We start from the raw sequence: 57671 nt of genomic DNA on the forward strand, positions 1-57671 counted from the left end.
TCGCCTCGCGCTCACCGATGAACATTCGGTCCCCCTGCCCGACAAAGTCATGGTTGACCAGCAGTTTTGGGTCAAGGAGCGTAATGAGTGCGCCCTGGATGCCGACGCCAGGGCCTGTGTGATTGCTGCTTATGCCCAGCGCGCGTACCAGTTGCGCCAGGGCTCGGCCATCGTCAGGACCAAGGACCCGGACCGGCTCACCGAAGGCCCCCTGGCCTTGCGTTGTGCCGGGTTGAATGCACCGCTGGCCGCGACCTTCTTCACCACCCGGCCCGGCGTTGTTTACCTGACGTGGGCGAAGAGTTCGATCACGCTCAATCAGGTGCCCGGTGATATCGGCAGGCGCTATACCGGCAAGGACGGCCTGGGGCCCTACAGCTTCTGGCAAGACGGCGACGTCATTGTTTTCCAGAAGCCGGGCGCGAAAGAAATGAGTTGTACCGCCGAACCGAACGCCTGAAGTTCGGAGCGCACGGCGCCGGCCGTGACGCTCCTTGAGCCATTCGGTCAGACCCCGGCTTACTCTGTTGGCCGGTCCTGCACCCACTGCCAGAACAGTTGATAGCCGAGGGCAAGTATCACCGGGCCGATGAACAGGCCGATGATGCCGCTGGTGACCATGCCGCCCAGCGCGCCGATGAGCACCACCGGCATCGGTACATCGACGCCGCGCCCGAGCATCAGCGGTTTGAGGACGTTGTCCACCAGCCCGGCGACGAACACGTAGACCGCGAAGACGATGGTCGCCGTGGAGGCGCCCTCGGTGCTGAACACATAGGCGATCACCGGAATCGTGATCAGCGTCACCGGCAGTTGCATGATGCCCAGCAGCAACACCGCCAGCGCCAGCAGCCCCGCGCCGGGAATGCCCTTGAACACAAACCCCAGGCCAACCAGCAGCATCTGGATGAACGCGATACCCACCACCCCCAGCGCCACCGCGCGAATGGTGGCGGTGCACAAGGCGGCGATATCCGGTCCCCTGTCCGGGCCGCTGACCCGTGAGGCAATCTGCACCGCCGCGTGGCTGCCGGCTTTACCGTAAGCCATGATGATCCCGGCGATGATCAGCGCAAAGATAAAGGTCAAAAACCCCATGCCGACGCCCGCCAGTTTGCCCAGCAGGGTCATGCTGACGCCCTTGATTTGCGGAATGTACTTGGCGGTCAGCCCAGGCAGGTCAGTGGCCGCCTGCAGCCAGATAGCCGTGATCGGCTTGCCGATCACCGGCCATTGGGCAACGGACTCAGGTGGTGCGGGAATGTGGATGCCTTCGTTGCGCACCGAGGTCATGACACCATCGACAGAATCGGCAATCGAGGTGCCCAGCAGGTAGATCGGCACCATCAGGATCACGATCGCCACCAGGATGATCAGCGTCGCGATGCGCCCTTCCTTTTGCCCCAGCGGCCCCGTGAGCCGGGTCAGCAAAGGATACAAGGTGATCGCCAGAATCACCGACCACAGCATCAGGTCCCGGAAAGGGCTGAAGATCTGAAAGCAGAACAGCACCAGTACCACGATCAGTCCGGCGCGGATCAACACATCGAGCAGCCCGCGGGACCAGGTTTTCTCTGACAGCTGAGTGGGCAACATCGGAGTCTCCTGGCAGGTCACTGCGCAGTTAGGGGGTCGGTCTGCCCAGCATAGACGGGCGGTTGACGGCTCGCGAAAAACTTGGCGGGAAATGCATCACAACCTGTAGGAGCGAGCATGCTCGCGATGGACGTCAACGATAACGCTGGCAGCCTGACGCCCCGCGGTGTTCTGTCGTTCATCGCGAGCATGCTCGCTCCTACAGGTACAGGGGATGTTCCGGAAAATGGCGGAAGGTAGCGGGAGTCGAACCTGCCCGGGAACGGATGCCGTCCCCAACCGGGTTTGAAGCCCGGCCGCGCCACCGGGCGCGATTACCTTCCTTGAAATCAGTCCGTTCGACGCGCCAGCGCGTTGTCCGTGCGAATCTGGCGGCGGTCGCCCATGCGCCGCGTCAGCCCCAGCCGATCGAAGTATTCGAGAATCTGGATGCTGCGCTTGCGCCCCACACCCAGCGCATCACGAAACGCCGCCACCTGGATCACCGGGTTGTCGTGCGCCAGTTGCAACAGCATAGCCGCCAGACGACGAATCACCGCATCGGTGTAGAACAGGTCGCGCACCACCTGATGCAGCAGCCCCAGCCGCGCCATTTTGCGCAACAACGCGCGCACCAGAGCCTCGTCGTGCCCCAAGTCGCGTACCCACGGCGGGTCGAAACCTGCCGCCTCGAATTGCGGCTGCAACTGCTGCCAGAGCGCTTCTTCCGTTTCACTCAGGCGAACTTGATGAGCGGGTAAATGCAACCAGGGGCCACTGGCAAGAACAGCGGCGTCGGCGAGCAGTTCGTCGATCAGGCTGATGAAAGTCGCGCGATCCAGGGCAGTGCCGGCGAAGCGGCGCAAGCGATCGCGATCCGGGCCCATCTGATCCGGTTCCTGCTCATGAAAACGCGCCAGATGCTGCAGCAGTTCGGCCTGCAGCGCTTGCCATCGCTCGGTGTTGAACAGCACCGGGCCTTTGCGCGTTTCGATCAGGCGCATGTCATCCGGTAATTGCCAGTGGGCGCGGGGAAGATTGAACTGCCGCTCCAGGCGTTGCGGATCGAGCCCGGTTTCGCTGTGGGCCAGCAGCGCCGGCAACATGGCTTCGAGCTGCAGCATGCTATTGAGAGCATGTAATTGCGCCAGACGTTCGGGGCTGCGCCTGTGTCGGGTCGGCGCAAACGGATCGAGCACCCGACCGCCGCCCAGGGTGCGTTGTGCGCTCTGGTCCCGCAAGATCAGCGGATCGCCCTTCACCACCTGCACCGGCGTATTGAGCAGCAACTGCGCAAACATGCGTTCCCCCGGCGCCAGGCTGGCACCTTCGAGCAGCGCCACACGGCCGGTCACGTCCTGAGTGCCGACATGCACGTGCACCGGTTGGAAATGCTCAAAGGCGCGGGACTCGCTGGCCAGCAATTTAAGGTCGATATCCAGCCGCTGGGTTGGTGCATACAACCACTCGACCGCCAGCCACTGCCCGCGATGAATCTGCTCCAGCGCCAGGCGATCAGCGCTGAGGTTCAATGCCACGCGCTGCCCGGCCATGGCGGTATCGGCGGCTTGATTCTGTGCGTGCAGGCCCCTGACCCGCACCGCCTTGCCCGATGGCCCGAGCAGCAGCGTATCGCCCACCGCCACCTGCCCCGAGAGCGCCGTGCCGGTGACCACGATCCCGGCGCCCGCCACGCTGAATGCGCGGTCGACCCACAGCCGAAAACCACCATCGAGGCTGCGTTGCTGCACTTCACTTTGAGCCGCGAGCAGGGCCTGGCGCAGGGTATCGACGCCCTCTCCGGTGACGCTCGAAAGGGCTATCAACGGCGCACCGGCATAAGGGCCAGGCGCCAACAATGCGCTGATTTGCTCACGCACCGCCAGCACTCTGGACGGTTCGACCCGATCACATTTACTGATGGCTACCAACGCCCGGGGGATACCCAGCAACTCGACAATCGCCAGGTGCTCAAGGGTCTGTGGCATCACACCGTCATCGGCGGCGACCACCAGCAACACCAGATCGATGCCTTGCGCCCCGGCGAGCATGTTGTGGGTGAAGCGCTCATGCCCGGGGACGTCGATGAAGCCGGTGAGTGGCGCGTCCGGCTCCAGTGCGGCGTAAAGGTAGCCCAGGTCGATGGTCATGCCCCGCTCACGCTCTTCGCGGCGTCGGTCCCCGGCCTGTCCGGTCAAGGCCTGGAGCAAGGCGGTCTTGCCGTGGTCGATGTGCCCTGCAGTGCCGACAATCACCCTGCCCGGCCCTCCACGTTCAAGTGATCGAGTTGCGCCAGCCACGCCGCTTCATCGTCCAGTTGCCGCAAGTCGAGCCACAGGGCGTCATCGTCGATGCGCCCGAGTACCGGAATCGGCAAGCCGCGCAGTGCCTCTTCCAGCCCGTGCAGACAACGACCGCGCAGGCGTTTCGAGGTTTGCGGACGAAGACATAACGCAGCACTGGGCAAGCGCGCTACCGGTTGGCTGCCGCTGCCGATCATGCCCAGTGCCGGCTCTGCACTGACCTTCCAGCCATCACCCAGCACCTTCGCCAGAGACGGTTGCAGCCGCTGCGCCTGAGCCAGAATCTCGGCCTGCGGCCGCGTCAGCAGACGCAGGCTCGGCAGGCGCTCGGCCAGTCGATCCGGATTGCGGTACAAGCCCAGCACCGCTTCGAGCGCGGCCAGGGTCAGTTTGTCGACCCGCAGGGCGCGCTTGAGTGGGTTTTTCTTGATCTTTGAGATCAGCTCCTTGTGCCCGACGATCAACCCGGCCTGTGGCCCGCCAAGCAATTTGTCGCCGCTGAAGGTGACGATGTCCGCGCCATCGAGCAAGGCCTGGCGCACCGTGGGCTCGGCGGGCAAGCCCCAGCGCGTGAGGTCCAGCAGGCTGCCGCTGCCCAGATCCTCGAGCAACGGCAAGTCGTGTCGATGGGCCAGTTGCGCCAGTTCTGCGGTCGGTACGCTGGCGGTGAAACCCTGAATGTTGTAGTTGCTTGCGTGCACGCGCATCACCAGACCGCTGCGCGGGCCGATGGCCGCCTCGTAATCACGGGCATGGGTGCGGTTGGTGGTGCCTACCTCATGCAGCTTCACGCCGGCCCGGGCCATGATGTCGGGAATGCGAAACGCCCCGCCGATTTCGATCAGTTCACCCCGGGAAATGATGCCTTCCTTGCGTGCGCCCAGGCTGTTGAGGGTCAGCAGGACGGCAGCGGCATTGTTGTTGACCACGGTCACTGCTTCGGCGCCAGTCAGTTCGCGGATCAGCCCTTCAATCAGATCGTCGCGGTCGCCTCGCTTGCCGCTGTGCAGATCGAACTCCAGATTGAGCGGATAGCGCGCGGCCATTTGCACGGCCTCGACGGCTTCTTCCGGCAACAGCGCGCGGCCCAGATTGGTGTGCAGCACAGTGCCGGTGAGGTTGAACACCCGGCGCACATGGCTGCGATGGAGAGTGGCAAGGCGTTCTGCTACACGACCTGCGAGCACTTCGGGGCTGGTTTCAACGGCATCGACCTGTCCCTGTTGCACGCTTTCCCGCAGGTCTTCGAGCAATTGCCGCAGGGCGGCCAGCAAGGCTTCGCGTCCATAGCGCTCGGCCAATGGCTGGCTCGCTGGATGGCGAAGCAGGCTGTCGATCGAAGGCAAACGCAGGGATTGGCTGGCAAGGCTTGCGGGCATTGGGCGCTCCAGAGTTGGCGGTGTCTGACCCGGCGTTCCCCTGTAGGAGCGAGCCTGCTCGCGATGGTCGTCAACGATAACGCGCTCTGTCTGAATGAACGCGTTGTCTGGGCCTCCATCGCGAGCAGGCTCGCTCCTACAGGGGGGCGATTGCGTCGGTGAAACCGTGGCCGTCGCGCCAGAGTGTAGACCCTGTGCTCATTCGTCTCCCGGTGCCAGTAGCAGATTCGGCGCCAGACGCTGATAACCGTCCTGGGCCAGACGCATGTCCAGCGTCAAACTGGCCAGGTCCGTCGACAGTGCCTCGGCGTGGGCGTCGTTCTCCAGATAAATCAGTTTCAGATACGAGTTGCAGGTTGGACAAACCTCGGCCCGCAGCGGCGCCTGATTGGCGGCGTGGCGATCATCTTCAAGGCTGAGATACTCCAGCCCCTTGCTCTGCTCGCAGTACACGCACTTGACCCGCACCACATGCCATTCGCAGGCACACAACGAACACACCAGATAACGCAGGCCATTGTGCTTGCCGCGATGGCGAATCACCCCGGCCATGGCCGGTGAACCGCACGCCGGGCACTGGCTCAGGCTCGCGCCCGCCGTCAGCTGCAGGTCCGGCGTACTGAGCAGCCAATGGCTCCAGGCACTTTGCAGCGCCGCACCAAGGAACGGCACCAGTGCCGCCGGCACCATCGAGTATTGCCCGCTGAGCAATGCCACCGCCCACACCCGGCGCTGTCCGGTGCTGGCCTGACGCAGAGTGTCCAGGGCTTCAATCACGGCAGGTTGATCGGGGGCGACATAGCGCTGCAACAGGGCCTCGAGAAACGCCTGCCAATCGTCTTCACGACTCAGGCTGTCGGCGGCGAACGGCGGCAGCCCGTGCTCCAGACACAGCTCGATGCGTTGCCGATCCAGTGGTTCGCTGGAGGGCGGATCATCCAGTACCTGCTGTTGCGCCCGGCACAACCCGGCCAACAGACGCAGGTAGTCGGCCAGCGGATGCCCTTCGGCCAACTGGTCGAGGCGCTCGGCGCGCAGGGTGAACAGGTTGTGCGGTGGCAGGTGCAGAAACGGCGGCGAACCGGCCGCCGCTTCGATTTGTCCAGGCTCGAGAATGGTTGGCAAGTGTCAGCCCTTTTTCGTGATCGGTCGCTCGGCCGCTTTGTCATGGGTGACTTCGCGATACCACAGCTCATGGTGTTTCCTGGCCCATGCCCGGCTGACCCAGCCGTGCAGCATGGCGCTGACCGAGCCCTTGATCCAGATGCCGGCGTAGATGTGCACGATGATGCTCAGGATCAGCACGAAACCGGCCAGCGCGTGCAGCAGCATCGCCCAACGAATCGCGGTGATGCCGAAGTACGCACTGAAATACGCACGCCAGATCACCAGGCCGCTGAACAGCAACACCAGCATGCACAGCAGTAAAGTCCAGAACAGCAGTTTCTGCCCGGGGTTGTACTTGCCGATGGGGGGCACGCCCTCCTCTTCGTTTTTCATGACCCGATCGATGCGCCGCAGCCACAGGCGATCATTGGCAATGAAGTAGTTGGCCCGCCAGAAACGAAACACCAGGCCGAGAAACAGCAGGAACATCAGCACGCCCATGAACGGGTGCAGGATGCGCGTCCACGGACCGCCGCCAAACAGATTGCTCAACCAGAACAGCGCCGGATGAAATAGCGCCAGCCCGGACAATCCGGCCATGAAAAACAGAATGGCCACCAGCCAGTGATTGGTGCGCTGGTTGGCGGTGTAGCGCAGGATCTCTTTGCGGATCATGGCCGGTTCTCCCGTTTTGGATCGTAGGTGTGCACCGAAGGATCGACTTCATGCACGGCCGGATCCGGGCCATGGGGCATTTCATCTTCCTCGACAATCTGCGGCCCCACCCGCACGTAGTGGAAGAACCCGGCCACCACGGCCGCGCCCATGGCCAGCAGCGCCAAGGGCTTGCTCACGCCTTTCCACAGGCTCACCAGCGGGCTGATGGCTGGATCGGCAGGCAACCCGGCGTAGAGCTTCGGCGTGTCGGCGTGGTGCAACACGTACATTACGTGGGTGCCGCCGACACCGGCCGGGTCATACAGCCCGGCGTTTTCGAAGCCACGGCTCTTGAGATCGACGATGCGCTCGGCGGCGTGTTCCTTCATGTCTTCCTTGGAACCGAACACGATGGCGCCGGTCGGGCAGGTTTTCACGCAGGCCGGTTCCAGCCCCACCGCCACCCGGTCCGAACACAGCGTGCACTTGTAGGCCTTGTGGTCCTTTTGCGAAATGCGCGGGATGTTGAACGGGCAACCGGTGATGCAGTAGCCGCAGCCGATGCAATGGTCCTGATTGAAATCGACGATGCCGTTGGCGTGCTTGATGATCGCCCCGGGGCTGGGACACGCGGCCAGGCAACCGGGCTCGGCGCAGTGCATGCAGCCGTCCTTGCGGATCAGCCATTCCAGGTTGCCGGCGTCGGTTTCGTGCTCGGTAAAGCGCATCAGGGTCCAGGTGTCGGCCGTCAGGTCCTGCGGGTTGTCGTAGGTGCCGTGGTTATGCCCCACTTCATCACGCAATTCGTTCCATTCCGAACAGGCCACCTGGCAGGCCTTGCAGCCGATGCATTTGGTGGTGTCGATCAGCTTCGCCACTTCCTCCAGATGGCGTACCGAGGACGGCACGGTGGTGGTGGCCGAGCGGGCAATGATGTCTTGGCTGGCCATCAGATTTTCTCCACGTTGACCAGGAATGACTTGGATTCCGGGGTCTGAGTGTTGCCATCGCCGAGGAACGGCACCAGGGTGTTGGTCAGGTAACCGTGACGCGTCAGGCCGGTGAAGCCCCAGTGCAGCGGAATGCCGATCTGGTGCACTACCTGGTTGTTGACCTGCAACGGACGGATGCGCTTGGTCACCACCGCCACTGCTTCGATGAAGCCGCGCTTGCTGCTGACTCGCACCCGGTCACCGGCGGCAATGCCTTTCTCCTTGGCCAGCACCTCGCCGATCTCGACGAACTGCTCGGGCTGGGCAATAGCGTTGAGCCGGCAGTGCTTGCTCCAGAAATGGAAGTGCTCGGTCAGGCGGTAGCTGGTCGCCGCGTACGGGTAATCCTTGGCCACGCCCAGGGTGTCCCACACCGAATCGAAGATCCGCGCCGCCGGGTTGCTGGTGGCTTTCTTGTTTTGCGGGTGCAGCGGGTTGATGCCGATGGGCGTCTCGAACGGCTCGTAGTGTTCGGGGAATGGCCCCTCGTTCATCTTGTCGACGGCAAAGAAACGCGCCACGCCTTCGGGGTTCATGATGAACGGATTCATCCCCGCTTCCGGCGCCACGTCGGCCTTGTAGTCCGGCACATCGGTGCCGCCCCAGGCCTTGCCGTTCCACCACACCAGACGTTTTTTCGGATCCCACGGCTTGCCCTGCACGTCGGCCGAAGCGCGGTTGTAGAGAATCCGCCGGTTGGCCGGCCAGGCCCAGGCCCAGCCCTGATGCTGATGCATGCCGTAGGGGTCGCTGTTGTCCCGGCGTGCCATCTGGTTGCCGGTTTCAGTCCAGCTGCCGCAGAAAATCCAGCAACCGGACGCCGTGCTGCCGTCATCCTTGAGCTGGCTGAACGCCGCGAGCTGCGAATTGGCCTTGATCGCCGCGCCGGTGGCATCGGTGAAGTCGGCGGTGGCGCTGCCGTTGATCTCTTTGGCCAGTTCCTCCGGTGAAGGCTCGTCGGGGATCTTGTACGGCCAGGTCAATTTGAGCAGTGGATCGGGATAGGCGCCGCCGTTGGCCTGGTAGCGCTGGCGCAGGCGCAGGAACAACTCGCTCATGATACGAATGTCTGTGCGCGCTTCGCCCGGGCCATCGGCACCTTTCCAGTGCCATTGCAGCCAGCGGCTGCTGTTGACCAGCGAGCCGTCCTCCTCGGCAAAACAGGTGGTGGGCAGGCGAATCACCTCGGTCTGGATATCGGCGGTCTTCACGTCGTTGTAAGGCCCGACTTTTTGCCAGAACTCCGAGGTTTCCGTGGCCAGCGGGTCCATTACCACCAGCCATTTCAACTTGGCCAGCGCGACCATTACCCGATTTTTGTCGGGCAACGCGGCGATGGGGTTGAAGCCCTGGCACATGTAGCCGTTGACCTTGCCCTGGCCCATCAGGTCGAAGACCTTGAGGATGTCGTAGTTGGGGATGTCCAGTTTTGGCAGGTAGTCGTAGGCCCAATTGTTCTCGGCCGTGGCGTTGACGCCGTACCAGGACTTCATCAGGCTGACGTGGAACTTGCTGTAGTTCTGCCAATAGGACAACTGGCCGGGACGCAGCGGTTTCTGCGTGCGCTTGACGATATAGGCGTTGTAGTCCTGCTCGGCGTCGCCAGGCAGCGTGAGATAACCCGGCAACGAGTTCGACAACAGCCCCAGATCGGTCAAGCCCTGGATATTGGAGTGCCCGCGCAAGGCGTTCACCCCGCCGCCCGGCATGCCGACGTTACCCAGCAGCAACTGCACCATGGCCGCGCTGCGGATGATTTGCGAGCCGATCGAATGCTGGGTCCAGCCCAGGGCGTAGAGAATCGTCATGGTCTTGCCCGGTTGCGAGCAGGTGGCGATTTCGTCCCAGATTTTCTGCATCGCGTCGACCGGCATGCCGCAGATCTGACTGGCCAGTTCGATGGTGTAGCGGCTGTAGTGCTGCTTCATCAATTGATAGACGCAGCGCGGGTCCTGCAGGGTCGGGTCGACCTTGGCGAAACCGTCCTCGCCCAGCTCGTAACCCCAGCCGGATTTATCGGTATAGGCCCGCTTAGCCGCATCGTAACCGCTGAAAATGCCGTCCTCGAAGCCATACCCCGCTTTGACGATGAACGAGACGTCGGTGTAGTTGCGCACGTACTCGTGCTGGATCTTGTCCTGGGTCAGCAGGTAATTGATCAGCCCGCCCATGAACGCGATGTCGGTGCCGGTGCGAATCGGCGCGTAATAGTCGGCCACCGAGGCGGTCCGGGTAAAACGCGGATCGACCACGATCAGCCGCGCCTTGTTGTGCGCCTTGGCTTCGGTCACCCACTTGAAACCGCAAGGGTGCGCTTCTGCTGAGTTGCCGCCCATCACCAGCACCAGATTCGCGTTGGCGATATCGGTCCAGGTATTGGTCATGGCACCACGGCCGTACGTCGGGGCAAGACTTGCCACCGTCGGGCCGTGTCAGACACGCGCCTGGTTATCGAACCCCAGCATGCCGAGACTGCGAACCACCTTGTGGGTGATGTAACCCGCTTCATTGGACGCCGCCGAGGCCGCGAGGAACCCGGTGGTGAGCCAGCGATTGACCGTCTGGCCCTGGGCGTTCTTCTCGATGAAATTGGCGTCGCGGTCGGCCTTCATCAGGTCGGCGATGCGATCGAGGGCTTCATCCCAGCCGATACGCGTCCACTCGTTGCTGCCGGGCTTGCGCACCTGCGGGTATTGCAGGCGGCCGGGGCTGTGAATGAAGTCCAGCAGGCCCGCGCCTTTGGGGCACAGTGTGCCGCGGTTGACCGGGTGGTCGGCGTCACCTTCGATGTGAATGATGCTTTGCGCGACATTCTTCGCCGTATCGCCCTGGCTGTACATGATCAACCCGCATCCGACCGAGCAATACGGACAGGTGTTGCGGGTTTCATGGGTGTGGGCGAGCTTGAAATGACGCACCTGTTCGGCAAAGGCAGGCGTCGGGGCCATGCCCAACGCGCCCAGGCTCGAGCCTGCAAGGCCGATACCGGCGACCTTGAAGAACTGACGACGGCTGAGGTCCATCGTGCACTCCTGATCAGGTGGAAATCCGCTGCTTTGGCGGATTCTTCTGGACAATCACGGGCGCGGCAGACGGGCTGCCGACACTTGAACTCTAGTCAACCCTGTCGAAACCGCGATGAAACCCGACCGTCGGACCGGTTTTGTACACATACCTTGTAGGAGCGAGCCTGCTCGCGATGGTGGGTCAGCTGAGAAAGTGTCAACTGACACACCATCGCGAGCAGGCTCGCTCCTACAGGGGGTTGGCGATTATCATGGCGGCATTACTAACTTGCCGTTACGAGACCCGCATGACTTTCGATTTCGATCAGGTGTTCGACCGCCACAACACCGGTTCCACCAAATGGAGCCGCTACCCGGACGATGTATTGCCGATGTGGGTCGCCGACATGGATTTCGCCGCGCCGCCGATGATCATCCAGGCCCTGCAAAAGCGCCTGGAGCACCCGATGGTTGGCTACAGCGTGGCCCCGGACAACCTGCGCGAAGCCATCGTCGCTGACTTGTGGAACAAGTACGCCTGGCGCGTCGAACCCCAGGAGCTGATCTTCCTGCCGGGGGTCGAGTCGGGCTTCAACATGGCGCTCAAGGCGCTGGTCCAGCCACAACAGAACGTCGTGGTACAGGTGCCCAACTATCCGCCGCTGCGCCATGCACCGGGCCATTGGGGCCTGAACAAGGTCGAGCTGAGCTTCGACCCGCAAGCGGACGGCACCTACACTACGCCGCTCGAGATCCTGAGCCAGTCGCTGCAAGGTGGCGGCGCGCTGCTACTGAGCAACCCGCACAACCCGCTGGGCAAGTCCTTCCCCCGCGCCGAACTGCAAGCCATCGCCGATATCTGCCTGGAGCACGACGCCTGGATCATCTCCGACGAGATCCATGCCGAACTGTGCTTCGACGGCCGCAAACACATTCCGATGGCCACCCTGAGCCCGCAGATCGCCCAACGCACCATCACCCTGATGTCGGCGAGCAAGGCCTACAACATCGCCGGCCTGAAAACCTCGTTCATGATCATCCAGGACCGTCATCTGCGCGAAAAGGTCAACCACGCCCGTTGCGGCATGGTCGACAGCGTGAATCCACTGGGCCTGGAAGCCACCCGAGTGGCCTACAGCGAGGCCGCCCCCTGGCTGGCCGAGCTGAGCACTTATCTGCAAGGCAACCGCGACTACCTGGTCGACGCCGTACGCAACCGCCTGCCGGGCATCACCATGAATGTGCCGCAAAGTACCTATCTGGCCTGGCTCGATTGCTCGGCGCTGGGGCTGGATAACCCGCAGCAGTTTTTCCTGGAACAGGCGAAAGTCGGCCTGAGCCCGGGCCTGGATTTTGGCGATGACTGCAAACAATTCGTGCGCCTGAACTTCGGCTGCCCGCGGTCGCTGCTGGAAGAAGGGATTGCGCGGATGGAGCGCAGTTTGCGTCACCTCAAGGCCTGATTTGCCATATCCCCCTGTAGGAGCGAGCCTGCTCGCGATAGCGGATTGTCAGGCACCATCACTGTCGACTGTCAGGACGCTTTCGCGAGCAGGCTCGCTCCTACAGGATCACCATTGAAAAATGGAACCTGCGGACGATTCCTGTGCTCCACACTTTATGGGCCCGGGTAATCGGAGATCATCATGTCCGCCCCTTCGCAGCCATGAGTTTCGTCGCCTGGGTCGCGGTGCTGGGCGCCGTGCTGCTCACGCTGGCACTCACCTCTTCGTACCTGCGCTGGATGCCGGTGACCACTTCGGCCGTTTGTCTTGTGCTGGGGGTTGCGATCGGCCCCGCAGGCTTGGGCTGGCTCAATCTGAATCTGAACAATGCCGCCTTCTGGATGGAGCACCTGACGGAAGTCGCGGTGCTCTTTTCGCTGTTCGTCTGCGGGCTGAAATTGCGACTGCCACTCAAACATCGCAAGTGGCGAGTGGCCTTCGGCCTGGCGGGGCCGGTGATGCTTTTGAGCATTATCGGGGTCAGCCTGTTGCTGCATTTTGCGTTCGGATTGTCTTGGGGTTCCTCTTTGCTGATCGGTGCGATTCTGGCGCCAACCGATCCGGTGTTGGCGTCGCTGGTCCAGGTCAACGATGCCAAGGATGATGACCCGGTGCGCTTCGGGCTCTCCGGTGAAGCCGGTCTCAACGACGGCATCGCCTTTCCGTTCGTCATCCTCGGCCTGCTGGTTTTGCAGCAAGGCGAAGGCGACTCCCTTGCCTGGCTTGATGACTGGGTGCTCAAGCGCCTGTTGTGGGCGGTGCCTGCCGGCCTGGTGATTGGCTATTGCATGGGCCGGGGGATCGGACGCCTGACCCTGTCGATGCGTATCCGCAATGCCGACAGTACCCTCTCGCCCAACGATTACCTGACGTTTGCCCTGATTGCGCTGGCGTATGTCGCCGCCGAATCGGTTCACGGTTATGGATTTCTTTCGGTATTCGCCGCCGGCCTGGGTTTGCGCCGGGCCGAGGTGAAGTCCACGGCACACTCCCAACCGCCGGCCGAACATCTGGTTCAAGCAGTGGTCGGTCACCAGAATGTCGAACCGGACAACGCCGTGCACGGTGATATTGAGAACCTCGAGGACAGCCAGGTGGCCGCCGGGATCATGATCGGCGACATGCTGTTCTTTGGCGGGCTGGTGGAACGGGCGATGGAGGTGTTTCTGGTGACCTTGCTCGGTGTGGTGCTGGTCGCACACTGGGACTGGCGCGCACTGTTGATTGCCCTGGCGCTGTTCTGCGTGATTCGCCCCCTGAGCGTCGTCCTGCTGCCATGGGGCCCTTTGCTGAACGGCCGGCAACGCTGGTTGATCGGCTGGTTCGGCATTCGTGGCATCGGTAGTTTTTACTATCTGTTCTACGCCTTGAATCACGACCTGCCGACAGGGGTGGCCAGCCTGAGTACCGACCTCACACTATCGGTTGTCGCACTGAGCATTCTGTTGCACGGCATCAGCACCCAGCCGATGCTGGCGCGCTATGAACATTTCACTTCATTGTCGAGGCAATGACTTCAACCAGATTGATTTGCGTGAAGGGCTTGGAGAGTCGTGGCAGCGCGGCGGCAAACCCCTCCAGGCGATCGGCATATCCCGTGGCCAGGATGATGGGCAAGGTGGGTTGGAGTATGCGGATGGCCTGCGCCAGTTGGGCGCCATTCATTTGCGGCATCGCCATGTCGGTGATGACCAGGTCGAAGTGCTGTTCGCCTTCAAACAACTGCAACGCCTGCGCCCCGGAGTCGGCGACGCTGACCCGGTGCCCGAGATCCTCCAGCAACAGGCAGGTGCTGGTCAGCACCAGGCCGTCATCATCGACCACCAACACGTTCAGCCGCGGAACCTGCGGCGCAACCGGCTCGGTGACCTGCGGACCGGCCACCGCCCCGGCCTTGGCGACCGGCAACCAGAGTTCGGCGGTCGTGCCCTTGCCTTTCTCGCTTTTGAGGATGAACCGCCCGCCCATCTGTTCGATGAAGCCATGCACCATCGATAGCCCTAATCCTGTGCCCTTGCCGACGCCCTTTGTGGTGAAAAACGGATCCATCGCCGAAGCCAGGGTGGCGTCATCCATGCCCTCCCCGGTATCGGTAACGCTGAGGCAGACATAACGCCCAGGCGCCAATGAGGAACGGGGTTGCTCAAGAATGACCTCTGTGCGGGTACCCAGGACGATTTTCCCGCCATTGGGCATCGCATCACGGGCATTGGTCGCCAGATTGAGTATCGCCAGCTCAAGCTGATTGATGTCGGCCAGCACCGGCTCGGGCTCGGGCGTAAAGCCGGTTTCGATTTTTACCGAAGGTCCCAGGGAGCTGCGCAAGAGACCGCTGATACCTTGCACCAGCGCCGGTATCTCGACGGTTTCGGCCTTGAGCTCCTGGCGCCGGGCAAACGCCAGCATGCGCTGGGTCAGGGAAACGCCGCGCAACGCACCCTGGGTGGCGTTGTCCAGCAAGCGGGTCAGTTTAGGATCGTCTCCGAGGCGTTTGCGGACGATTTCCAGGTTGCCGAGGATGACCGTCAGCAAATTGTTGAAGTCATGGGCAATCCCGCCACTGAGCTGCCCGATGGCCTGCATCTTTTGCGCCTGGAACAGCGCTTCGCGGGTTTGTTCGAGGGTTTGCTGTGCCTGCGCCGCCTCGGTGATATCCCGGGTGATCTTGGCAAAACCGAGCAAAGTGCCCGTATCCCCCCAGATCGGGTCCACCACCACATGGGCAAGAAACCGGGTGCCATCCTTGCGCTGGCGCCAACCCTTGTTTTCGAACCGTCCTTCGCGCGTGGCAATGCTCAGGGTGCGTTGAGGCTCGCCCGCCGCTCGGTCTTCCGGTGTGTAGAACATCGAGAAATGCTGGCCGATGACTTCTTCGGGCGTATAGCCCTTGATGCGTTGCGCGCCGGGGTTCCAGTTACTCACGCGGCCATCGGCGGTCAGCATGTAGATGGCGTAATCGGTGACGCTCTGTACCAGCAGGCGAAACTGCTGCTCGCTTTGCTTGAGGGTTTCCTCGGCCATTTTGCGGTCGGTCAGGTCGCGGGTGATCTTGGCAAAGCCCAGCAACGTGCCCGACGGGTCGCGTATCGGATCGATCACCACATGGCACCAGAAATGCGTGCCATCCTTGCGCACACGCCAACCCTCGCCCTCAAAACGTCCTTCGCGAAGCGCCGTGTCCAGCGCCCGCTGGGGCATACCGGCACGGCGATCCTCTTCTGTGTAAAAACGCGAGAAATGATGGCCGAGGATTTCCGCTTCCTCATATCCCTTGAAACGCCTGGCGCCGGCGTTCCAACTGGTAATGATGCCGTCAGGGTCAATCATGTAGATGGCATAATCGACCACTGCATCGATCAGCAGGCGAAAGCGCGTTTCCTCGCTAACGTCCACTTTGCTTCGATCCTCGCCCATTGAATGCTCGCGTCAGAATTGTTTTTCTGGAGTATGCGACAAACCGCCGATTTGGAAAGCCTGAACTTGAGGGCTCTGCGGCCCGGAATGACCGATTGACCACCAGCGTGGCAACAACTGCCTCACCCTCGGCTCGGCAAAACGGTCATCGATCAACATCACCACGCCTTGATCTTCCTGCGTACGGATCACCCGTCCGGCGGCCTGTACCACCTTCTGCAGGCCGGGATACAGGTAGGTGTAGTCGTAGCCTGCGCCGAAAATCGCCGCCATGCGTAGCTTCATCTGCTCATTGACCGGATTGAACTGCGCCAGGCCCAGGGTGGCGATGAACGCACCGATCAGCCGCGCACCGGGCAAGTCGATGCCTTCACCGAACGCGCCGCCCAATACCGCAAAGCCGATGCCCTCGCCGTGTTCGGTGAACTGGTCGAGAAACTGCTGACGTTGCGCTTCGCCCATTCCACGCGATTGCGACCAGAGATTGATCTGCGGGTACCGTTCCGCCAGCAACTGAAGGACCTGCTGCAAATAGTCAAAGCTGCTGAAAAACGCCAGGTAGTTGCCCGGCCTCTGCCTGTACTGGTCGGCGATCAACTCGACGATGGGAGCCAGCGATGCCTTTCGATGGATGAACCGGGTAGAGATCTGGCTGGCGATATGAACCTGAAGCTGGCCTGAGTGAAAAGGCGACTCGACGTCGATGCACACCGTGTTCGCCGGCGTACCCAGAAGATCGGCGTAGTAGCGGCGCGGGCTCAGGGTCGCGGAGAACAGCACGGTGCTGCGTGCCGCTGTCAGGCGCGGCCCGATGAATCCGGCGGGCACCACGTTGCGCAGGCACAGGTTGGAAAGCGTTCGCTTGCGTTCCAGGTCGCGCTTGGAAATATCGAACAGAAATTGCTCATCGAACAGTTCTGCCACCCGGCAGAACTGCAGCATGTCGAAGTAAAAGCTCTGCAGGGCACTGTCGAGCCCTTGCGGGTGATCGTTCAGGTACTCGCCGATGCTGCCGGTGCAGGCGGATAACGCCTGCAACAGTTTGTCCGGGGCCTTGTCATAGGCCTGATATTCAGCCGTTTGCAGGTTATGCAGGGCATTCCATTCGCGATTGACCCGCTGCAGGGACTTTCTCAAAGGCTCGGGGGCAGCCTTTCTTACAGAGCCAAGGGTCGCCTGATCGAGACTGGCGCTGTACATCTGGCGACCGCGCTCCACCAGATTGTGGGCCTCATCAACCAGCACGGCGACCTTCCATTGGTTGGCCTGGGCCAGACCGAACAACAAGGCGCTGAAGTCGAAGTAGTAGTTGTAATCGGCGACTACCACATCAGCCCAGCGGGCCATCTCCTGGCTCAGGTAATACGGGCACACGGCATGGTCGAGGGCGACCTGGCGCAAAGCGCTTTGGTCCAGCAGGCTCAGCTCGCTGGCGGCCTGCCGTGCGGCGGGCAAGCGATCGTAAAAGCCCTGGGCCAACGGGCAGGATTCGCCGTGACAGGCTTTGTCGGGATGCTCGCAGGCCTTGTCCCGGGCAATCATCTCCAGCACTCGCAAGGGTGGTGCGTTGGCGCCGCCCTGGATGACTTGGGCGGCATCCAGCGCCAGCTTGCGCCCGGGGGTTTTCGCCGTGAGAAAGAACACCTTGTCCAGTTGCTGTGGCGCCAGGGCCTTGAGCATTGGAAACAGCGTGCCCAGGGTCTTGCCGATCCCCGTTGGCGCCTGGGCCATCAGGCATCGACCGGTGCTGACCGCCTTGAACACCGATTCGGCCAGATGCCGCTGCCCCGGCCGAAAGTCGCTGTGGGGGAAGGCCAGCTGTTGCGCGCCGTGATTGCGGGCCAGGCGATGCGCCATTTCCTTTTCCGCCCAGTGCAGGAATCGTGCGCAATGTTCTTCGAAGAACTGCTGCAACTCCCCGGCGCTGTGGCTTTCCACCAGGCAGGTTTCCTTTTCGCTGACGATGTCGAAGTACACCAGCGCCAGATTGATCTGCTCCAGTTGCAGCTTGCTGCACATCAGCCAGCCGTAGATTTTCGCCTGGGCCCAGTGCAGTTGCCGATGGTTGGCCGGTTGCTTGCTCAAGTCGCCACGGTAGGTTTTGACTTCTTCCAGGCAGTTCTGCGCGGGGTCGTAGCCGTCCGCGCGGCCTTTGACGGTCAGGCTTTGGTAGTGGCCTTCAAGCGCGACTTCGCTCTGATAGCCCTCGCTACGCCGTGAGGCCACCGTGCGATGGCCGACGATCCCCTCCAGCGCCGTCGGTGAAGGGGTGAAACGCAGGTCGAGATCGCCGACCTTGGCGGTGAACTCACACAGTGCCCGCACCGCGATGCTGTAGCTCAAGCGCCCTGCTCCGCCCATTGCACGTAGCACACGGCAATCGGCATGCCGTGCTCATGACAGAACTCCAGCCAGCGCAGCTGGTTGTCCTGCAGGCGATCCCCCGGGCCTTTGACTTCGATCATGCGGTAGGTCTTTTGCTGCGGCCAGAACTGGATCAGGTCCGGCATCCCGGCGCGATTGGCCTTGATGTCCAGCAACAGGCGGTTGAACCAGTGCTTGAGGTGTTCAGCCGGCAGGCAGTCCAGTGCCTGTTCCAGCAAGGTTTCGTCAAGCGCGCCCCAAAACACGAAGGGCGACTGCACACCCCACTTTTCGGCATAGCACTCGCGGATGGTGCGCCGGTAGCGACCGTCGTCCAGTTGTGCCAGGCACGCCTCGAACAGATCCGCCCGCCGCTCCTGGAAATCTTCATTGAGCAAGTCCACTGGGCCGCGCTGGAACGGGTGGAAAAACGCCCCCGGCAGCGGCGCGAAAATCGCCGGCCAGCACAGCAGGCCGAACAATGAATTGATCAGGCTGTTCTCGACGTAATGCACCGGCGCCGACTCTTGCGTCAGGTGTGCCTGAACGTAGAACTCCACCGACAGTTGCGGATCGGTCCTGGGCAGTTGCAAGTCCAGACGCTGCATTTCTCGTGGGGCCGGGCGTTTCACCGCAGGCCCGCCCAGTTTGCGGCGCAGTCTGGGCAACAGGCGCAACAGTTGTTGCTGCTCGGCGGCACTGGGGGCCGACTGTTGCACTTGTGTGGCCAGCTCCAGGGCCAGTTCGTGTTCCCCGCAGCGTTCCAGCACGCGGATCAGGCGCACCCGCGCGCCGGGATAGGCGCACTGGCGATATAAGGTCATGGCCGTCGCGAAATCCGCCACGCGCTCGCAATGCTGGGCCATCTGGAACAACAGCTTGTCTCGGCGCCGTTGCAGCCAGGGGTTGCTCAGCGCCAATGCGGTAATGCGATCGACAATGTCGCCGATCGCTTCGCCATCAATGAATTGTTGCTGGCACAGATGAAGGAACAGGCCGGCATCCACGTCTTCCCGGTGGCGAAAACCTCGGGAATCGGCACAGAACTCGACTTTTTCGTAGGTAAAGATCCCAAGATCGGCCAAGACGAACTCGGACCAGTCCTGATAGAGATTGCCGAAAAACATGAAGCGCAAACGGTCGCACAGTCCCATGATGGTCAGACTGAACAGGCGCTCATCCAGCGCCGGGCACCATTGCCCGAAGCTGCGCGCCTCGGGAAAACGCTCGCTCAGGTGTGGAAGCCAATCGGACTTCTTGCCCTTGGGCTGGTCGAGGGCGTGGCCCAGGCATTGAACAATTTCAGCCTTGAGCAATACCTCACACAGCACTTCGACCGGCAATGGCAACTGCTCATCGACCCAGCCCAACGTTATCAGGGGCTCGACGGCGTCGAAGGTGTCGCCGATTTCAACGTAGTGCAACTTGCTGGCCCTGAAATGAATCCCCTTGCGCATCACCATCCTGACCAGCAGCGCCCGGGATTCACGGCTCAAACCCTTGAAGTCAGTGATGAACCGCTGCTCTTCGACATCCAGCACGTCTCCATAGCGTTGCTCAAGCCAATCAAGCACTTGCATGAAGTTGTTCAGGTAATAGAACGGATCGTCGAGGGGATTTGCGGTCACGGGAAATGGGGCCATGGCGAACGAATACTGGTTATGCGTACAGATACCAGTAACACCCTGTAATACGCAATCGGAATTGGATAGGTGGAGAGTCGCTAGCCTGCGACGTTTTCTGCATCAAGACATGACACCAACCGCGTCGGATGCTGTCAAACGCAACAGTCCCGCGCATTTTTGAGGTGTTAAGAGGTGGTTATGAACATCAAGCCGATGATTTTTCCCTTGGCGGCAGCCGCATTCATGATGCTGACCGGCTGCTCGACGCCAACGGTGGTGACCTTACAGAACGGTACCCAGTACCTGACCAAGGACATGCCGAAAACCAAAACCAAGGACGGGTTCTTTGAATTCCGGGACATTTCCGGGGCGAAAGTGAAAGTGCGGGCGGATGAAGTGGCTACGATTCGCCAGGAAGACTGATTTGAAACGTTGAACCGCATTCTGTAGGAGCGAGCCTGCTCGCGAAGAACCTGAAGGCCCTGCGGGCTATCAGGCTCCCAGCGTTATCGTTAACGACCATCGCGAGCAGGCTCGCTCCTACAGGCTCATCAGCTACCGGTACGAATCTTGTTCCACACCCGTGTGCGAACCCGGTCGATGTTCAGCGGCATCGCTTCCAACGCGAACAATTTCCCCATCATCTCCGGGCTCGGATAGACCTTGGTGTCGTTCTTGATGGCCGGGTCAATCAGGCTGTCGGCCTGTTCATTGCCATTGGCGTAGTGCACGTAGTTACTGATGCCGGCCATGACGTCCGGGCGCAGCAGGTAGTTCATGAAGGCATAACCGGCCTTTTCGTCCGGGGCGTCGACGGGCATGGCAACCATGTCGAACCAGATCGCGGCGCCTTCTTTTGGAATTGAATAACCGATATCGACACCATTTTTTGCCTCTTTGGCGCGGTTTTCCGCCTGCAGGATGTCGCCGGAGAACCCGACCGCCACACAGATATCGCCGTTGGCCAGGTCGCTGGTGTACTTGGATGAGTGGAAGTAGCTGACGTAAGGCCGGACCTTGAGCAGCAAGGCTTCGGCTTTTTTGTAGTCCTCCGGATTCTTGCTGTGATGTGGCAGGCCCAGGTAGTTCAGCGCCGCTGGCAGCAGTTCCGGGCCGTTGTCGAGGATCGCCACGCCGCACTTCTGCAACTTTTGCATGTTTTCCGGCTTGAAGATCAGGTCCCACGAATCCACTGGTGCGTTGTCGCCCAGCACCGCCTTGACCTTGGCCACGTTGTAGCCGATGCCGGTACTGCCCCACAGATACGGGAAGCCGTGCTCGTTACCCGGATCGTTGCCCTGCAAGGCCTTGAGCAATACCGGATTGAGGTTCTTCCAGTTCGGCAACTGGCTCTTGTCCAGGGTTTTCAGCGCCTTGCCTTCAATTTGCCGGGCCATGAAGTGGTTGGACGGGAACACCACGTCGTAACCGGATTTGCCGGTCATCAATTTGCCATCGAGGGTTTCGTTGCTGTCATAGACGTCGTAGGTGAAGCCGATGCCGGTTTCTTTCTGGAAGTCTTTGGTGGTGTCCGGCGCGATGTAATCCGACCAGTTGTAGATCTTGACGTTATCCGCCGCCTGGCTGATGGAGGCGGCCAGCATCAGCGGGGTCAATGCCAGTGTAAGTGTGAGCGTCTTTCGCAGCATGAATCGATTCCTGTATGGGTTGTTTTTGTTGGCAGGCAATCAAGGGGTCAGCGTTTACAGAATCAACACGTAGGTCTTGCGCACGGTCTCCTGGATGTCCCAGATGCCGAGGCTATTGGCGGGCAACATCAGTGCATCGCCGGCTTCGATGTGCAGGGGTTCGCCGCCGTCCGGCGTGAACGTGCAGCGGCCCTGGATGAAATGGCAGAACTCCTGGGCGACGATCTGCCGCCGCCAGCGACCGGGGGTACACTCCCAGACGCCGGTTTCAACGCCGTCGTCGCGCTCGACACTGGTGGTCGAAGCCACCGCCACGGGCGAGCCCAGAGGGACGGCGACCGGATTGGACTCTTCCAGCTTCAGGGTTGCGGTGTTCTTGAATTGGGTGATGCTCATGGCCATACCTGTCTGTGTAAAAAGCGTTTAGTGCATGAAACCTTCCATGAACCCCGCGACCCCGCTGGCGAGCTTGCGTCGCCAGGGGGCGGTTGCCGGGTTGGCCAGGGTCTGGTCTTCGTGGACGAAGCTGCGAATGATCGCGTTGTAGCCGAGCCAGCGGCAGGGTTCGGGCTCCCACGCCTTGAGCGCATCGAGCCCACCCTGAGGCACCACCCAGGGTTGGCGCACCAGCTCGGTATCGCGCCCAAGAATCAGATCGGCCAGGGTCCGCCCGCCCAGATTGCTGGCGCCGACGCCTTCCCCGCCGTAGCCGCCGGACAAGGCAATGCCGCTGGCCCGGTCGCACAGCATGTGCGGTTTGAAACGCCGGGACATGCCCAGGTTGCCGCCCCAGCCGTGGGTGATTTGCACGTTCTTGAGTTGCGGGAACAGTTCGCCGAACAGATAGCGGCGCAGCTCGATTTCGCTGGTGGTCAGGTCGAAGTCATGGCGCAGCCGGCCGGCAAACTGATAGCCGCCCCGAGCGCCGAAGATCAGGCGGTTGTCGGCGGTGCGCTGACCGTAGGTCACTTGGCGGCTGCTTTCACTGAAGGCCTGGCCCTGGCTCAGGCCGATCTCGTCCCAGGTGGCGGCGGACAATGGCTCGGTGGCGACGATCAGGCTTTGTACCGGCATCTGATATCGCCCCAGCGGCGGCAAGGTCACCGAATAGCCTTCCACCGCCGGCACCACCCAACGGCTGCGCACAGCGGCACGTTCAGTACGCAAACGGCCGGACTGCCATTGGGTCACCGGGCTGTTTTCATAAATCTTCACGCCCATGCGCTCCACCGCACGGGCCAGGCCACGCGCCAGTTTCGCCGGATGCAGAGTCGCGATGTGAGGGGTGAAGATGCCGCCATAGGGTTTGGCGACGCGAATCTGCTGCGCCAGTTGTTCCGGGCTCAGCCAGCGGTAATCGCTTTCGTTCAGTCCTTGTCGATACAACTTGGCCAGGTACTCACGCAGGCTGGCTTCCTGCTCCGGGTAGCGGGCAGCGCAATACAGCGCCCCGCCCTTGCGGTAATCGCAGTCGATGCCTTCACGTTCGAGGACATTCGCCACTTCATCGGGAATACCGTGCAGCAGATCGTAGGAAGCACGGCGCTGTTCGGGAGACGACGCCGCGAGCAACCGGTCCTCACCCAGCAGATTGCCCATCAGCCAGCCGCCATTGCGCCCCGAGGCACCAAAACCGGCGGTTTGCGCCTCGATGATGGCGATATTCAGTTCAGGGGCGTGGCGCTTGAGATAGTACGCAGTCCACAGCCCCGTATACCCGGCGCCGATGATCGCGACGTCGACATCCAGGTCTTGCTCCAGCGCCGGGCGTGCCACTAACGGCTCGTCGAGCTGGTCCATCCATAAACTGATCGTGCGCCACGCTTTCATGCAGGATTCCGCCACTCAAACTTCGATGGCGTCGATCCTAGTGCGTGATCTCAGGGATTGTCTTGCGCGCGTGCACGCAGGGAAATTTGCTTCACATAAGCCTTGGGCGATTGGCCCGTATGCTGGCGGAAGCAGCTATAGAAGGCCGACAGCGAATTGAAGCCGGCGGCAAATGCCAGCTCATCGATGCGCAACGGTGGCGTGGCCTGATCCAGCGCCGCGAGCAGATGTTGCAGGCGGGCCTGGTTGACGTAGCGATAGAAGCTCTGACCGAGCACCTGATTGAGCAGGTAGGAAATCTGGTTGCGGCTGTACCCGCACTCCTTCGCCACCCGCTGCAAGTCCAGTTCGGGGTCGAGATAGGGTTGCTGGCGCTGGAAGTACTGTTGCAGGTCATCGGCCATGAAACTCAACTGCCGGGGCGACAGGCCCAGACGGCTCACTGCAGGGCGCTGGCTCGCCGCGTTTTTGCGCGACGCTTGCTCGTGGACCAGCGACGCATATTCGTTGACCCGCCAGATCAAGCCGTCGCGCACCGTGATCGCTTCGCTGGCGCGGAACGACACCAGGCCTTCCCCACCCCGCAAGGTGATGCGGTACTGAATGAACGCGGTATTGCCATCCAGGCGGATGCGGTCCGAGTGCTCCAGCGCTTCGTCGGGGTCGCGGGGCATGCTGCTGCGCACGTAGTCGCGCAATTCGGCCAGGCCCATCACGCGGTTCTGGAAAAAGTCGTTGTACTGAATGTCCGGGTGATACAACGCCATGACCCCGTCCAGATCCCGGTGCTTCCAGCGCAAGTGATAGCGCATGACCGTTTCGCCCGTGGCCTGGGTTTGCAGCGGGCCATCATCCTCGGCGTGCATAAAGGTCTCGACGAAAAAAAACCGAGCTTGCCCAACTTCCACGCCTGCTTCAATCGCCAGACCGAAGTGCAGTTTTTTTCGAAAACGTTTGCGCGACGCCGCCCGAATAAAAAATGCGACTCAATCGCCAAACGGCCTGAAAAAAACACATTTCTTTCACGTCCGAATGCTACTTTTAAAGTCTGTCACTGGTTGAGCCAATGAGGGCTCTTCCCTCCTACCATGAGCTAATGGAAGCGCTCGATGAAGAAGGCGGGCAACATATGAATAAAGGGTTCAGCAAAGTCACTTTTCCAAATGCCTGCCAGCTGATGCGCTGGCATTTTCATCCCATGGGTTTCGAGGCGAGCATGGATGCGCCGGGCAGCATGATTGCCCGTCTGTTTGATCGTGCCAGTGGCGAGACCATGATCGCCATTGCCGGTATCCCTTGCGCGACGGTCATGAATGCTGCGGACGTCGAACGAATAATCGAAGCGGTGGAGGATGAACTCGAAGCGTTCGTCCCGCCGGTGGCCCTCAGGAGCTATGCCTGACAGCCCATTGAGAATCAAAAGCCCACGTCATGTGGGCTTTTTGTTGGGCGACACAAAACCCTGTAGGAGCGAGCATGCTCGCGATGAACGTCAACGATAACGTGCACTCTCTGGATACCCGCGTTGTCTGGACGTTTTTCGCGAGCATGCTCGCTCCTACAGGGAATCTAACCGGTTGTTTTGCCCTGCCGATGATCGACAAAAAACGCCTTGCCCTTGCCAATCCGGTCCGACGCCCTGGGCATGTTCGCCGCCTGGGTATCCTGCGCATCGACATACCAGTAGCAATGGCTCACCGCACGGGTGATGCCCACATACGCCAGGCGCAGGATTTCGTCTTTCTGCGCATTGTCGTACGCCTCGTTATCACCGGCCTTGCCCAAGCCCGCCATGCGATACACCTGATTCTTGTAGGGGGAACTGGTCAGGTGCTGACAGTCGCCCAGCAGGAACACCGCGTCCGCCTGAAGGCCCTTGGCGCTGTGATAGGTCAGTTGTTTCAAGCGCCGCGCTTCATGTGGCAAGCTAGAATCAACATTAACTACAGACTGAATATGCTCATGTATCAATGACTTATCACTGCTTTTTCGATAAAGCATCAAGATCGAATCACCCTTTCGGTAGTGCTCGATCAACTGCCTGGCCAAACCTTGGTCATCGCGATCAAGCACGTTGACCGGCAGCAGCTCCTTCGGCTCGCCACTGGCCTTGGCCTTCTTTCCGGCAATCGCCGGTGCGGCGCGCACGATGTGTTCGGCGGCATCGATGATGTATTGATGGCTGCGGTAGTTGTCGCTGAGCATGACTTTGGTGGTGCTCGGCGAGGAAAACGTCTTGTTGAATTCCATGAAGTAACTCGGCGAACTGCCACGCCAGCCGTAGATCGACTGCCAGTCGTCCCCGACACAAAGCAGCGACGAACGCTGGGCCCCGCGCCCTACGTGCATGGCCGGCCCGCGACTGCGGATCTCGGCCAGGCTGGCGCGGATCCACGAAACGATCTGCGGTGATACGTCCTGAAATTCGTCGATCATCAGGTGTGACAACGGCCTGAGCAGCTCATCGCCGAGCAACTTGAGGTTTTCCGGAGAGTGCTCGCTGAACAGCGCGAACATCCGGTTGTAGGTCATGATCGGCGGCTTCTGGTCCAGCAGATGATCTTCCAGTGCCCGCCAGTACAGGCTCAGGGCCTCGAAGAAAAACCGGTCCGGATCGTCCTTGGCAAAACTCATCTGGCTGACGGCATTCGGCACATCCAGCCCGAGGTTCTCGATAAACCCGGCGGCCGCAACGAAACAGTCCAGCAACGGTGCCGAAGCCAGCTCGCCCTTGACCTTGTAATCAAAGCCCGGCCCGGCACTGGCATCACCGGCAAGTGATGAAAGGACACGCCGGGATGACTCGTAGCTATCCAGCCAAATCAATGGTTTACGACAGAAAGCTTGAAACAGGGTGCGCTTTACCGCCCACTCCGCCCGCACGCTCAGCTTGGCGTTCTGGCGCGAGACCTGCGGGTTTTCCCGAGGATCGAAGCCCAGCACCACCCAGGCATCCAGGGATGGAATGTAGCCATGGCTATGGAATGTCGAGCCGTTGATATCAAAGACTTGCCGATTGGGCTCAATGCCTTTGATGGGCCAGGCACCTGCGCGAAACCACAAGTCCTCGACAACGTCGCAAAGTTCTTCATCGCGCCTGGCCGCCAGCTCGGTAACGGCCACGCGTTTCTGTACATCAGGGTGATCGCGCTCCAGCCCCTTGAGTTGCAGCGCGTGGCGCGACAACGGCTTGATCAGTTCGCGGAAACGTTCATCGCGGGTATGCAAGGCGTGATAACAGGCATTGAGTTGCTGGCGCTGGGCATCGTTGATGCGCAGGTCGAACGGGTTGCTGTCCGCATCATCGCCGCCCTTTTGCTCATTCAAACTGAGGTTTTCGAAAGCCTGCAAGCGCTCGAAGCCCGGCAGGCTGCGAACCATCGGCAGAATGCGCGAGTGGAAGGTACGCACCAGATCCCGTGCATCCTTGTAACTCAGCGCCCGTCCCCACAGGGCGAACAACTCGATCAGCTTATTGATGAAGTCCTTGCGCGACTCGCGGGTGAAGGTCACCACGGTCATTGAGTCCAACTCAAACCCCAGGTAATGGCTCAGCAACACAATGCGCAAGGCCAGCGTCGTCGATTTACCGGCACCGGCGCCGGCGATCACCGAGGTCGAGGGGGTGTCGCTGAAAATCATTTTCCACTGCGCGGCACTGGGTTGCGCATGGGCCGGCAACAGACGCGCAACATCAGCCTTCATGCGTTTTTTCAGCTCGGCGCTCAGCGGCAGGCGCCAGTCATCAAACAGGTGGTCATCGATATTCGGTGGCCGGTGTTCGGTACTGCGCGAGTCGCGAATCAGCAGGACCTGCCGACCTTCTTCCAGCCCCTCGGCCTTGCCTTCCTTATAGCCATATTCCACCCCGGCGGTGTGCCCGCTGCGAAAGCCGTCCGCCTGGCCATGCAGCCAGGATGCCCGGTGTTGTGCACGCAGGCGGGTCAGGCCGTGGCCGAAGAATCGGGCGGCCAGGCGCTTGAGCAGCGGCATCTCGGCCAGAGGACGAAGTTCAGGGGGAAGATCGGGAGTGTGTTGCGACACGCGGACGGACTCCAGGGTGAGAGGCTGTTGCCGGCTATGGTGTCTGCATTTGCCGCTGAGTACTAGTGAATTGCTTATGACTCATTGGGTTATGCGATGAACTGAAAGCCGGATGAGAACGTTTCGAGCGGATTTTATATCAAAGTATTCGATTGTTATGAGGCACTTTTTACGCTTTTTCCTGATCGTTACCTGGTGGATGATGCCCGTCATCAACCAACGGTCTCTTCGTGGCTCAGGCGCCTTGCCCCATGACGAACCCTTTCAGGAGACGATCATGCTTGAACTCAGACCTTTCAACTCGCTCGGTGGTGCAGACCACGGCTGGCTGAATGCCCATCACCACTTTTCGTTCGCCGAGTACTACGACCCCAAGCGCATGAACTGGGGCAACCTGCGGGTCTGGAACGATGACGTGATCGCCCCCGGCACCGGTTTCCCCCAGCACCCGCACCGGGACATGGAGATCATCACCTATGTCCGTGAAGGCGCCATCAGCCACCAGGACAACCTGGGCAACAAGGGTCGCACCGAGGCTGGTGACGTTCAGGTGATGAGTGCCGGTACCGGCATCGCCCACAGCGAATACAACCTGGAGGCGACGCCGACCAAGATCTTCCAGATCTGGATCATCCCCAATGAAACCGGACTGGCACCGTCCTGGGGCGCCAAACCCTTCCCGAAAGATGGACGCGAAGGTTTCGTGACCCTGGCCAGTGGCAAGGTCGGCGACGACCAGAGCCTGCGCATCCGTGCCGATGCACGGCTGGTGGCGGCGAACCTCAAGGCTGGCGAAAGCGCCGAGTACCGCCTGGACAGCGGTCGTCGTGCCTACCTGGTTCCGGCGACCGGTGTCATAGAAGTCAATGGCTTGCGCGCGCAAGCTCGAGACGGTATTGCAGTGGCCGATGAGCAGGTGTTGCGGGTGACGGCGATTGAAGACAGCGAGATCGTGCTGGTGGATCTGGCTTGATCCTTTAAACACGAGGCAAAAAAAGGGGCGACCGTGAATGGTCGCCCCTTTTTTTTGAATTGTGTCGCTCATAAGACCGTCATCGCGGGCAAGCCTTGCTCCCACAGGGGAATGCGTTCCACTGTGGGAGCAAGGCCTGCCCGCGACAGGGCCATCACTTATTTCGCCGAAATCGCGCCATCCACCAGCGTCTGAGCCTCCGCCACCAACTGCTTCAGATGTTCATCGCTGACAAAGCTTTCCGCATAGATCTTGTAGATGTCCTCGGTACCCGATGGACGCGCCGCGAACCAGCCGTTTTCGGTCATGACTTTCAGACCGCCAATGGCCTGTTCGTTGCCCGGTGCATGGCTGAGGATGCTCTGGATCGCTTCGCCCGCCAGTTCGGTCGAAGTGACCTGATCCGGCGACAATTTGCTCAGCAGCGCTTTCTGCTGCGGATTGGCCTTGGCATCGACCCGCACCGAGAACGGTTCACCCAGTTCATCGGTCAGGGCGCGATACGCCTGGCTCGGATCACGACCGGTGCGAGCGGTCATTTCGGCCGCCAGCAGTGCCGGGATCAGGCCATCCTTGTCGGTGCTCCAGACGCCGCCGTCCTTGCGCAGGAATGAGGCACCGGCGCTTTCTTCGCCGCCAAAGCCCAGGGAGCCGTCAAACAGGCCGTCGGCGAACCATTTGAAGCCGACCGGCACTTCGTACAGGCGACGGCCCAGGCGCTTGGCCACACGATCGATCAAACCGCTGCTGACCACGGTCTTGCCCACGGCGGCATCGGCGCGCCAGTGCGGACGGTTCTGGAACAGGTAGTCGATGGACACCGCCAGGTAGTTGTTCGGCGCCAACAGGCCGCCGGACGGCGTGACGATGCCGTGACGGTCATGGTCCGGGTCGCAGGCGAAGGCCACGTCGAAGCGCTCTTTCAGGCCGATCAGGCCCTGCATGGCGTGGGTGGACGATGGGTCCATGCGGATCTGGCCATCCCAGTCGACGGTCATGAAGCGGAAGGTCGCATCCACTTCCTTGTTCACCACGTCCAGGTCCAGGCGGTAATGCTCGGCAATCGCCGACCAGTAGCGCACCCCTGCTCCACCCAGCGGATCGACACCCAGACGCAGCTTGGCGTTACGGATGGCGTCGAAATCGATGACGTTGATCAGGTCGGCAACGTAGGTGTTCACATAGTCGTGACGATGGGTGGTGCTGGCCTTCAGGGCCTGTTCGTAGCTGATGCGCTTGACGCCGGCCAGTTTGTTGGCGAGCAGTTCGTTGGCCTTGGCCTCGATCCACTTGGTGATGTGGGTATCGGCCGGGCCACCGTTGGTTGGGTTGTATTTGTAGCCACCGCTTTGCGGCGGATTGTGCGACGGCGTGATGACAATGCCATCCGCCAGGCCCGAGGTGCGCCCGCGGTTGTAGCAAAGGATCGCGTGGGAAACCGCCGGGGTCGGCGTGTATTCGTCGCCTTCGGCAATCATCACCGTCACGCCGTTGGCCGCCAGCACTTCCAGGGCGCTCGCGCCGGCCGGGGTCGACAATGCGTGGGTGTCGATGCCGACAAACAGCGGCCCGTCGATACCCTGGGATTCGCGATACAGACAGATCGCCTGGCTGATCGCCAGCACGTGCCACTCGTTGAAACTCAGGTCGAAGGAGCTGCCTCGGTGCCCGGAGGTGCCGAACGCCACGCGCTGGGTCGAAATGGCGGCATCAGGCTGGCCGGTGTAATACGCCGTAACCAGTCGCGGGATGTCGACCAACAATTCTGCCGGTGCCGGTTTACCCGCAAAAGGACTGAGTGTCATGCAAAACCTCTGGAATAGAGTGGTTCAGGAGATGGAACGCAGTTTACTGGCAGTTTGACCATCGCGCGACGTTATAGATCCCGGCATTGCCCCGGCGCACTGTTATAAATCTGCAGCAATCCCGTTCAGTCGATCGCCTCCCTCCGCAAGGCGTCGCCCAACAGGCTCAGCGCAGTCACAAGGTCATGCTCACTGCCAACATTGTGACTCAGGCGCAAATGCTGGGTGTGCAAGCCCTGGAGACTGAACAGTTCACCGGGGGCGATCACCACCTGCTCATTGAGCAGGCGTTCAAATACCTGGCGCACATCGACCCGCCGCGACGAACGCAGCCAGATCGTTGCCCCTCCTTGCGGCTCGACGAACTGCAGGGTCTCGCCCATCCGCTCCTGCAACAAGTGGGTCATCCGGGTCTTGCTCTCCTTGAGCCTGCGCCGCAGCAATTGCAAGTGCTGATCGATACGGCCATTGCTGTACAGACGAGCAATGGCTTTTTGGCGAATCGAAGACAGGCGAAACGCTCGCAGCAGGAAATGTCGCTGCCATTCGCCGCTCAGCTGACGGGAAAGCAAATAGCCATAGGGCGCCTCTGGCCCGATGATCTTTTCGAATGTGGAAAAAATCATCAGCCTCTGCGGGGCCAGCAGGTCGCGAAAACGCACGCCGGGCGCCTCGAACCCCAACTCCGTGTAACAGTCGTTTTCCAGCACCCAGCACTCATGACGCTCCAGCAATTGCGCAACAGCTTGGCGGTCCTCATCCGGCGCCTGGCTGCCGCGAGGCATATTCAAGCCCGAAGACACCATGACCAGGCGCACCGGCTCGGTTTCCAGCAGGTGCTTGAGTCGATCGTGATGCAGCTTGCCATTGGCCTGCAGGGGCCATTCGATCACCCGCACGCCCGCCCCCTGGAAGAGTCGCAGAATCACCCAGTCGCAAGGCGATTCGACCACCACAACGGCATCCTTGAGGCCCAGCACGGCAATCAGAATCTCCAGCACCCCACGAAGATCAGCGCCTATGTAGACATCATCAGCGTGCCAGCAACGCACGGGGGATGTGGTGTAGCGCGCCGCCAACGCCATGCGCAGCTCAAGTTCGCCGCAGGGTTGCGAATTCGGTTGTGGCTGGCGCGGGTACTGACGCAGCAGTTCTCTTTCCTGCAACAACAACGGGCTGTCGATCGACTGCAAGAGCGCCGGTTCATCGCTGCAAAGGACCAGCATGCCCGGGCGTCGGGCATTGACGTAGACGCTTTCAAGCAAGTCATTGCCCTGGTAGAGCACATTGATGGCGGGTGCGGGCAGCGCGTAATAGCCGGACTTGGCCACCGAGTACACCCGCCCCTCTTTCTCCAGCAGCGAATAGGCGTACTGAATGGTCGAGATCGAGACGTTCAGGCGTTCGGCCAAGTGGCGCAATGACGGCAGGCGAACGTGCAAGTCGCTGGCGCTTTCATCGATGATGCTGGTCAGGTAGCGATAAACCGCCTGGTAGGCAAAAACGGATTCACGGGGCTCTTTCATGGGATCGGGCCACAGGTGCGAGGTTGTTTGTCACGCGGCCTCAAGATTCCTGTCAAACCACCCACGTTCAACGACCCGCTGACCGCTCGCCCACCTGGGACGCGTCTTCACCGGTTTCCTCATCGTGATCACCACCCGTGGATTCGACAGCCCCGATTTCCAGGGTCGACAGTGGCGCCATGCGATAGAGCTTGCCAATGAGACTGACCGACAGCCCGCTGACATCCACCAGCCATTGCATGATCTGATCCACGACCGGGTGTCCCTGCATTGCCCGATGCAACTCCGGCAAGGCCACCAGCATGCCCGGATGGCACTGGCGCAGAAAGCGTTCAAGCAGCGCCGCCTTGTTGCCAAAGGGCGCAAACAGCATGCAGACCAATTGCGCCTCGCTCAGGCCGAGGCTGCTTTGCGCCTCGGTCGTCGCGCGGGCACGCAACTCCGCCAGCGTCAATGGGTCGCCAAGCACCTCCATCGCCTGTTCGCACAGGCGTTCTGGCAATTGATTGCGGCGCATCATGATCAAGGCCCGTTGCAGGTAATGCGCAATGCCCGATTCGTAGGTGCCTCCCTGCACGAAACAGGCTTGCAACCCGCGCACGTGCGCCGACACCGCCAACCCCACGTAATCGTTGTCACTGAGCTGTGCCGATAACTCGTCGGACTTGAACCCGAGGAACTCGGTGAGCAGGGGCCAGCGCTCTTCTCTGTTGCCGACCAGCATGTCGTGGATGTCGATAACCGTCGCGCGGCGGCAGATTTCAAATTGATCGAGTGGGCGCCACGGCTGTTCGTCTTCGCTGTAAAAGCGCTGGTAGCCCTGGTTGCCCAACTCGTCCAGCAGCGGAAACAGTCCCGCACTGTCGGGCTCATGGAGATTCGAGCAGTGCAGTTCGGCCTTGATTGCTGCCCGTCGCAAACCCTCGATGAAGTGTTTGCGCCGACGCGATGAGTCACTACTGATCAAGGCATCGACGCCATGGTTCCAGCGGGAGATTTGCGCGTAAAACTCACCGCTGGCCAGATAGATGTCGTCCCACAGATCAAGCGACCCGTCCCACACTCGGCGATGCCCCAGCATCAACAGATTGGTGCGATTGATTGCGCGCCCGGCCGGGGAAATCGGCGCGGCACGGTCGAACGCCAGCACCTCGCGGTTATCGACCATCAGCACCTCGACCCGTGGATCGTCATACAGGAACAAGGCGTTATTGGTGCGATGGATGTTTTCCAGGGCAATCGGGTTGCAATCATTGAGACGCAGGCTCGCCACCCGCAACCGGAAGGTTTTCGGCGACCGGCTGGCGATCGTCAGTTGCGCGGCTCGCAATAACGCCAAGGTGTAGCAGCTATCACGGGTTCCTGAATGAATAGCCAATACCTTGAACTCACCGATCCGCTCCATACCGCCGGCGGCAACCCCCAGGCGCTGGATCAGCAATTGCAAGGCTGTTCGCTCGGCGCGGGAAAAAAAACTCAACAGTCTTTGCAGTATTTGCTGATAGACATAGTTCATGGCTTGGTCATGGATATTGGTCATCGTTATTTACCTGATACTCGTAAGTTGAATCTAGTGCAGACAGCCGCACGCACGGCGCAGGGAATAGTCAGTGAGTGAAGTTGGCGACAGGCTTTATTACCAAATGCTAACACTTAAGTTTTCAGATCAGCATTGATGAGGTGGCGCCCCTTTCAGCACCTTGCGCACACGCGTGACACCGTAAGACCACGGGTTTAAAGGACATTTGTGTTTGCGCGCAACATCCTAGGAAATGTCTTACAGAGTCCCACGGACGATGAATACAGGAAATAAAGAAAGAAGTTGCAGACGATTGTTCTACAACAGCAAAGAAGTGCGCTGCCTTCTGAATAGACAGCGGTGTAGCGCAATGAAAAGTATCGAATAGATACCCAGCCATGACTCATTCCTTGAGATGAAAGTAATCATTCAATTATCAGGGCTTAGTTACTGATTAGAAGCTACAGATCCAGAGCAAAAACCAGTTCAGTTGCTGAACTGTTCCGTCAATCAGTCAACGGGCGTTGGCTTTTAAAAGGTGCATAAAGCAAAAGAGTCCGTGGGGGCACGGACTCTTCGGGGAGGGATCAGGCCGGTTCAACCTGCAGCGCGACCCTTTCGCGGCAAGGGCATTCACCCATGTAGCGATGCGCTTCGACAAACTCGGTAAACGGGAAGACCCGGGTCTCGAGCGGCAGCAGAACGCGATCGGCGGTCAGCTGGTTGATGTCACGCAAGGCGCGTTGCAGGGCGACTTTGTCCTGGATGATGCCCAGTTCCGGTTTGCCGGTGAAGTTACCGATGCAATGCACGAAAAACTGGATGTTCTTCTGGAACGCCGCGCAGGCCGGGAATGGTGTCTGGTTGCCGCCTTGCAGGCCGTACAGAACCAGGCTGCCACGCGGAGCCAGCACATCACCGAGCAGTGACATCTGCGGGCCACCCAAGCCATCGAACACCACGTTCACGCCACGGTTTTCGGTGATCTTGTTGACCCGCATCAGCAGGTCTTCTTCCTCGGTCACGATGACTTTCTCGGCACCCAGCGCCAGCAGATATTCACGCTCTTGCGCCGACTTGGTAGCGGCTATCACCCGCACACCCAGCGCCTTGCCCAGTTGCACGAAGGATGGACCGGAGCAATGGCTGGCATCGGTGACCAGGGCGAAGTCGCCGGGTTTGACCCGCGCCAGATCGGCGTAGGCAAAATAGGCAACCAGCAGCGGCGTGTAATGGACAGCCGCCTGGATCGGGGTGAGTACGTCCGGATATCGGGTCAAGGACGAGCGTGGCAGCACGATCTGCTCGCCGTAGACCGGGTAATCGTTCGGGCTTTCGGCCGGGAAACTGGCGACCTTGTCGCCCACGGCCAGGTCATCGACACCTTCACCGACTGCGGTCACGATCCCGGCCATTTCCTGGCCAAGGCCCGAAGGCAGACGAGCGTGGGACGACGCCAGATTCTGACGCCAGAGAATGTCGTACCAGCTGATACCAATGGCTTCGACTCGCACCTGCACTTCGCCGGGTGCAGGCAGAGCCGCCGCATGCTCTTCGCATTTGAGCACCTCGGCTGAACCAAACTTGTGAAAACGAATAGTGCGGGACATCGCAAACCTCGCCAAATGAACCTCTAATGCCCTGAACTCTAGCTGGGCTTTCGACCCAACACTATCAGTGGCTATTAATAGTCGACATGCCTGTCATTGATTCCGCAGCTGCGGGGAACGTCGTCCAATGCCGTTCAATCGTGTAAGAAATCTGACCAGCCCTTGCAGGAAAATCTCAATTTATCGGTGCAGAGTACCAGCCTTTGCCCGTAATATTCCTGCTGGCCATTGTTCTCATATGGCCGCTCACGTCAAGTTTGCTGACTCTGCCAGGACTCCAGATGAATCGTAATGACCTGCGTCGTGTCGACCTGAACCTGTTGATCGTATTCGAAACCCTGATGCACGAACGCAGCGTGACCCGCGCTGCAGAGAAGCTGTTCCTCGGTCAACCGGCCATCAGTGCGGCGCTTTCGCGTCTGCGCGGGTTGTTCGATGATCCATTGTTTGTCCGTACCGGCCGCAGCATGGAACCTTCCGCGCGGGCCGTGGAAATCTTCGCCCTGCTCTCTCCGGCGCTGGATTCGATCTCCACCGCCGTCAGCCGGGCGGCCGACTTCGACCCCGCCACCAGCAACGCAGTGTTCCGCATCGGGCTGTCGGACGACGTCGAGTTCGCCCTGCTGCCGATGCTGCTCAAGCGCCTGCGTGCCGAATCGCCGGGGATCGTGCTGGTGGTGCGGCGGGTCAACTACATCCTGATGCCGGCGTTACTGGCCTCGGGTGAGATCTCCATCGGCGTCAGCTACACCACCGACTTGCCGGCGAACGCCAAGCGCAAAGTGCTGCGCCGCAGCTCGCCAAAACTGCTGCGCGCCGACTCGGTGCCCGGCCCCCTGAGCCTCGACGACTTCTGCGCGCGCCCCCACGCGCTGGTGTCCTTCGCCGGCGACCTCAGTGGCTTTATAGATGAAGAGCTGGAAAAGCTCGGACGCAAACGCCACGTGGTCCTCGCCGTTCCGCAATTCAACGGCCTGAGCACCCTCCTCTCCGGCACCGACATCGTCGCCACCGTACCGGACTACACCGCCGATGCGTTGACGGCCGCCGGTGGTGTGCGTGCTGAAGACCCACCGCTGCCGGTGCGCAGTTTCGAGCTGCACATGGCCTGGCGCGGATCCCAGGACAACGATCCGGGGGAGCGTTGGTTGCGCTCGCGGATTCAGATGTTCTTCGGGGATCCGGATAGCCTTGGTTAATCGCAACCTGTAGGAGCGAGCCTGCTCGCGATGGTCGTCAACGAGAATGCTGGCTGCCTGAATGCCCGCGGTGCCTGGACCTCCATCGCGAGCAGGCTCGCTCCTACAGGGGATTTGTGTATTTTCAGAAAGAGTGAATTACCTCAAACCCATTGATCGCCCCCAGTCAAAAGGCGCAGTCTAGAGAGCTGCCCCCGCGCTCCTATCATTCCGAATGATAGTTACCTTCGCCCCATTCGATTCGTGCGATATCCGCCCGCCCAGCATCATTCGCCCATCTCAATACATTGGCGGATGCATCCATGGAACAGTCACTCAAACATTTGCGCTTCCCGTTGGCTCTATTGGCCGTAGTGGTGCTCAGCGCGTGCGGCAAGGCGCCCGAAACCGCAGGTGCCCCGCCCGCTGCCAAGGTCAGCGTGGCCAAGGTGCTGGAGCAACCGGTCAACGAGTGGGACGAGTTCACCGGGCGCCTTGAAGCACCGGAAACCGTAGAGATCCGTCCACGGGTCTCCGGTCAGATCGATGAAGTGGCCTTCACTGAAGGTGCGCTGGTCAAGAAAGGCGACCTGCTGTTCCAGATCGACCCGCGTCCGTTCCAGGCTGAGGTCCGTCGTCTCGAGGCCCTGGTTGCCCAGTCCCGCGCCAATGCGACCCGCAGCGAAAACGAAGCCCAGCGCGGTGAGCGCCTGCGTACCAGCAATGCAATTTCCGCCGAATTGGCCGATTCGCGCACCAGCGCCGCCCAGGAAGCCCGCGCCGCCGTTGGCGCCCTGCAGGCCCAGCTGGATCTGGCGAAGCTGAACCTGAGCTTCACCCGCGTCACCGCGCCCATCAGCGGCCGCGTCAGCCGTGCGGAAATCACCGCCGGCAACCTGGTCACCGCCGACACCACGCCACTGACCAGCGTGGTCTCCACCGACAAGGTCTACGCCTACTTCGACGCTGACGAGCGTGTGTTCCTCAAATACACCCAGCTCGCTCGCCAGGGCAAACGAGGCGCGACCACCCCGGTGTACATGGGCCTGTCCAACGAAGACGGCAACCCGCACCTGGGCCAGATGAACTTCGTCGACAACGCCGTCAACCCGAAAACCGGCACCATCCGTGGTCGCGCGGTGTTCGACAACAGCGACGGCAGCTACACCCCGGGCCTGTATGCGCGCCTGAAACTGGTGGGCAGCGGCACCTACAACGCCATGCTGATCAACGATGAAGCGGTCGGCACTGACCTGGGCAAGAAGTTCGTGATCGTGATGGATGGCGACAACAAAACCGCCTACCGCTCGGTTGAGCTGGGTCCGAAGATCGAAGGCCTGCGCATCGTGCGCAGCGGCCTGAACAAGGACGACACCATCATCGTCAAGGGCCTGCAGCGGGTGCGTCCTGGCTCGCCAGTGACTCCTGAAGTGATCCCGATGGCCAGCGAGCAAACCCTCGCGGCCCTGGCACAACAACGACAAGCACTGGAAGCCAGCAACCTGCCCCAAGTCGCGCCTGCCAAGGTCGCGCCGGGTACGGCTGTGAAAGTGGCTGCCGTGACTCCACGCGGTTAAGGGATAAAAACTCCGATGAATTTTTCCAAATTCTTCATTTCGCGGCCGATCTTCGCAGCAGTGCTATCGCTGTTGATCCTGATCGCCGGCGCCATTTCGCTGTTTCAGTTACCGATCAGCGAATACCCGGAAGTCGTGCCGCCAACCGTGGTGGTGCGTGCCAACTTCCCTGGCGCCAACCCAAAAGTCATCGGTGAAACCGTGGCTGCTCCCCTGGAGCAGGCCATCACCGGCGTCGAGAACATGCTGTACATGTCCTCGCAGTCGACCGCCGACGGCAAGATCACCCTGACCATCACCTTCGCGCTGGGCACCGACCTGGACAACGCCCAGGTGCAGGTGCAGAACCGTGTGACCCGCACCGAGCCGAAGCTTCCCGAGGAAGTGACGCGCATCGGTATCACCGTGGACAAGGCGTCACCCGACCTGACCATGGTGGTGCACTTGACCTCGCCGGACAAACGCTACGACATGCTCTACCTGTCCAACTACGCCATCCTCAACATCAAGGATGAACTGGCGCGCCTGGGTGGTGTCGGTGACGTGCAACTGTTCGGCATGGGCGATTACTCGCTGCGGGTCTGGCTCGATCCGAACAAGACCGCATCGCGCAACCTGACCGCCACCGATGTGGTGACCGCCATCCGCGAACAGAACCGCCAGGTGGCCGCCGGCCAACTGGGCGCGCCTCCTGCGCCGAATGCCCAGAGCTTCCAGTTGTCGATCAACACCCAGGGCCGTCTGGTGTCCGAGGAAGAGTTCGAGAACATCATCATTCGTGCCGGCGACAACGGTGAAATCACTCGCCTGAAGGACATCGCCCGCGTCGAACTGGGTTCCAGCCAATACGCCCTGCGTTCCTTGCTGAACAACCAGCCGGCCGTGGCCATCCCGATCTTCCAGCGCCCAGGCTCCAATGCCATCGAAATTTCCAACGAAGTTCGCGGCAAGATGGAAGAGCTGAAGAAGAGCTTCCCGCAGGGCATGGACTACAGCATCGTCTATGACCCGACGATCTTCGTGCGCGGCTCCATCGAGGCGGTGGTTCACACCCTCTTCGAAGCGCTGATCCTCGTGGTGCTGGTGGTGATCCTGTTCCTGCAAACCTGGCGTGCCTCGATCATTCCGCTGGTCGCCGTGCCGGTGTCGCTGATCGGTACCTTTGCCGTCATGCACCTGTTTGGCTTCTCGCTCAACGCGTTGTCGCTGTTCGGCCTGGTACTGGCGATCGGTATCGTGGTGGACGACGCCATCGTGGTGGTGGAGAACGTCGAGCGGAACATCGAACTGGGGCTCGATCCATTCGAGGCCACCAAGAAGGCCATGAGTGAAGTAACGGGCCCGATCATTGCCACGGCGCTGGTGCTGTGCGCGGTGTTTGTACCGGCTGCGTTCATTTCCGGTCTCACCGGCCAGTTCTACAAGCAGTTCGCCCTGACCATCGCGATCTCCACCGTGATCTCGGCCTTCAACTCGCTGACCCTGTCGCCGGCGCTCGCGGCCGTGTTGCTCAAAGGTCACGATGCACCCAAAGACCGCTTCTCCAAGGTGTTGGACAAGCTCTTCGGTGGCTGGCTGTTCCGTCCGTTCAACCGCTTCTTCGAGAAGGCCAGCCATGGCTATGTCGGCACCGTGCGCCGGGTCATCCGCAGCAGCGGCATCGCCCTGCTGCTGTATGCAGGCCTGATGGTGCTGACCTTCTTCGGTTTCTCCAGCACCCCGACCGGTTTCGTGCCTGGCCAGGACAAGCAATACCTGGTGGCCTTCGCGCAACTGCCGGACGCCGCGAGCCTGGATCGCACCGAAGACGTGATCAAGCGCATGTCCGACCTGGCACTGAAACAGCCGGGCGTGGAAAGCGCGGTGGCCTTCCCGGGCCTGTCGATCAACGGGTTCACCAACAGCCCGAACGCCGGCATCGTGTTCGTGACCTTGAAGCCATTCGATGAGCGTAAGGACCCGAGCATGTCCGCAGGGGCCATTGCCGGTGCCTTGAACGGCCAGTACGCGAACATCCAGGAAGCCTACATGGCGATCTTCCCGCCGCCGCCAGTACAAGGCCTGGGCACCATTGGCGGGTTCCGCCTGCAAATCGAAGACCGGGGCAACCTGGGCTACGACGAGCTGTACAAGCAGACCATGAACATCATTGCCAAGAGCCATAACGTGCCGGAACTGGCCAACCTGTTCACCAGCTACACCGTGAACGTGCCGCAGGTCGATGCCGCCATAGACCGCGAGAAAGCCAAGACCCACGGCGTGGCCGTCAGCGACATCTTCGACACCCTGCAGATCTACCTGGGTTCGCTGTATGCCAACGACTTCAACCGCTTCGGTCGTACCTATCAGGTCAACGTTCAGGCCGAGCAACAGTTCCGCCTCGAATCCGACCAGATCGGTCAGTTGAAAGTACGCAACAACAAGGGCGAGATGATCCCGCTGGCGACCTTCATCAAGGTCAGCGACACCTCGGGCCCGGACCGCGTGATGCACTACAACGGCTTCATCACCGCTGAAATCAACGGTGCGGCCGCCCCCGGCTACAGCTCCGGCCAGGCCGAAAAAGCCATCGAGAAACTGCTCAAGGAAGAACTTCCAAACGGCATGACCTACGAGTGGACCGACCTGACCTACCAGCAGATTCTGTCCGGCAACACCGCGCTGTTCGTGTTCCCGCTCTGTGTGCTGCTGGCGTTCCTGGTGCTCGCCGCTCAATACGAAAGCTGGAGCCTGCCGCTGGCGGTGATCCTGATCGTACCGATGACGCTGCTGTCGGCCATTACCGGGGTGATTGTGTCCGGTGGCGACAACAACATCTTCACCCAGATCGGCTTGATCGTACTGGTGGGGCTGGCCTGTAAGAACGCGATTCTGATCGTCGAGTTCGCCAAGGATAAACAGCAGGAAGGCATGAACCCGCTGGCGGCGGTACTGGAAGCTTGCCGCCTGCGTCTGCGGCCGATCCTGATGACCTCCTTCGCGTTCATCATGGGTGTGGTGCCCCTGGTGTTCTCCAGCGGTGCCGGTGCCGAAATGCGTCACGCCATGGGTGTAGCAGTGTTCTCCGGGATGCTCGGGGTGACCTTCTTCGGTCTGTTGCTGACGCCGGTGTTCTATGTACTGATCCGCAACTTCGTCGAGCGCGGTGAAGCCCGCAAGGCAGCCAAGGCCTTGAAAGTGCAATCGCAACTGGAGTCGCATTAATGAGTCTGAAAGCCTTTCTGCCGAGCCTGCTGGTACTGGCGCTGAGCGCCTGTGCCGTCGGCCCGGACTACAAGACCCCAGCAAACGAGCCTGCCAACATCACCACGGCCACCGATGGTGCAGCCGGCCAGAAGAACTTCGACCGCTCGCGCTTCGAAGGCATCTGGTGGCAGCAGTTCGAGGATCCGACCCTCAACCAGTTGGTGACCGAATCGCTCAAGGGCAACCGTGATCTGCGCGTCGCCTTCGCCCGCTGGAAGGCGGCACGGGCGATCCGCGACGACGTCAGCAACGACGCCATGCCGACCATCACCAGCCGGGTCAGCAGTGACCTGGGCAAAGGCCAGATTCCGGGCCAGACCACCAACCGGGTCAACAGCGAACGCTACGACCTGGGCCTGGACATGGCGTGGGAGATCGACCTGTTTGGCCGCATCCAGCGCAACCTGGAGTCGGCGGACGCCGAGCAACAGGCATTTGAAGCCGATCTGTATCAGCTGCAAGTGACCATGATTGCCGAACTGGTGGACGCCTACGGTCAGCTGCGCGGTGCGCAACTGCGGGAGAAGATCGCCCTGGCCAACCTGCAGAACCAGCAGGAGTCACGCAAGATCACCATCAGCCTGCGTGATGCCGGCGTCGGCGATCAGCTTGATGTGGAGCGTGCCGACGCGCGCCTGGCGTCGGTGGAAGCCAGCGTGCCGCAACTGCAGGCCGAGCAGGTTCGTCAAAAGAACCGTATCGCCACCCTGCTGGGGGAGCGCCCGGACAAGTTGACCGTGGACCTGAGCCCGAAAGACCTGCCGGCGATCGCCAAAGCCTTGCCGATCGGTAACCCGGGCGAGTTGCTGCAACGTCGTCCGGACATCCTCAGTGCCGAACGCAAGCTGGCCTCGGCCACCGCGCGGATCGGCGTGGCCAAGGCTGACCTGTTCCCTCGCGTGAGCCTCAGCGGCTTCCTCGGCTGGACCGCCGGGCGGGGTTCACAGATCGGCTCTTCGGCGGCCAACGCCTGGGCGCTGGGCCCGAGCATCACCTGGGCCGCGTTTGACCTGGGTAGCGTAAAAGCCCGCATCCGCGGCGCCGACGCCGATGCCGAAGGCGCACTGGCGACCTACGAGCAGCAAGTGCTGCTGGCCCTGGAAGAATCGGAAAACGCATTCAGCGACTACAACAAGCGCCAACAGCGTTTGATTTCGCTGATTCGCCAGAGTGAATCGAGCCGTTCGGCAGCCGATCTGGCCGAAATTCGCTACCGCGAAGGCACCGCCGACTTCCTCGTGCTGCTCGACGCCCAGCGTGAGCGTCTGGCGGCAGAAGATACTCAGGCCCAGGCTGAAATCGATCTGTATCGCGGCATCGTCGCCATCTACAAGGCCTTGGGTGGCGGCTGGCAACCGGAGACAACGGTAGCCAGCAAGTAACCGGCCTTTACAGCGCTCCTTTGGTTGGCCGCAACCAACCAAATTCCTTGCCCCGCGCCTCATTCGGTCGCGGGGCTTTTTTTTGCGACTCCAGGCAACACTGCCAATCCCTGTGGGAGCGAGCTTGCTCGCGAAGACGGTGTGTCAGGCGCCATTGATGCTGGATGTGCCGGCCTCATCGCGGGCAAGCCACGCTCCCACAGGTTTTTGTGTTGATTGCATGATTTGAGAACGACACAAAACCTGTGGGAGCGAGCCTGCTCGCGAAGACGGTGTGTCAGGCGCCATTGATGCTGGATGTGCCGGCCTCATCGCGGGCAAGCCCGCTTCCACAGGTTTTTTTGATCGCTGGCACCCAGCATCAAGGCGCAAGACGCAGCAGCACGTAGTCATCTTTATCAAAGCGGCCACTCAACACCGGCGTCAGTGGCGAGACCTGCGATGAAGGGAGTTTGCGGTAAGACTCCTGACTCATGACGATGTAGGCCGGCGCTTTGACAGCCGCCAGTTGTTCGGGCGTCTCGGTGAAGATCGGTCGAACGTCGGTATCGGTATTGACCATGAACTTGATTGCCTTCGCGTCCTTGCCCATGCCATGCAGCACCAATGGTTCGGAATCACTGTTCATCCGCTCAAGAACCGCTCGGGAGAATTGGCGCGTGTCATACATGTCTCGTTGAATGGGTTCAACGTACAGGATGAAGGCCGACCACACGGCCAGCACCGCACAACACGCAAGACCTGGCACTCTGAGATGTGGTTTGAACACCAGGACCAATGCGGCTATTTGCAAGAAAACCAGCAGCCCGAGGACCAACCTGATGGAGGGCAATGAATCCGGCAGGCGGTGATGCGCAATCAACACAACACCGAACAACACACCTGGCAGCACCAGCCAGAGCCCTTGTATCAGCAGTCTCAAACCGGCAAAAAATCGACCGCTCGCTGCCTGGAACGGATAAGCCGCGACAATGGCCGCCATCGGTAACATCGGCAACAGATAGCGAGCTTTTTTAGCCTGCGGAATCGAAAGTCCGACCAACACGATCAAACCGGCAGCCACGCAAAACATCATCAGCCGCCATTGCGGCCCGCGATCACTTCTTTCACCGGCCAGAACGCCGACCAATGTCAGTAAGGCCAGTGGATAGGCCAACGCGTAATTGCCCAGGGAACTGGTGAAGTAAAACAACGCACCGCTGGAGCCTTCGCTGCCATCAATGCGTCCCGTCACCTGCATGCGAATGACATCCTGCACAAAGGCTGCGTCACCGCTGATGTCGGCCAGCCACAAAAGCAAGCCGATACAGATGACCAGCAGTGCCAGGGCAACCACACCAAAGCTCAACATCCGCCGGTATTGACCACTGAAAAGGTAATAACTGCAGAGCATGCCGGTGGGCAGGATCAGGCCGATCGGCCCGCGAATGGCAAAGCCCAGTACCAACAAGACACATAACCCGGCCAGACGCCGGCGAGCATTGAAGTGATCGGCAGCATAGGCCAGATAAAAAGCCGCGAATGAAACCGCCGCAAGCATCAGGTCCAGTGATACGGCCCTTACCTCACTAATGAACGTCACACTCAGCAGCATCAACGCGATGCTGACCAGCGCCCACTTTGGTGAGTACGGCGCGAGCAGGCGGTACATGAGCGTGACGATCACCGCCGCGGCAATCGAGGAAGGCAGCCAGGCGGTGAAGCTCGTCACGTGTCCGAAAGGCAACGAAAGCAGATAGATGAACAACGTCGACATTGCGCTGTAGTCAGCATAAGGCTCACCGTAGGTCGTGGGGAAAATGCTGGGCCCATGGCGCAGCATTTCCTGAGCGAACATCACGAACCGCGAGTCGAAGCCAATGAACGCCTGATGATTGCTCACCATCACGAACAGCAACAGAGTAAAGAGACCCAGCGCGAACGATTGCATTCGCATAGCCTTTGGCGGCTGGAGCAATGATGGGGAGAACATGTGATTGATCTCTGTATGCAATGCACACAAGTTAGCGGGAGCGGTGCGCCTTCAATGACGCCGCGTTACGAACAAATCCGGGTCATTCCACCCGAATTGGCCCTGTTGCGTTGCCAACATTGCGCAGCCTGGAGTGTGAAGTCTGGAGTACCCATTGTTAAAAAGAAGTGAAAGTTTGGTGAGCTACATTGCACTTATGAAGCACACCCCCGACTAATTGCATTAAGTTATTTTCATGTTACGAATCACGGCATCATCTCAAAAGTTGTGGCGTACCTATTTAAATTAAAACTAATGGTTTATTCGCAATCTACTGACATCGTCATCACATTTCGCCAGATAGCTTTGCGCTCCAACCGTTTGCCGGTGCCACGGCGAGCGCAAAATGTGAAATTGTCATGAATAAATCGTTAGTCGGATTTTTAAAAAGTGACCAGGGTGCGCTGATACTGCTGCTGGGTGTGTCCGCGCTACTGCTGCTATTCGGGTTGGGAGCAAGAGAGCTTTGGGGCGCAGAAACGCGCTGGGCAAACATCGCCCTGCAAATGTTGCAATCAGGCGATTATCTGGACCCTTACCTCAAGGGCCTGCCCTATTACGACAAGCCTCTGCCTTCCTATTGGTTGATTACCGCCACTGCCCATCTGATGGGCGGTCTCGGACACTGGTCGCTACGGCTGTCTTCGGTCGTGGCGGCCTGGCTGAGCATCTGGCTGGTCTACCTGATCGGCCAGCAGCTCTATAGCAAAGGCACGGGCTTGATTGCCGGCTGGTTTCTGGCGACGACTTTCTTTTTCGTTTTCTGGGCTCGGGTAGCCACGGCGGACATCTTGACGGTTTGCGGTGTCCTGGCCTCTGTCTGGTGGTATTGGCGCGGCCCGGACGACACGCGCCTGAGCCGGTACCTCGTATTTTTCCTGATTCTGGCACTGACGTCGCTGTTCAAAGGCTTGATCGGATTCATCCTTCCCGGGCTGTTGCTACTGCCACATCTGCTTGGCGAGGGACGCTGTAAAAGCCATCTCAATGGGCGCATGTGCCTGGCCGTTCTGATCGCGGGTGTGGTCTACCTGGTGCCGTTCATGCTGTCGCACCGCTACGGTGCACCGGCTTATGGGGAAAGCGGGCTTGGCCTGGTGTTCCGGGAAAACGTCGTTCGATTTTTCCACCCCTTCGACAACCTGGGCCCGATCTATACCTATCTGGTCTATCTGCCGGTCTATACCTTGCCCTGGGCGCCGTGCTGGATACTCGGCCTGTGGGTGGCCGTACGAAACTGGAAGCACACCGAACCCAACATTCGCTGGTTGATCTGGGGCCTGACATTGCTGTTCCTGTTTTTCACCGCCAGTGGCAGTCGGCGCAGCTACTACGTATTGCCCCTGGTGCCATTTGCCCAACTGCTGGCCGCGTGGTGGGTCACCCGGCGAATGGCCGAGCGCAAGGCAGCCGGCAAGGTCAGCGGGCTCGGTTGGACAAAGGGCATTGCCGCTGCCGCGGGAGTGTTGTTTGTGGTACTTGGCATTGTCTATCCCTGGACCAACGGTGGGGGTGGCGGTGTCATGCAGTTTTCCCGGGATGTGCGTGCGCAAGCCATCAAGACCGCGCCGTGGAACGAATGGCGCATGGTGCTGGTGGATGTCGACAACAAGCTGCCCATGTATCTGCAAAATCAGGGATCGCCGTTCTACTACGTGGCCCCGGATTCAGACATTCCAAAAACAGGCGACAGCGCAGCACTGATGGCGTGGCTGGAAAAACAAAGTGGCCAGACCTGGAATCCTGAACGCACGATCATCGTGGAGCAGTACGACGACCTCACACAATTGCCGCTGGATTATCTGACTGCCGACCATCAGTTGATCACCACCAGGCCCAACAACGGCGCCCGGTTGTTTCGCGTTCATGAATCGGGCAGTGCCGCGTTCATTCCCAACGTGAAAACGGCGGGAAATCCTTGAAGCGCAACGCGCCTTTCATGTGGGAGCGGGCTTGCCCGCGATGACGGTGGATCAACCGACATCAATGTTGAATGTGCAGCCGCCATCGCGGGCAAGCCCGCTCCCACAGGGTTCAGTGGTGTATTTCAGATTGGCGGGCTTCCTGGACGGTCACAGTGGCGGTAGTGCCCGCCCGCAACTTGTCCTTGCCGGCATAGTCATCATCGATCTTGATCCGCACCGGCACCCGCTGCGCCAGTTTGACCCAGGTGTAGCTGGGGTTGATGTTCGCCAGTAACCGCCCGCCGGGCAGGTTTTCCCGGTCGGCGATGGCAAAGGCGATGCTCTGCACGGTGCCGCCAAAGCGTTCGCCACTCATCAACTCGATGTTGACCCGGTCGCCCTCGCCTATTCGCGGCAGCTTGGTTTCTTCGAAGTAACCGCTGACATAGAAACTATCGCTGTCCACCAGCGCCACCAACGGTCCGCCCGCCGTGGCGTAGTCGCCCTGCCGGGTCAACAGATTGGTGACGTAACCGCTGACCGGCGATTCGACCCGGGTACGCTCCAGATCGTGCTCGGCCTCGGCCAGTGCGGCTACGGCCAGTTGCACGTTGGCCTGGGCAAACCCCAGGTTGGCCTGATTGCGCAACAGATCGGCCTGAGCCACCGACACGTCGGTACTGGATTTTTCCCACTCTTCGCCGGAGATCGCCGAGCGTTCCTTGAGGGTTCGGCGACGGCGCTCCTCGCTCTGACGCTGGCGCAGCAACGCCTGGCTGGCGACGATGGTGGCTTCCGATTGGCCAAGCGCGGCCTTCGCTACTTCCACCGAACGTTTGGCGTGGTCCACGGCCAGGGCATACCGCGAGGGGTCGATTTCCAGCAGCAACTGGCCCTTGTCCACGTGCTGATTGTCTTGCACGCCGAGATTGACGATGCGCCCCGCGACATCGGCGGACAACGTCACCACATCGGCCCGCACCCGCGCATCCCGGGTCCAGGGGGCACGGGTGTAGTGTTCCCAGGCAAACCAGCCGAGCACAAACGCCAGTGCCACCACCGCCAGTGTCGTGAGTTGGGCAAGGATCTTCTTCAAGGCATCAGGCTCCCATCACCAGAATCAGCGTCGCGCACACACAGGCGTACAAGGCACCTTCGAACAAGGCTTCATGCCAGACAAACTGCAACACGCCCAGGCGTCGCAGGATCCAGTCCAGCACCAGAAAAATCGGCAGGCCCAGCAGCAGCGCCTGAGCAATCGGCGGCAGGTAGACACCACCCAGTTCCAGATCAATGGGCAAGGCTCGGGACTCCCTGTTGCGCCGAGGCGGGTTCGAAATGGCGACGGTGGCGTTCCAGGAACGACACCACGATCAGCAGTGCCACGCGCATGCGAAACACTGACCACAACTGGTCATGGACGCTGGAATGCAGCGTATCGAGTTCATCGCCCAGCGCGTGCAGGTTGCCGAGCACGGCATCGACGTCAATGTCCGGCCGGCCGGCTACCAGTCGCCCGGTTTCGCGAACGGTGGTCGTTAGCCGGGTTTGCAACGTCGGGCTCAGCAGAACGTTGTTTTGTGATTGCTGCCGGAGCTGGTTCAAGGCGATGCCCAATGCCAGGCAGCCAAGACTGACTTGAAACAGATCCCGTGCGGCTTTGTCCGAAATCGCCGGCAACAGGCCGAGCATCATGGTCAGGCGGTCGACCATGCGGCTTTCGAAGGCAAACTGGTTTTGATCGGTGGGCGGGACTTTGAGCAAGGCGTAGACCTGCTCACAGTTTTCCTGGTGCAAACGACGAATGCGCAACACTGGCCTGAAGGGGAAGATCAAGGCATACACACTCAACGCCAGAGTGGCAGCACAGACATAAGCGCCAGCAAATTCGAACCATTGGATCGCCGTGTTCTGCCCCAACCCGGTGTTCTGCGGCCCCAGCATCAACAAGGTAATCAGCCCCAGGCCGATCCCGGTACCGGTGGTGGGCGGGCTCGACAATCCCACGGCGACCGCATACAGCAACGGTGCCAACACCAGGGCCAACAATTCGAAGTTGCTGATCATCGGCACCAGTGCGAACTGCAGAACCGCAGACGCCACCAGAGCGATTCCCAAGCCCCTGGCAAAGCTCTGGGCGGCCATCAACGGTCGGGGAAAAGTCGCCATCAGCGAGCACAGGATGCCGGTCACGATCATCCCGCCCCGGGCGCCATCCCAGCCGGTCTCGATCCAGATCAGGCCCGCCACCATCAGCGCGCAATAGGCGCGAATGGCATTCATCGCCGCCAGGGTGAAATCCAGGTGCAGCGGGTTGGCCTGGCCGCGATACAGGCTGCTGGCCTTGCGTCCGCTCTGGATCGCATCGGCCAGTTCCAGGATGGTGTCCAGCTGCTGCAGCATGCGCGCCTGCTCCCAGCGCAGTGACCAGGACAGCGAACGCAAGGTGGGTTTCAAGGGTTCAGTCAACTGTTCCGCGCGGTAAGCCAGTGCGTCGAAACGCTGCTGCAAGGTGGTGAACTGGTGCCGCTGTTCGCTGGACAGCGCCCGCCCCTGTTGAGCCAGCGTGTCGAGAAACACCAGCTCTTCACTGAGCAACTGCTGGATTTCCTCGGGAAGTTTGCCTTGCCAGCGTGCCAGCAACAGTTCGCGCTGGTGACGCAAGGCTGTCAGCCGCGCCGTCAGCAACAGCAATTGGTTGCCGAGCAATTGCACCAGATCGTCGGCACTGCGCAAACGCGGCGCGTCGTAATACAAATGCCGGCGTACGCCTTCCAGCGCACTGATCTGTCCCAGCAACTGCATTTGCCGACGGTTGAAGTCCTCTTCGCTTTCCTCGGTGCGTATGACCGCGCAGGCATGGGTCGCCAGCAGCTTGATGACCTGATCGATCCGGGTGAAGTAATCCTTGGCCACGGCCTCCGGGCGTGCGGTCAGTAAGCTGACGACACACACGCAGGCCACCGCCAGCAGCGTCTCGGTGACGCGGGTCACCGCCAGCAGGAAGGTACCGTCCTGATCCGGCACCGCCAACAACCCCACCACAACCGCCGTGTAGCCACTGAGCACAAACGCCTGAGAGCTGGTGTAGCGCAACAAGGTGCCGCCGGCGGTACAGAGCGCCAGCCACAGCGACAACGTAATAAGGAAAGGCACCGGCGCCTGGGGGAAGATCGCCATGATCGCTACTGCCACCGCCGCGCCCACGGTGGTGCCGATCACCTGGCCGAAACTGCGGGCCAGAGCCATGCCGGCCAGCGGCTGACTGACGATGACAACGGCCATGATCGACCACTTGGGCTGGTCGAGGTCGAACAGGAAGGCCAGATACAGGGTCAGCAGGCCGGCGGTGATAGTTCTCAAGGCAAACAACAGCACACCGGGGCTGGGGTGGAGGATTGCCTTGAAGTAGTGCAGCAGCGCTTGCATGGGGACGCTCGTTGATTGTTATCCAACAAGCGTAGCCACTGCATGGGTCCGCCGGATCAGTTTTACTCCGGCGTGCTCGACTATCCGAGAGGTAAAGGGGCCGATGCACGACAATCTTCGCCAGTACTTCGACCCTCGAATTTCACTGGGGAAGCACGATGGGTGTATGAGTAGAGTTTTTGTTTTGAACAACGTTTTTTATCGGAAAAGGAACTTTCTCCACAAACGGAGTCGGAACGCTCTTTTCAATGGCCCGGCTCAATGCACTCGGATTGGGAATGAACTTGCCTGCTGGATCATAGGCCCCCAGTATGTTTGATCCCGGAATGTCTTGCGCATAGCTGATCTGGTACGGATTGGAACCCAGTCGAGCGCCAGTACCTGCCCTCCAGTTAGCATTTCTCAGCACATCTTCTCCATCAATCCCCCTGCCACCAATCAAATAGGTCCACCCGCCATTTTTCCCTCCATTATTGAAGGCCCCCATTCCACTAGTATCGTAATAACCGGACGCTTGCCCGCCGTTAGACTTAAACCCTTTGTCGAACACTTCCTGTGGTGAGCGCATATCTCCACGCATTGCGAACCCACGATACACATAGCCATTTTTATGATTGCCAAAAAAAAGGACACGTGAACGATCCATGAGTCGCTGTGCAACCTGTGGTCCTTTGGCCAGTGACTTCAATCGTTCAACAAGAACATTGCCAGTGTGCTTCCTGTCGATTTTTTCCTGAATAATCCAGGGATTCCTGACCCTTGGCGCAATCCATCTTTCTATTCTGCTTACGCCTGGCAAAGCCGATGAAGCGCTGTGCCCATACTTTGGAAAATTTCTTGATATTTCTCTGGGGAAAACGTCGAACCTGAGGCGCTCGAGCACTTTACCTGCAATCCGGGAGTCCACGGCCTTGGAAAACACCTTCCCCAGTGTTTTCCCTATATATGGAGCAGCCACTTGGGCCACCATACCGATGACCGCATTTGATTTATGTCGGGCCGACTCCAACGGATCGTCAACTAATTTGCCACGCAAATATTGAGTGGCTGAAGCACCAGCACCCATCAAGAAGGCAAAGGGCGCTGTAGGTGCGCCTGGCAATGCCAAAATAATTGCCCCTACTCTCAATGACTCGGACAATATATCCAGCATGCCATCAATAAAGCGTTCACCTGAAGTTGAGGTCATTGTGTCGATATCGGATTTTGCCTTGCTAACCACATTGTTATATACATCTTTAAAGGCATCATGATTTTCCCCATAAATATTAGGGCCATCGCGCCGCCCAAAGACAATTGGCCTGTAAGGCCACTTGTAGTTTTCAAATGTTTTCACGGGATTCCAACTCCAAACAAAACGTCCCTGGCTGTATTTGAAGTCATCATCATCACGCCCCAACAAGGCTTTCAGGGGGATTCGATCTGACAGGGCGGCTCTTAAATCTGGACATTCCTCTATTGATTTTCCATCTTCTTCAAAGAGCTCAACAGGACTCTCGATGACTGACTCTTTTCCGCCCATAAAGACGAATAAACCATCACGAGCATTCTCACCGAGAATGCTCGTGGATAAAAATACAGCATTTGACACATGAAATACGCTACTGAATTTCCCCTGAGTAATAGCGATCGGTCTTATCTGAATTTCACCCTTCAAGAATTTTTCGGCAATTTCCTTTCCTTTCTTCGAGACACCTTCGCCTTGAAGAAAGTCGGTGACCAGATGACGAAGCTTGAATTGAAAACTCTTCTTCCATAAATCGAAAGCCTCCGGTCGGGACAACACCTTCTCCGAGCGTTCTTTATAATCTTTCAGAAGCCTGTTGCTCTCCACTGCGCTCTTGAACCCATCGGTATATCCAGACGGCCAAAGCACATTTAAAGTTTCAAACGGCTCTATCCTTGTCTTATGCTGCCCCATCAACAAATCAGCCAATGTGAATTCTACATATCGCATTGTTTTATCTGGAGAAGCGTGTCGATTCTTACTTTCCGGGCGACTCAAAAAATATGACACGGTAAACCTGGTTTTATAGTTCACCTCGGACTTTAAATTAACAGGCAAGTCCGAGCCCGCGACGAAATCCTCTGTAAACGACACGACGAACAGTGCCGGATCCAAAACGGTTTGCAGTTCGACATAGTCCTTGATAAACAAATCCGCCGCCTGATTTATCGTGACACCGGGAGCAATTTCTTCACCCGGCCCGATGGAGATTACGGCATCCAATTCACGTTGCCCTGCTTCAATGAGCCATTTTGCTGACGAATGTGCAGCTACTCCGCTTTCTGAAGTTTGAAAATTGGAAGACAGGCTCAAGTCATCCAGGCTTCGCTTATTTCTCACATTTGCAGTCAACGCCAAATCAGCGGCCGATAGCGTCAGTGGGACGTCAGATGCGTTGACGGGATCGATCGCGGGCCCATCGACAAGGGCGGTATCTTCAGTATCGAGTGCCGCCAGCGTGGCAATTTCAGTAAGGTAATCCTGATACGTCAGGTTTTCGGTGCCAGATGCAGTCGACTTCAAAAGCACTTCAAGATCTTCAAGCAACTGTGGATCATCAAAGGGATCGGAATATTTGGATTGGCTGACCAGATGTACTACTTGCTCTGCGAAGTCTGGAAAATCCTCAAACAAGCTATCGATGCCCTCAACGATATGTTCATGAGCCATCGTGGCTTCATCAGGTGCGGATTCAGGAGTGAATTCCACTCCTTGTAACGGATCAACCATTTCCTCTACTGCAGGTTCAAACCAATAGGCGTAAAAGTTGCTGACGGCCATATAAGCCGCGAAAGCACCGGCAGCACGACCCGGATGGCGCTCAAGCAACGCGCCCGCACTACTCCAGACCGCCGCGCCGTTGCTGACCAGGCTTGCGGCCATCCGCTGGAGCAAACGCTGTACCTGCTCCCTGACATCTTCCACAACGGGCAGCGGTCCGCTCAACAGTTCTGTTGTGGTTCGATAGACCTCTACGAGGGGTTCCATCTCGATCACTACATCAGGCGCCTGAGCACTGGCGCTGTCCCACGGCACCAGATTGCGGGTAAACCATTCGTCCGCTTTGGCAATAGCGTGAGTGACCATGGTCAGCGGGTCGGCAGGGGTGGGATTTTGTTGTCCTCGAGCCGGGTCAAAAGGTGACACGTCAAAATAGTACGCACCGTTTTTCCAGGCACTGCCGCTGGTCTCTGGATCGGGCCTGCCGAATGAGTCGACGCTAGCGCCCGAGCGCGTTGCCCCAGCGGATTTCGCCGCATTGCTGACCATCAAAAGAACATCAACGATGGACTTGGCAAGACTCTGGCGGTTACTCGCGACGTCCTCATAAGAGGCTGCATTGCGGTCAAAAGCCAGCATGGCCGACAGCGGCCAGGTGGAGTGATCACTCGACGGTACGGGACTGGCCTCAGCAGCCGTCGAGTTCATCGACGCTGACGGCCAGACCGGATGCCCTACCAGACTTTCCAGCCAACTGGGGCCAATCAGCCATTGCAGCCACGTCTGCCCTTCCTCTTCGGCGGGCTTTATCTGATCGCGAAGATCACTGACCTCCGCCATAAAACATGGCACCCAAGGCAACTGCCTTACATTGTCCTTTTCAAGCAGATGCATTAACTCATCCAACAGCGCGAGGGCATCTTTGGGAGTTGGGCGGACCTCAGACGCGTCTTCCAGCAGCAGCATGATGCTATCGAGTTCACCATCATTTGGACCTATGTATTGCCGGCCTTCAATGATCAGATTAACCAAGGATCTACAGTGAACATCCGAAAGCAACTTGCCGTTCAGAATCAACTCGCGATGCAAAGCATTAGAACGCTTCAGCTTTGACTCGATGAGTTTCGCGAGCCCCTCGGGATTTTTTCCACTCAGAAACCTGATGTTTTCTCCCAACGCGGCCTGCCATTGGCTATCTGGCAAATGGCAAACCACATCGATTATTTCTTCCAGGCGATCTTCAGTCAGTGATCCAAGCGGCCGAATCGAACGGTACAGCCAATCCGCAAACTCCCCGGCCAATGCCTTGCACGGATCCCTTAGCAAAACACCACTTCTCAAAACCGCCACAGCTCCCGATTCAGTCAGAGGTTGGGTGTTCATCTCTTTTATAAAAGAAGCCCAGCGACGATCAAGATCTGTCTGATCAATAAAATCCGTCTCTAGTGAACTGAATGTATTGCTCGAGAGTACGGGGGGTTGAATGTCTACGGCACCTAGACTACTCATGGTCTGAGAACTATTGCCGGTATGCTCGAGTGTGGCCGAGAGCGAGGTTTGCACAATTGATTCATTGGCAGGAAAAAATTTAGACGATGTCTGGCTTAAGCTCGATGTATTAATTGACGGGGACACTGAACAACTTTCCGTTCTAACTGGTTTAATTTCCAAGCATGTGTGCCCGCCCCAAAAATATCTTGTAAAAAACGCCCCGACACTCCCTATACACGGCCTGTGACGCCAATATCCAGCCCACTGGAGTTTGACTCTCACCCCAGTCTGATCAAAGCTGACACTCTTTTGCGATTGCCCAAGCCTTCGGATTCTGCATGCCCAATTCCCGCCGCTACCTGCTTATCAGCCTCTGCGCCCTGTTTCTCGTTGGCCTTGCCTGGTTTTTCCTGCATAACTCGGCCCCGGTAGTGCCCGAGGCGATCAAGCGTGGTTACAGCGAAGCCCTGACGGCGGCGCGCAACGGGCAACCGGGGGCTGCGCGGGTGCTGTACCAGCAGTTGGCGCGCCCGGACATTTCGCCCAAGCGTCGCGTCTGGCTGCATGCCGAGCTGCCCAATTACCCTAGCTCCGTGGCCCTGAAGCTGGCTGACGCGGATTTGCAGCACGAGGCACCTGAAGTTCGCATTGCGGCAATCAAGAGCATCAGCGGCCTGGTGCCCAGCGGCAAACGCAGCCTGTTGCTGGGGCCGTTGCTCGATGACAGCGATCAGAATGTGCGGCTGGCGGCAGTCAATGCACTTCTGGGACTGTCGCCAGACGATCTGGGCCTGTATTTCGGCCCACTGGAACAGGCCATCGATGCCTGGCAGCAAGTCCTGAAAAGCGCCCCTGAAAGCGCCGACAATCACTATCAGATGGCACGCCTGCATTTGCACAATGCCGAATTGAAAGAGGCGCAGCAGGAACTCGATAAAACCTTGCAACTGGCGCCGGACAACCTGCCGGCGCTGGTAATGCAGATCGAGGTGCTGGACCGCCAGGGTCAAAGCGAAGCCGCCCGGGATTTGCTGGCCAGACAACTGAAGGCGCAGCCTGATTCCGCCTATTTGCAACATGCCCTGGGGCTCTGGTTGCTGCATCACGGGCAAAACGAATTCGCCCTGCTCGGCCTGTCCAAGGCCGTGGAACTGGAGCCGGACAACAAGGATTATCGCTATGACCTGGCCACCACCCTGCACGGTGAACAGGAACTTGAGGCGGCACAGAAGCAGTTGCAGGAAATCGTCCAGCGCCACCCCAACGATCGCAAGGCGCGGGTACTGCTGATCAACTACTGGAAGGAAAGCGGGCAATTGCAGAACGTGCAGATTCTGCTGGCACAGCTTGAGCAGCAGAATCCTGACGATCCGGCCCTTCAACAGGGGCTCTAAAAACTGTAGGAGCGAGCCTGCTCGCGATGGTCGTGAACGATAACGCGGGAAACCTGATGCCCCGCGGCGTCCATGAGCGCATCGCGAGCAGGCTCGCTCCTACAGGTCGGTAGACACATCCGGTACAAAAGTTTGAACGCTCATCTCGACCAAAGGTCAAGTGAACAGGCAGCCCATTCACGGCCCAAGCGCCTGCTGCCTCGTTCCCCTGATCAAGAGAGGGCATTTTTTGTCTACATCCAACGAGTTCATCAGCGCAAAAGCCGCCACCGGGATTGAAGGCCTGGATGACATTCTCGATGGCGGGCTGTCTCGCAGCCATGTGTTCCTGCTCGAAGGTGAACCGGGCACCGGCAAGACCACGGTGGCACTTCATTTCCTTCTGGCGGGCGCCAAAGCGGGCGAACGCTGTTTGTACATCACCCTGTCGGAAACCGAGCGCGAGTTGCGTCAGGGGGCCAGGTCCCACGGGTGGGAGATTTCCGATAACGTCCATATCTTCGAGCTGACGCCGCCGGAGAACCTGCTCAATGCCGAGCACCAGCAGACGCTGCTGTATTCGTCAGACCTCGAGTTGGGCGAGGCCACCCGACAGATCTTCGAAGTGGTCGAACGGGTCAAGCCGACCCGTGTCGTCCTGGACAGCCTGTCCGAAATCCGATTGCTCGCGCAAAGCTCCCTGCGTTACCGCCGGCAGATTCTTGCGATCAAGCACTACTTCGTACGTTACGACGCCACGGTGCTGCTGCTGGACGACCTGACCACCGAATCCCTCGACAAGACTGTACACAGCGTGGCCCACGGGGTGATTCGCCTGGAGGAACTGACGCCCAACTACGGCGCCGAGCGGCGGCGTATCCGGGTGGTGAAGTACCGGGGCCAGAAATATCGGGGTGGCTTCCATGACTTCACCATCATGGGCGATGGCGTGCATGTCTTCCCGCGTCTGGTGGCCGCCGAGCATCGGGGCGCCTATCTGCGACAGCAGCTGACCAGCGGCATCCCGGAAATGGACGCGCTGCTGGGTGGCGGCATCGAGACCGGTTCCAGCACCCTGATTCTGGGACCTGCCGGTACCGGAAAATCCCTGATTTCGATGATCTTCGCTGTCGCTGCGGTGAGTCGGGGTGAAAAAGCGGCCTTGTTTATATTCGATGAAGAGCTGGGTTTGCTGTTCGAACGCATGAAACACCTGGGTATCGATCTGCAGGCCCTGCAGGACACCGGCAACCTGCTGATCGAACAAGTGGATGCCGCCGAACTGTCCCCGGGCGAGTTCTCCCACCGGGTACGGCGCTGCGTGGATGGCGGCGATATCAAGACCGTGGTGATCGACAGTATCAATGGCTATCAGGCCGCCATGCCCGAGGAAAACGCCCTGGTGCTGCACATGCACGAATTGCTGCTGTACCTGAACCGCAAGGGCGCGGCGACCTTCATGACGGTGGCCCAGCATGGTCTGGTGGGTGACATGCAGGCCCCGGTGGACATCACCTATCTGGCCGACACCGTCATCCTGCTGCGTTACTTCGAAGCGCTGGGCAAAGTCCGCCGGGCCATTTCCATCATCAAGAAACGCACCGGTACTCACGAGTCGACCATCCGCGAATACCGGATCAACTCTCAGGGCATCACCATCGGTGAACCTCTGGAAGCTTTCCAGGGCGTACTGCGCGGAGTGCCGACCTACCTGGGTGCGAGCCTGCCCCTGCTCGCGGATGACCGTCCGTGATGGTGCAGAAAGGGACCTCCGAGCGCGCGATCATCCTCGCGCCACTGGGCCGCGACAGCCAGATCGCGCTGATGCTGCTGAACGAGGCAGGCTTCGATGGGGTCATCAGCCGCGATGTTCGGGCAATGTGCAACGAACTGGAGCAAGGCGCCGGATTGTTGCTGGTGTCCTCCGAAGCATTGCTTGGGCAGGATCTCGAACCGCTGTTCAAACACATCGAACAGCAACCGGCGTGGTCCGACCTGCCCATCGTGTTGCTGACACACCATGGCGGCCCCGAGCACGACCCGACCTCACGATTCGGGCCGCAACTGGGCAACGTCACCTTCCTTGAACGTCCATTTCATCCGATCACCCTGATCAGTCTGGTGACCACCGCTTTGCGCGGGCGCCGACGACAATACGAAGCCAGGGACCGGCTGATCGATCTGAGTCAGAGCGAGCAGCGCCTGCAAATCACCCTGGAAACCCTGGAACAGCAGGTGGAAGAGCGCACCGCCCAGCTGCGTCACAACGAGGAGGTGCTTCGCCAGTCGCAGAAGATGGAGGCGGTCGGCCAACTCACCGGCGGTATCGCCCACGACTTCAACAACATGTTGACCGGGATCATCGGCAGCCTGGAGTTGTTGCGTCGGCGTCTGGCCCGCGGGCGTCTGGAAGATCTGGAGAGCCTGATCGATCTCGGCGTCACCTCCGCCAACCGCGCGGCGGGCCTGA

At 59.9% G+C, this 57671-nt stretch carries 38 protein-coding genes and 1 tRNA gene (2 of these 39 cut by a window edge); 14 read left to right on the forward strand and 25 right to left on the reverse strand.

Annotated elements, in window-relative coordinates:
* Positions 1 to 460 carry the 3' portion of an MliC family protein gene (locus tag DKY63_RS04565; protein WP_110962998.1) on the forward strand. It extends 188 nt beyond the left edge of the window, so only the last 460 of its 648 coding nucleotides appear in the window; its start codon lies beyond the left edge, outside the window; its stop codon occupies positions 458 to 460.
* Between the two features lie 59 nt (positions 461 to 519).
* Here the strand turns inward: DKY63_RS04565 and DKY63_RS04570 are convergent, their stop codons facing one another.
* From DKY63_RS04570 to fdnG, 8 genes are all read right to left on the reverse strand, one after another.
* Positions 520 to 1596, reverse strand: a complete 1077-nt coding sequence (locus DKY63_RS04570) for an AI-2E family transporter (RefSeq protein ID WP_110962999.1) — start codon at positions 1594 to 1596, stop codon at positions 520 to 522.
* A 227-nt stretch (positions 1597 to 1823) separates the two neighbouring features.
* A tRNA-Sec gene (locus tag DKY63_RS04575) sits at positions 1824 to 1919 on the reverse strand.
* A gap of 6 nt (positions 1920 to 1925) precedes the next feature.
* Positions 1926 to 3830 (reverse strand): selenocysteine-specific translation elongation factor, encoded by a 1905-nt coding sequence (selB, locus tag DKY63_RS04580; protein WP_110963000.1) that lies wholly within the window; start codon positions 3828 to 3830, stop codon positions 1926 to 1928.
* Positions 3827 to 5257: an L-seryl-tRNA(Sec) selenium transferase gene (gene selA / locus DKY63_RS04585; RefSeq protein WP_110963001.1), complete on the reverse strand. Its 1431-nt coding sequence runs from the start codon at positions 5255 to 5257 to the stop codon at positions 3827 to 3829. The genes selB and selA overlap by 4 nt, the downstream gene beginning before the upstream one ends.
* Before the next feature lie 198 nt (positions 5258 to 5455).
* Positions 5456 to 6382, reverse strand: a complete 927-nt coding sequence (gene fdhE / locus DKY63_RS04590) for a formate dehydrogenase accessory protein FdhE (protein WP_110963002.1) — start codon at positions 6380 to 6382, stop codon at positions 5456 to 5458.
* Between the two features lie 3 nt (positions 6383 to 6385).
* The gene (locus DKY63_RS04595) at positions 6386 to 7039 is read right to left on the reverse strand and encodes a formate dehydrogenase subunit gamma (protein ID WP_110963003.1); all 654 of its coding nucleotides are present in this window, start codon (positions 7037 to 7039) and stop codon (positions 6386 to 6388) included.
* The gene (gene fdxH / locus DKY63_RS04600; protein WP_110963004.1) at positions 7036 to 7971 is read right to left on the reverse strand and encodes a formate dehydrogenase subunit beta; all 936 of its coding nucleotides are present in this window, start codon (positions 7969 to 7971) and stop codon (positions 7036 to 7038) included. Before fdxH ends, DKY63_RS04595 begins: the two co-directional genes overlap by 4 nt.
* Complete coding sequence (gene fdnG / locus DKY63_RS04605; RefSeq protein ID WP_162634865.1) at positions 7971 to 11036, reverse strand: formate dehydrogenase-N subunit alpha; 3066 nt, start codon at positions 11034 to 11036, stop codon at positions 7971 to 7973. The genes fdxH and fdnG overlap by 1 nt, the downstream gene beginning before the upstream one ends.
* 290 nt (positions 11037 to 11326) lie before the next feature.
* Here fdnG and DKY63_RS04615 point away from each other — a divergent pair, with 290 nt between their 5' ends.
* Both DKY63_RS04615 and DKY63_RS04620 read left to right on the forward strand, forming a co-directional pair.
* Positions 11327 to 12481 (forward strand): MalY/PatB family protein, encoded by a 1155-nt coding sequence (locus DKY63_RS04615; protein ID WP_110963007.1) that lies wholly within the window; start codon positions 11327 to 11329, stop codon positions 12479 to 12481.
* Positions 12482 to 12684: 203 nt separating this feature from the next.
* Positions 12685 to 14037 (forward strand): cation:proton antiporter, encoded by a 1353-nt coding sequence (locus DKY63_RS04620; RefSeq protein WP_110963008.1) that lies wholly within the window; start codon positions 12685 to 12687, stop codon positions 14035 to 14037.
* Here the strand turns inward: DKY63_RS04620 and DKY63_RS04625 are convergent.
* Genes DKY63_RS04625 through DKY63_RS04635 form a run of 3 tightly spaced genes read right to left on the reverse strand, consistent with a single transcriptional unit; the run spans position 14015 to position 19944 of the window.
* The gene (locus DKY63_RS04625; protein ID WP_110963009.1) at positions 14015 to 15937 is read right to left on the reverse strand and encodes a hybrid sensor histidine kinase/response regulator; all 1923 of its coding nucleotides are present in this window, start codon (positions 15935 to 15937) and stop codon (positions 14015 to 14017) included. The two genes, DKY63_RS04620 and DKY63_RS04625, sit on opposite strands and share 23 nt — an antisense overlap.
* A 12-nt stretch (positions 15938 to 15949) precedes the next feature.
* The gene (locus DKY63_RS04630) at positions 15950 to 18280 is read right to left on the reverse strand and encodes an ATP-dependent DNA helicase (RefSeq protein WP_110967841.1); all 2331 of its coding nucleotides are present in this window, start codon (positions 18278 to 18280) and stop codon (positions 15950 to 15952) included.
* Positions 18277 to 19944, reverse strand: a complete 1668-nt coding sequence (locus DKY63_RS04635) for a VRR-NUC domain-containing protein (protein ID WP_110963010.1) — start codon at positions 19942 to 19944, stop codon at positions 18277 to 18279. Before DKY63_RS04635 ends, DKY63_RS04630 begins: the two co-directional genes overlap by 4 nt.
* 180 nt (positions 19945 to 20124) lie before the next feature.
* Between DKY63_RS04635 and DKY63_RS04640 the strand changes: the two genes are divergently transcribed.
* Positions 20125 to 20349 (forward strand): YgdI/YgdR family lipoprotein, encoded by a 225-nt coding sequence (locus tag DKY63_RS04640; RefSeq protein ID WP_110963011.1) that lies wholly within the window; start codon positions 20125 to 20127, stop codon positions 20347 to 20349.
* Positions 20350 to 20477: 128 nt separating this feature from the next.
* Here the strand turns inward: DKY63_RS04640 and DKY63_RS04645 are convergent, their stop codons facing one another.
* The 4 genes from DKY63_RS04645 to DKY63_RS04660 all read right to left on the reverse strand — a co-directional run bounded on the left by DKY63_RS04645 (position 20478) and on the right by DKY63_RS04660 (position 24271).
* A complete protein-coding gene (locus tag DKY63_RS04645; protein WP_430523175.1) occupies positions 20478 to 21530 on the reverse strand; it encodes a polyamine ABC transporter substrate-binding protein in 1053 nt (350 codons plus the stop codon).
* A gap of 99 nt (positions 21531 to 21629) precedes the next feature.
* Positions 21630 to 21971 carry a cupin domain-containing protein gene (locus DKY63_RS04650; RefSeq protein WP_110963013.1) on the reverse strand — a complete coding sequence of 114 codons (342 nt, stop codon included), beginning with the start codon at positions 21969 to 21971 and terminating at the stop codon, positions 21630 to 21632.
* A gap of 27 nt (positions 21972 to 21998) precedes the next feature.
* On the reverse strand, positions 21999 to 23405 hold the full coding sequence (locus tag DKY63_RS04655) for an NAD(P)/FAD-dependent oxidoreductase (RefSeq protein WP_110963014.1): 1407 nt from the start codon (positions 23403 to 23405) through the stop codon (positions 21999 to 22001).
* 50 nt (positions 23406 to 23455) lie between these two features.
* Entirely contained in the window at positions 23456 to 24271 is an 816-nt protein-coding gene (locus DKY63_RS04660) for a helix-turn-helix domain-containing protein (RefSeq protein WP_110963015.1), read from the reverse strand.
* Between the two features lie 263 nt (positions 24272 to 24534).
* On the opposite strand from DKY63_RS04660, the gene DKY63_RS04665 reads away from it, so the two are divergent.
* Complete coding sequence (locus DKY63_RS04665) at positions 24535 to 24807, forward strand: DUF1652 domain-containing protein (RefSeq protein ID WP_110967842.1); 273 nt, start codon at positions 24535 to 24537, stop codon at positions 24805 to 24807.
* Between the two features lie 167 nt (positions 24808 to 24974).
* Here DKY63_RS04665 and DKY63_RS04670 read toward each other — a convergent pair whose 3' ends face one another.
* Positions 24975 to 27449, reverse strand: coding sequence for a UvrD-helicase domain-containing protein (locus DKY63_RS04670; protein ID WP_110963016.1), 2475 nt, complete (start codon positions 27447 to 27449; stop codon positions 24975 to 24977).
* Positions 27450 to 27726: 277 nt separating this feature from the next.
* On the opposite strand from DKY63_RS04670, the gene DKY63_RS04675 reads away from it, so the two are divergent.
* Positions 27727 to 28422, forward strand: coding sequence for a pirin family protein (locus DKY63_RS04675; RefSeq protein ID WP_110963017.1), 696 nt, complete (start codon positions 27727 to 27729; stop codon positions 28420 to 28422).
* Positions 28423 to 28580: 158 nt separating this feature from the next.
* Here DKY63_RS04675 and pgm read toward each other — a convergent pair whose 3' ends face one another.
* The 4 genes from pgm to DKY63_RS04695 all read right to left on the reverse strand — a co-directional run bounded on the left by pgm (position 28581) and on the right by DKY63_RS04695 (position 34882).
* The gene (pgm, locus tag DKY63_RS04680) at positions 28581 to 30227 is read right to left on the reverse strand and encodes a phosphoglucomutase (alpha-D-glucose-1,6-bisphosphate-dependent) (RefSeq protein WP_110963018.1); all 1647 of its coding nucleotides are present in this window, start codon (positions 30225 to 30227) and stop codon (positions 28581 to 28583) included.
* Positions 30228 to 30352: 125 nt separating this feature from the next.
* Entirely contained in the window at positions 30353 to 31753 is a 1401-nt protein-coding gene (locus DKY63_RS04685) for a PLP-dependent aminotransferase family protein (protein ID WP_110963019.1), read from the reverse strand.
* Positions 31754 to 31820: 67 nt separating this feature from the next.
* Positions 31821 to 33293, reverse strand: coding sequence for a hypothetical protein (locus DKY63_RS04690; protein WP_110963020.1), 1473 nt, complete (start codon positions 33291 to 33293; stop codon positions 31821 to 31823).
* A gap of 566 nt (positions 33294 to 33859) precedes the next feature.
* Positions 33860 to 34882, reverse strand: coding sequence for a zinc-dependent alcohol dehydrogenase family protein (locus DKY63_RS04695; RefSeq protein ID WP_110963021.1), 1023 nt, complete (start codon positions 34880 to 34882; stop codon positions 33860 to 33862).
* Between the two features lie 281 nt (positions 34883 to 35163).
* Between DKY63_RS04695 and DKY63_RS04700 the strand changes: the two genes are divergently transcribed.
* From DKY63_RS04700 to DKY63_RS04715, 4 genes are all read left to right on the forward strand, one after another.
* Entirely contained in the window at positions 35164 to 36081 is a 918-nt protein-coding gene (locus DKY63_RS04700; protein WP_110963022.1) for a LysR family transcriptional regulator, read from the forward strand.
* 302 nt (positions 36082 to 36383) lie between these two features.
* A complete protein-coding gene (gene mexE / locus DKY63_RS04705) occupies positions 36384 to 37637 on the forward strand; it encodes a multidrug efflux RND transporter periplasmic adaptor subunit MexE (protein WP_110963023.1) in 1254 nt (417 codons plus the stop codon).
* 15 nt (positions 37638 to 37652) lie between these two features.
* Positions 37653 to 40841, forward strand: coding sequence for an efflux RND transporter permease subunit (locus tag DKY63_RS04710; RefSeq protein ID WP_110963024.1), 3189 nt, complete (start codon positions 37653 to 37655; stop codon positions 40839 to 40841).
* Positions 40841 to 42265: an efflux transporter outer membrane subunit gene (locus DKY63_RS04715; RefSeq protein ID WP_110963025.1), complete on the forward strand. Its 1425-nt coding sequence runs from the start codon at positions 40841 to 40843 to the stop codon at positions 42263 to 42265. Before DKY63_RS04710 ends, DKY63_RS04715 begins: the two co-directional genes overlap by 1 nt.
* A 361-nt stretch (positions 42266 to 42626) precedes the next feature.
* Here DKY63_RS04715 and DKY63_RS04720 read toward each other — a convergent pair whose 3' ends face one another.
* A complete protein-coding gene (locus DKY63_RS04720; protein WP_110963026.1) occupies positions 42627 to 44201 on the reverse strand; it encodes an ArnT family glycosyltransferase in 1575 nt (524 codons plus the stop codon).
* Positions 44202 to 44635: 434 nt separating this feature from the next.
* On the opposite strand from DKY63_RS04720, the gene DKY63_RS04725 reads away from it, so the two are divergent.
* Entirely contained in the window at positions 44636 to 46198 is a 1563-nt protein-coding gene (locus tag DKY63_RS04725) for an ArnT family glycosyltransferase (protein ID WP_110963027.1), read from the forward strand.
* Between the two features lie 112 nt (positions 46199 to 46310).
* Here the strand turns inward: DKY63_RS04725 and DKY63_RS04735 are convergent, their stop codons facing one another.
* The 4 genes from DKY63_RS04735 to DKY63_RS04750 form a co-directional block, all read right to left on the reverse strand.
* A complete protein-coding gene (locus DKY63_RS04735; protein WP_110963028.1) occupies positions 46311 to 47276 on the reverse strand; it encodes an efflux RND transporter periplasmic adaptor subunit in 966 nt (321 codons plus the stop codon).
* A gap of 4 nt (positions 47277 to 47280) precedes the next feature.
* Entirely contained in the window at positions 47281 to 47481 is a 201-nt protein-coding gene (locus DKY63_RS04740) for a DUF1656 domain-containing protein (RefSeq protein ID WP_110963029.1), read from the reverse strand.
* Complete coding sequence (locus tag DKY63_RS04745; RefSeq protein WP_110963030.1) at positions 47471 to 49609, reverse strand: FUSC family protein; 2139 nt, start codon at positions 49607 to 49609, stop codon at positions 47471 to 47473. Before DKY63_RS04745 ends, DKY63_RS04740 begins: the two co-directional genes overlap by 11 nt.
* A gap of 142 nt (positions 49610 to 49751) precedes the next feature.
* On the reverse strand, positions 49752 to 53972 hold the full coding sequence (locus tag DKY63_RS04750) for a hypothetical protein (RefSeq protein WP_162634867.1): 4221 nt from the start codon (positions 53970 to 53972) through the stop codon (positions 49752 to 49754).
* Positions 53973 to 54166: 194 nt separating this feature from the next.
* On the opposite strand from DKY63_RS04750, the gene DKY63_RS04755 reads away from it, so the two are divergent.
* The 3 genes from DKY63_RS04755 to DKY63_RS04765 form a co-directional block, all read left to right on the forward strand.
* The gene (locus tag DKY63_RS04755; RefSeq protein ID WP_110963032.1) at positions 54167 to 55222 is read left to right on the forward strand and encodes a tetratricopeptide repeat protein; all 1056 of its coding nucleotides are present in this window, start codon (positions 54167 to 54169) and stop codon (positions 55220 to 55222) included.
* 229 nt (positions 55223 to 55451) lie between these two features.
* Positions 55452 to 56954, forward strand: coding sequence for an ATPase domain-containing protein (locus DKY63_RS04760; protein WP_110963033.1), 1503 nt, complete (start codon positions 55452 to 55454; stop codon positions 56952 to 56954).
* On the forward strand, positions 56954 to 57671 hold the 5' end (the start) of the coding sequence (locus DKY63_RS04765; protein ID WP_110963034.1) for an ATP-binding protein. Its footprint extends 950 nt past the window's final position; 718 of the gene's 1668 nt are visible here — the first part of the coding sequence; the start codon lies at positions 56954 to 56956; its stop codon lies off the right edge, out of view. Before DKY63_RS04760 ends, DKY63_RS04765 begins: the two co-directional genes overlap by 1 nt.

The organism is Pseudomonas putida (genome assembly GCF_003228315.1).
Taxonomy (GTDB): Bacteria; Pseudomonadota; Gammaproteobacteria; order Pseudomonadales; family Pseudomonadaceae; genus Aquipseudomonas; species Aquipseudomonas putida_S.

Bases quoted from the DNA above. Each gene is read 5' to 3' on its own strand.
- DKY63_RS04675 (WP_110963017.1), top strand. From the start codon at position 27,727: ATGCTTGAACTCAGACCTTTCAACTCGCTCGGTGGTGCAGACCACGGC.
- DKY63_RS04700 (WP_110963022.1), top strand. From the start codon at position 35,164: ATGAATCGTAATGACCTGCGTCGTGTCGACCTGAACCTGTTGATCGTA.
- DKY63_RS04620 (WP_110963008.1), top strand. From the start codon at position 12,685: ATGAGTTTCGTCGCCTGGGTCGCGGTGCTGGGCGCCGTGCTGCTCACG.
- DKY63_RS04635 (WP_110963010.1), bottom strand. From the start codon at position 19,944: ATGGCCCCATTTCCCGTGACCGCAAATCCCCTCGACGATCCGTTCTAT.
- DKY63_RS04570 (WP_110962999.1), bottom strand. From the start codon at position 1,596: ATGTTGCCCACTCAGCTGTCAGAGAAAACCTGGTCCCGCGGGCTGCTC.
- DKY63_RS04710 (WP_110963024.1), top strand. From the start codon at position 37,653: ATGAATTTTTCCAAATTCTTCATTTCGCGGCCGATCTTCGCAGCAGTG.
- DKY63_RS04640 (WP_110963011.1), top strand. From the start codon at position 20,125: ATGAACATCAAGCCGATGATTTTTCCCTTGGCGGCAGCCGCATTCATG.
- pgm (WP_110963018.1), bottom strand. From the start codon at position 30,227: ATGACACTCAGTCCTTTTGCGGGTAAACCGGCACCGGCAGAATTGTTG.
- selA (WP_110963001.1), bottom strand. From the start codon at position 5,257: ATGCCCGCAAGCCTTGCCAGCCAATCCCTGCGTTTGCCTTCGATCGAC.
- DKY63_RS04650 (WP_110963013.1), bottom strand. From the start codon at position 21,971: ATGAGCATCACCCAATTCAAGAACACCGCAACCCTGAAGCTGGAAGAG.
- DKY63_RS04625 (WP_110963009.1), bottom strand. From the start codon at position 15,937: ATGGGCGAGGATCGAAGCAAAGTGGACGTTAGCGAGGAAACGCGCTTT.
- DKY63_RS04755 (WP_110963032.1), top strand. From the start codon at position 54,167: ATGCCCAATTCCCGCCGCTACCTGCTTATCAGCCTCTGCGCCCTGTTT.
- DKY63_RS04715 (WP_110963025.1), top strand. From the start codon at position 40,841: ATGAGTCTGAAAGCCTTTCTGCCGAGCCTGCTGGTACTGGCGCTGAGC.
- DKY63_RS04690 (WP_110963020.1), bottom strand. From the start codon at position 33,293: ATGACCAATATCCATGACCAAGCCATGAACTATGTCTATCAGCAAATA.
- DKY63_RS04595 (WP_110963003.1), bottom strand. From the start codon at position 7,039: ATGATCCGCAAAGAGATCCTGCGCTACACCGCCAACCAGCGCACCAAT.
- DKY63_RS04665 (WP_110967842.1), top strand. From the start codon at position 24,535: ATGAATAAAGGGTTCAGCAAAGTCACTTTTCCAAATGCCTGCCAGCTG.
- fdxH (WP_110963004.1), bottom strand. From the start codon at position 7,971: ATGGCCAGCCAAGACATCATTGCCCGCTCGGCCACCACCACCGTGCCG.
- DKY63_RS04685 (WP_110963019.1), bottom strand. From the start codon at position 31,753: ATGAAAGAGCCCCGTGAATCCGTTTTTGCCTACCAGGCGGTTTATCGC.
- DKY63_RS04725 (WP_110963027.1), top strand. From the start codon at position 44,636: ATGAATAAATCGTTAGTCGGATTTTTAAAAAGTGACCAGGGTGCGCTG.
- DKY63_RS04745 (WP_110963030.1), bottom strand. From the start codon at position 49,609: ATGCAAGCGCTGCTGCACTACTTCAAGGCAATCCTCCACCCCAGCCCC.
- DKY63_RS04660 (WP_110963015.1), bottom strand. From the start codon at position 24,271: ATGCACGCCGAGGATGATGGCCCGCTGCAAACCCAGGCCACGGGCGAA.
- DKY63_RS04655 (WP_110963014.1), bottom strand. From the start codon at position 23,405: ATGAAAGCGTGGCGCACGATCAGTTTATGGATGGACCAGCTCGACGAG.
- DKY63_RS04615 (WP_110963007.1), top strand. From the start codon at position 11,327: ATGACTTTCGATTTCGATCAGGTGTTCGACCGCCACAACACCGGTTCC.
- DKY63_RS04695 (WP_110963021.1), bottom strand. From the start codon at position 34,882: ATGTCCCGCACTATTCGTTTTCACAAGTTTGGTTCAGCCGAGGTGCTC.
- mexE (WP_110963023.1), top strand. From the start codon at position 36,384: ATGGAACAGTCACTCAAACATTTGCGCTTCCCGTTGGCTCTATTGGCC.
- DKY63_RS04720 (WP_110963026.1), bottom strand. From the start codon at position 44,201: ATGCGAATGCAATCGTTCGCGCTGGGTCTCTTTACTCTGTTGCTGTTC.
- DKY63_RS04645 (WP_430523175.1), bottom strand. From the start codon at position 21,530: ATGCTGGCCGCCTCCATCAGCCAGGCGGCGGATAACGTCAAGATCTAC.